Source organism: Sphaerisporangium sp. NPDC088356, assembly GCF_040685555.1.
Lineage (GTDB): Bacteria > Actinomycetota > Actinomycetes > Streptosporangiales > Streptosporangiaceae > Sphaerisporangium.
In genome coordinates this window covers 1-48,678 of record NZ_JBFBIK010000052.1, presented here as the reverse complement: position 1 = coordinate 48,678, position 48,678 = coordinate 1, and the positions used below count along the sequence as shown (strand labels likewise).

Sequence of the window (48,678 nt, the reverse complement as noted above, 5' to 3'; positions counted from 1 at the left end):
CCCACCCTGGACCAGGCGTTACGCGCCGCCAAGCAGGCCGGATACCCGTTCGTCATCGTGGACGGAACGCTGATCCCGATCGACCGGGTGGCCGCCGACCGGCCATATTACTCGGGCAAGCATAAGAAGCACGGCATGAACATCCAGGTCATCGCCGCCCCGGATGGCACGCCGCTGTGGACCTCGGGCTTGAGCTTTACAAGGCGATCCCCAAGGTGGTCCAGCCCCACGCCAATCAAGGTCATCGCAACCATGAAGGCGACGATACCTACCAGAACGAGCAGAATCCATCCCACGATGGCAGCCCGATCGCCAACTTCTGAAGCATGCAAGAAATACGGCGAAGACGTCAAAGATCGAAGTTTAGACACGACGCACTGCACTGTCTGGGTTTTTAGTGGCTTAACCCGTTTTCTGATGGTGGGGCGCGCTCGAAGATCGTGAACATCTTCGCCTGATGATCAAAATTGGCGGTACGTGAAGGTCGCTCGGCTGCGCCTATACACCGTGGTGCAGCCGAGCGACCAGCGAGTAACCGGGCAAGATCACAGGGCACAACGAGGGCACACGAAGCCATAAGACGCCAAGAAATGTCAAGAGGCGACAAGGGATGCAATCGCAGATCAGGCGCTGCCTCGCGACATCGACCCTGGTCTCAGCCTCCGCCCTTGGCGAAGTGCTGGTAGTCCTTGGCGCCGTTGAAGTAGCCGCCCCATTCCCAGCCGTACTTCTCGAACAGGCGGACCACGCGGTCGTCAGGGTTGATGACGCCGGGCTTGTGCAGCGGGCGCTTGGCGAACTGCCTGGCGTTGTCGTGGGCGACCGAACCGTCGGGCTCGACCCAGGGGTTCTCCCGGGGGTTGATGTCGATGGCCCTGCCGTACGAGTGCTTGGACCAGCTGCTGGCGCCCGTGGTCCTGCGGCAGTTGAACGCCGAGGTGTTGTCGGCCTCGATGGAGTCGAAGTCGCTGCCCTTGTAGACGTCGATCGGCACCATGCGGGCGATCGGGAACCGCCACTCGTACAGCTGCCGGAACTGAGCGACCACGTCATCGGTGACCCCGCGGTTGACGATCAGCTCCCCGGTGTGGGCCTTCTTGTCGAAGCCCCAGTACGTCATCGTGACCTTGCGCAGGCTGTCCGGCGAGACGGGGCAGCCGGGGTGCCACGAGGCCTTGAGCCGGCCCGCGGTGACCTCGGAGACCTTCGACGTGAAGGCCGGCGGCTCTGAGCGCGACGCGGAAGTGGACGGCGTCGGGGAGCCCTCATCAGACGGAGCGGAAGAGGCTTCGCCGGACGGCGAGGCGGAGGCCTGGCCGGATGGCGACGCCACCGAAGAGGACGGCGCCGGTTCCGCGGTGACGCCGGAGCTGGTGCCGCACGCGGTGACGGTGGCCGACACGCAAGCCAGGGCGAGAACGCCCAGGTGGCGAAGCTTTCGTATCTCGGACATACGCCAGGGTAAGGGCATCCCGCCTCCGCTCGTGACGAAATCGTGATGTCGGCCGAATGTGTCGGCGTAACCAGACCGTTCGGGTTCTGTGTCGCAGGTTTTACTCGAAAGTCCTCGCGCACATGTTCGAGGGCGCGCTACAGTCGTGGCCATCGGATCGAACAGGGGTTCGGGCCGAGAGGTCCCAGGTGAGGGGTGGTGTGCGATGGCGTTGCTCTCACCCCCCGCGAGGCAGGCGTGCGCCCCACCCAGATCTGCGACACGCCGTAGCCCTTTCTACGGAAATCTAGGACGGCCGCTATATCCGGTCATAAAGTCCGAGAGCGTGGACCCCGTGCGCAATCCCTATGCCCCCGGTGCGGGGCAGCGCCCTCCGGAGCTTGCCGGGCGCGATCGTGAGCTGCAGCAGTTCGAGGTCGTGCTCGAGCGGGTGGCCCGTGGCCGCCCCGAGCGCAGCATGGTCCTCACCGGGCTGCGTGGCGTCGGAAAGACCGTGCTGCTCAACACCTTCAAGTCGATGGCCATGCAGCGGCTGTGGGGCACCGGCAAGATCGAGGCGCGCCCTGAGCAGTCGATCCGCCGTCCGGTCGCCGCCGCGCTGCACATGGCGATCCGCGAGCTGGCCCCGCGTCACCGTGCCCCCGAGCGCATCGAGGAGTTCCTCGGCGTGCTCAAGGCCTTCGCCATGCGCGACCCGTCCGCGGCGAAGGGCACGTCCCACTGGTCGCCGGCGATCGACGTCCCCGCGGGCAGGGGCCGGGCCGACTCGGGCGACCTGGAGATCGACCTCACCGAGCTCTTCGTCGACGCGGCCTCGGTGGCGACCGACCTGGGCGTCGGCGTGGCCCTCTTCATCGACGAGATGCAAGATGTGCAGGCCCCTGACATCTCCGCCCTCTGCGCCGCCTGCCACGAGCTCTCCCAGAGTGGCGGCCCGCTGATCGTGGTGGGCGCGGGCCTTCCCCACCTCCCCGGCGTGCTGAGCGCCAGCAAGAGCTATTCCGAGCGCCTGTTCCGTTACGCGCGCATCGACCGGCTCGACCGGGAGGCCGCCGACCTCGCCCTGATCGCCCCCGCCGAGCGCGAGCAGGTCGAGTTCACCCAGGAGGCGCTCGACGCGCTGTACGAGGCGGCCGACGGCTACCCCTACTTCGTCCAGGCCTATGGCAAGGTCGCCTGGGATCTCGCGCCCGGCAGCCCCATCACCGCCGATGACATCAGGGTCGCCTCTCCCGAGGCCGAGGAGGAGCTCGCGGTCGGGTTCTTCGGAAGCCGTTACGAGCGCGCGACCCCCGCCGAGCGCGATTACATGCACGCCATGGCCTCCGTCGGCGACGAGCCCGTCCCGACGTCCGACGTGGCCGAGTTGCTCGGGCGTAAGCCGTCCAGCTTGTCCCCAGCCCGCGACAGCCTCATCAAGAAGGGACTCATTTTCAGCGCCGAGCGCGGCCTGATCGCCTTCACCGTGCCGCACTTCGGCAAGTTCCTCCGGGCGCAGCCGCTGTAGGCCCCACAAGCCGAGCGCAGTGTTGTGCGCTCCCATTGATCTCTCTACGGCTTTCTAGAGGGGAAGCTAGAGAGCCGTAGAGAGTTGAATTCGCGGTGCCGGGCGATCAAGAACGCCCTCTGCGGGCGCGAAGGCCAGGCTGGGGCCTTCGCGCCTGCCTTGATTGCACTATCTAGGGCTATCTAGCGTGCGGCCGATATGCCCATAGATTCATGCAGAGTCCCGTCGTTCCCGTCGGCTCCCACCACGGCCACCCGTACGGCCGGCCGCCGCCCGCTGAGGTAGACGGCGAAGACGACCTCGGCCTTGGCCCCTGCGGCGGTGCGTCCCGGGTAGACGAAGAACCGCCAGCACAGCTCGCGCCAGGTGTCCTCCGGTTCCACCGAGACCAGCAGCGCCGTGTGGGACCGCCACTCGCTGCTCGACCGCAGGCGTGAGAGCGCTCGGGCCGCCGGTACGGGCCGTTGCTCACAGGGCGCGCGGTACCTGACACGCGCGATCGCCTCCTCCAGTTCGGGAGACAGGAGCGACAGCAGCACGACGCCCGCGGCCAGCGCGATCGCCAGGTCCAAGGACAGGCCGGACAGCACTTCGGCCCCCGACACGGGGACGAGCGCCACGGCCACCGCCATCGCGGTCAGCGCGACGGCCCGGCCGATCGAGCGCAGGCCCACCGGCGAGCCGCTCGCCTCGCCGAAACAGCCGCACCCCACGTCGGGCCGACGGCGGCGCAGCTCCCACAGCACGTAGGTGGCGACGGAGAAGAACGCGATCGTCCCCCACCGGGGCAGCGGGTTACGGGTGAAGAGCAGGCCGGTGGCGAGCGTGATCTCCACGCAGGCGCAGAAGATCAGCATCGGCTTGCGCCAGCGTTCGGGGACGAGCATCGCGGGGCCCAGCCGGGTGAGCCCGCCGGGTTCGGCGTCGGTCCCGGCGGTCGCGATCTTGGCCACGCCCCCGAGAACGAGAAGCAGTACGAGCAGTATGAGTGCGGCAGTGGCGAGCGTTGTGGTCTCCACGGTCACCCCAATCCGACACGGGCGTTGAAGCATCCCTTGGCGAGGTCTCCACCGAGCTCGACGAAGGAGACCGGTGACAGTTCCACGATTCGCCCCCGTGGCGAGGTGCCGCATTCCACGCAACGGTCGCAGAAGCGCCCCGCGACGCATCCGCAGGCGATGATCGGTAGCACCAGGGCGCGGCCTTCGCACACGTTCCCGACGTACAGCATCGAGCCGAGCGCGAGGTACGGGAGACCGGTGCACGATATCCCCGCGTCCTCGCAGCCGGAATCGGTACGTTCCAACATCGGGTACGCGACTCCGGCCTCCCCGTCGTCGAAGGCGTCCGACCAGGCGGCGGCCCCGGAGATCCTCGACTGGATCCCGCCGTACGCGGGCGGGGGAGGCGGGACGGCCGTCGCCCGGTAGGCGGGCTGGGAGGTGGCGGGGAGCCGCGCGAAGGTCGTGCCCTCCATCCGCGTTCCGATGGCGTCGAACAGGAAGCCCGGTTCGAGCTGCGGATGCCGTACGCGAAGGCGTCCCGAGGCGCCGTAGGGGATCACGACCGTGCGCCTGCCCCGGTGCGGACCGCAGTCCAGCTCGACCGTCAGGTCCCTGCGTTCCTTGCCCAGCTCAAGGATCACCCCGGTGATGCGCGTGATGTCACCCCAGAGACGCTCGGCCACGCGGCCGGACTGCCGGGCGCGGACGACGACGCGGGCACCGACCGGAAGCTCGGCCGGAGCGACCGGCCGGCCGTGCCAGGCTGTGGCCCACGGCGCGATGACCAGCCTTTCCTCCACGCCCTCGCTGTTCGCAAGGACGACGAGGTGTGGGCTGATGTCCAGGATCTCGCCGGTCACCGCGCTCAGCGCCGGGCGCTCTTCCACCGCCGCCTGCGGCGGGACGCCGCTCCGTCCGAGTGCGGCGGATGCCAGCGCATAGCGACGCTCAACTCCCATCGGCCCCTCCCCGGTCGCCGTCGCGAGTCTTCCTCGTTGTCCGCTAGCGTCACACGGTTCGTCGCCGGCACCCTGGCTGGCGGGGCGATTATTTCCCCCCGTATCAGTGCGCGTAGCAAATTACCCACTCCAGGATGAACTACTCGCCGCCCCAGGGGGTCACCCGACTGTAACGATCTTTGCCGTTGACGGGGCGAAACCTGGATTGAGGATCAGCCGCATTATGGCTTCCGGCTGCGATTCTGACCACGAGATTCGAATGAATCATGGCCCTTCGTCACGGCATCGGTGATCGCATGAGCGGCAAAGACGAGGAGTTCCGCGAGTACGTGGTTGCCCGCGGTCCCGCACTGTTGCGCGTGGCCTACCAGCTGACCGGCCAGCCCGCCGACGCGGAGGACCTGCTTCAGGCCGCCCTGGCCAAGACCTACCTCGCCTGGGACCGCATCAACGACAGGGGCTCACTCGACGGGTACGTGCGCCGGGCCATGGTCAACATCAACATCTCGTGGTGGCGGCGCAGGAAGCTGGAGGAGTACCCGTCGGAGGAGCTGCCGGAGACCCCGGTCAAGGACGGCCCGAGCCCCGGGGAGATCCACGAGCTGCTGGAGGAGGCGATCAACCGGCTGCCCACCCGGCAGCGTACGGCGATCGTGCTGCGCTACTACGAGGACATGAGCGAGCCGGAGATCGCCAAAGCTCTCGGGATCAGCATCGGCACCGTGAAGAGCACGGTGTCGCGGGCGATGGCCAAGCTCCGTGGCGATCTGGTCGTCGTGGAGTCTCAGCAGCCGGAGGTACAGGCCCGGTTATGACGGACCGCGGGCCGCGGGCCTGGCCACGGAATTGACCGAGCGCTTGTCTCAGGAACGGCCCGGGGCCAGACTCGGAAAGCGGAGGTGGCACTGATGCGCAGCACCATGCCCGACTACCCGCTCACCATCGCCTCGATCATGAGGCACGGCACCGGCCTGTTCGGCGACCACGAGGTGGTCACGTACACCGGCGACGGGTACCACCGCCTGCCGTACCGCGAGCTGGCGCGGGAGGCCGCACGCCTGGCGGGCGCCCTGCGCGGCCTCGGCGTGGACGGTGACCAGCGTGTCGGCAGCTTCAGCTGGAACAACACTGCCCACCTCACCGCCTACCTCGCCGTGCCGAGCATGGGGGCGGTGCTGCACCCGCTGAACATCCGGCTCTTCCCCGAGCAGGTCGTCTACATCGCGAACCACGCCGAGGACGACGTCGTCATCGTGGACGCATCGCTGGTGCCGCTGCTCGCGCCGATCCTTCCCGAGATGAAGACGGTGCGACACGTGATCGTCATCGGCGAGGCGGACACCGAGCCGCTCGTCTCGGCGGGCAAGGATGTGCACGACTACCGCACGCTCCTCGACGCGGCGTCCGACGGCTTCGACTGGCCCGAGCTGGACGAGCGCGCTGCGGCCTCCATGTGTTACACGAGCGGCACGACCGGCCACCCCAAGGGCGTCGTCTACAGTCACCGGTCGGCCTATCTCCACTCCATGAGCGTCTGCACGGCGAACGCCGTCGGCCTCTCGTCCGGCGACCGGGTGCTGCCGATCGTGCCGATGTTCCACGCCAACGCCTGGGGCCTGCCGTACGCCGCGGTGATGGCCGGGGCCTCGCTGGTCATGCCCGACAGGTTCCTGCAGGCGGAGCACCTGACGAGGGTCGTCGCCGAGGAACGGCCGACGGTCTCGGGCGCGGTCCCGACGATCTGGGGGGACGTGCTGCGCCATGCCCGGCAGCACGACTCCGACCTGTCGTCCCTGCGGCTGGTGACGTGCGGCGGGTCCGCCGTGCCCGAGTCGCTGATGCGGGCCCTGGAGGCGGAGTTCGGCGTCCGGGTCGTGCAGGCGTGGGGGATGACCGAAACCTCGCCGCTCGCGACCGTGGCCCATGGCGACTCGTGGGACCTGCGTGTCACCCAGGGCAGGCTCCTGGCGGGCGTCGAAGGCAGGCTCGTCGGCGGGGGCGACACCGTGCTGGACGCCGACGGGGTCGCGGTGGGCGAGCTGGAGGTACGCGGGCCATGGGTCACCGGGGCGTACCACCTGGACGAGGACACCTCGCGGTTCCACGACGGCTGGCTGCGCACGGGGGACGTGGGCAAGCTCGACGCCGGCGGCTACGTGACGCTGACCGACAGGGCCAAGGACGTCATCAAGTCCGGCGGGGAGTGGATCTCTTCGGTGGAGCTGGAGAACGCCCTGATGGGCCATCCCGCCGTGGTGGAGGCGGCGGTCATCGGTGTGCCGGACGAACGCTGGGGGGAGCGTCCGCTGGCGTGTGTGGTGCTCGACGGTACGGCCGGAGTGGCGGAGCTCCGGGAGTTCCTGTCGGCAAAGGTCGCGCGCTGGCAACTGCCGGAGCGCTGGGCGTTCGTCGAGGCCGTGCCCAAGACGAGTGTCGGCAAGTTCGCGAAGCGCGCCCTGCGCGAGATGCACGCCCGGGGCGAGCTCACGATCGTGGAGAGCTGACCTCGCCTGGCTCGACCGCGCCCGCGGTGGCGCACGGCCGTACGACGTCACGGATGACTCGCAGAGCGCTCAGGAACGTCTCCAGCTGCTCGGGGGCGAGCAGCCCCGTGAACCAGGTCTCGATGTCCTTGAGATGTTTGGGGATGACCGCCTCCAGACGGGTGAGGCCGGCATCGGTCAGCGTGGCGTACGACGCCCGCCGGTCGCTGGCGCAGGCCACGCGCTCGACCAGGCCCTCGCGCTCCAGCCTGTCGACGACCCGGGTCACCCCGCTGGTCGACAGCGACGTCTGGGCTGCCAGGTCGCTCATGCGCAGCCTGCACGCGGGGGATCGCGCCAGGCGGATAAGGGTCTCGCAGTCGATTTCGGACAGCCCGGCCTCCGCGAAGACCGGGTTCATCTTGGTCGCCAGCCCGGCGTGGACCTCGGACAGCAGGCCCATCGCGGTGAGCCTCGGATCGTCAGTTGGAATCACGTTCACAGTCTAGACGACGTTAGTTGACGAGAGGAATATTCCTCGTGTAGACATCTGTTGCAGAAGACATCCGCACGGCAACTACATCGTTCACGGGAGATGGCACATGAGCACTCGCGCCTGGGAAGGCATCACGATCCCCGAGCCCGGCACCTTCGACCTGGATGTCGCGCACACCCGCATCGGCTTCAGCGCCAAGCACATGATGGTGAGCAAGGTCCGCGGCCGGTTCGGGGAGTTCTCCGGAAGCGTCACGATCGCCGAGAACCCGCTCGAGTCGTCGGCCGAGCTGACCATCAAGACCGCCAGCATCGACACCGGCAGCGCCGACCGCGACACGCACCTGCGCGGCGACGACTTCCTGTCGGTGGAGAAGTTCCCCGAGCTCACCTTCCGGAGCACCCGCGTCGTCAGCCACTCCGGCGACGAGCTCGTGGTCGTCGGCGACCTCACGATCCGTGACGTCACCAAGGAGGTCACGCTCAAGGTCGAGTACGGCGGCGCCGGCACCAACCCGTGGGGCCAGGAGCTCTTCGGCTTCGACATCGAGACCGAGATCGAGCGCGAGGAGTTCGGCCTCACCTGGAACGTCGCCCTGGAGACCGGTGGCGTCCTGGTGGGCAAGAAGATCAAGATCGAGATCGAGGGCGAGGCCACCCGCCGCGCCTGACACTGACGAGATCCGTCAGAGAGCTCCGGCGTGTCACGCGTGATCTCTCCGATGGTTCCTGCGTGTCCGATCGCCGTACGGTGTCGATGATCCGCGTTTCCCACACTCTGTATCCACAGCCTGTGGATACAGAGTGTGGGAAACCTCTCGTCCTGTGCCTGCCGACACGCCGATCCGGCGGTACCCCTCGGCTGACCAGGTGAATTGCGAGGAATGCCGGGGGACGATCGGTGACGGACCGGGGCATGGACGAGGGAGCGGCCGGTGACGAAGCATCCCTTCCGCGACATGTTCGGCCGCCACGGCGAATCCACTTTGCCGCTCAGCATCAAGGCCGGTACTCTGTGCTGAGCCAGTCGGGCTCCAAGCGAGCCGACGGGCTATCAGGAGGCTTCGCCTAGTCAGGTCTATGGCGCCGCACTGCTAATGCGGTTTGGGTCTACAGCCCATCCGGGGTTCAAATCCCCGAGCCTCCGCACATCAGAGGCCCTCTCCCGATTTCGGGACGAGGGCCTTTTTGATCTCTGTTGAGGGTCATAGTTGCAGTTCTAGTTGCAGTTGACCGCCGTGCCTTATGCATCGCCCCAGAGTGCGGACCCCATGCGCCTGCTCGCATCCTGCATCAGATCACTGGCGACGTGTGTGTACCGCTCGGTCGTGGTCACTCGTGCGTGGCCGAGGATCTCCTGAACCACGCGGATGTTCACGCCCTGCGCGACGAGGAGCGTCCCCGCGGTGTGCCTCGCGTCGTGAAGCCGAGCGTCACGGACACCGGCCTTCTTCAGGATCGACTTCCACACCTTGTAGTCCTCGCTCCGCTCCATCGGCCTGCCCCGTTGGGTCGCGAAGACGATGTCGTGATCCTCCCAGAGATCACCGGCCTTCTCGCGCTCGGCCGCCTGCCAGTCACGATGAGCCCGCAGGATGGGCAGCAGCTCCGGAGGGCATTGCAGGGTCAGCCGGCTCTTACCCTTGCGCTGCCGAAAGACCAGGCCGCCCCCGCGTCGTTTCGGGCAGCGGTCCGCGTGACCGGTGCACCCTTTCGGGCATGTCCGTGTCGGGCAGGTATGGCCGGGCTTCTTACAGCCTTCCAGGCATTTGGACTCGTGCTTATGCTCGGTGCACCGTTTCTTGCACGGCCACCGATGCCACTCCTTGCCGCAGGTGTGGGTGTCGTCGCAGCCGTGCTCCCAGGGCTTGCGCTGGACCTGGTACCACGCTTTGATCACGCCGGATTCGAGATCAACGAAGGACCAACGCAGCCCGAGCGCCTCGCCCTGACGGATGCCGAGCGAGAGAGCGACCGACCAGCGCGCCCCGTTCCGCCTGGTCTTGGCAACCTCAAGGATCTTCCGCGCCTCCTCGCGGGTGAGGGACTCGATATCGGGGTCGTTCGCCACGGGTGCATCAATCAGGGTGGCGACGTTGGTTGTGATCTTCCTGCGGCGGACGGCGATCTTCAGCGCCCGCGACAGGATGCGATGGATCTTGAGCACGGTGCTTGAGGAGAGGTCCCGCTCCAGCATGGTCGTGTATGCCTGGTCCAGGTGCTCAGGCGCGAGCTTGTCGAGCCGGTGACGGCCGAGCAAGGGAATGATCCAGTGCCGTGTCTTGGATCGGTAGTCCTCCAGCGTGCGCGGAGCCAGCTTGCCCGAGGTCACCAGTCGTTCACAGATCACGTCGAGGTACTCGGCCATCCACTCGGCGACGGTGGGAACGCGGCCCGGCTTACTGACGTGCCCCGTCTCCCGCTTGCCCTCCAACTCCTGAACCTTGCGCGTGACCTCGGACTCCGTCTTAGCCATGCGGTGCCGACGATCGGGTGATCCGTCTGGCTTGGTGCCGACCACGACCCAGCCATGCCAGAAGCCGTCATTGCCGAGGTAGATGGACGAACGGCCGTTGGGCTTCCGAGTCGCCATCACGCCACCTCACGGTGCGCAAGGCCGGCCTCAGCCTCAAGCGCACGGGCGAACTCAACGAGCGCCCAGGTGGGAACGAGCCGGTATCCCTCCCGCTTGATCGACTGAAGCTCACCGGCCTTGATCAGCCGGAACACGGCCGTACGGCTCATGCCGAGCGCGTCTGCCGCCTCTTTGGGACGGTAGAACAGCTTCTCCATGTTCATGCCGCCTCTCGCGTTGCCGAAAGATCTTGGGTGGGTTGTCCGTCTGCTCGTGCTTGGGCTTGCTGGAGTGCGGTGCGCCATCGTTGGCGGTTGCCGATTTCTTTGAGGAGTCGTTCGGCCAGGGCTGGCACGTCGCGATCCGATGGGGTGGCGACGCGCCACAGGTAGCGGTGCGGGTCGACGGGTGGCGCCTCGTCATCGGTTGCTGAAAGACCAAGTTGTTCCAGGACCCAGGCCCGGCGGTCATGCCTGTGTTCGGACAGGGTCTTACCGGACCACTTACGCGAGACCAGGACCCGGCGGCCGGTGTAGCCGAGGTGTTCGGGCTTGTGAGCCTTGCCTCGGCAGCCGCCCGGACGCATCCCGGCTTTGGCGCTTTTGGGCTGTACGCCGTAGCGCAGCCAGTTCGGGCATGTCGGGGCGCACGGCTCGTAGCGAAGGACGTTCATGAGCCGTTCCACGTGTGCCCGTATCGCGTCGCTTTCGGAGGTGTGGCATTCGGCCAGGGACTTGGTGAGGTACTTGGACAGGTAGTACAGCCCCTTGTCGGCCCCCGGCGACCCGGCGAGTACGCCCTTGACGTCGACCTGTTGGCCCAGGCGCGCTACGTGCAGGGGTTCGGCGTCCTGGTCGGCGTCGAGGAGGTCGAGTGCCTGTTCCCACGTGGGCAGCAGTTCGCCCGTTTCGGGGTCGAGGTAGTCGCCGGCCTGCCCGTCCTCACGGTCTCCGGCGTGCTCATCGGCGACCCACACCGGCAGGTGTTCGCCCTCGAAGTGGATCTCATCGCACGGTGGCCACCACACCTGGTGGTAGGTCGCCGCCGCTATGGCCTTGACCTCGGCTCGTGGCAGGGTGCCCCGCACGGCCATGTGCAGGTGCGGCGCGAGACGGCGTTGAGGTTCGACGGTGGCGAAGTACTGCACGTCATACCCGGCGACACGGCGAAGGTTCTGCACGAACCGGTCCACCAGTTTGGGGAAGTGGATCGCATCCCGTGCCGCCCGAACGTAGTCGTATGTGGAGGGGTCGACCGGAGTGCCGTCCGACTTCACTTTGCCGTAGCTGTCGCAGGTCAGGGTGATGAACAGCGACGGCCGGTAGACCCTGCCATCCGAGGCGGCAAACGTGCGCCCAACGGTGCGGTTCTCCCGCTGCCGCTTAGGCAGATCGGGAGCATCCTGCCGGCGACGAGTCGAGCGAGACCGCCGCGGCTTACCCGCCCCAGGGACCACGCTGCCCCGCACGCCCGAGGTGGCAAGCTCGTCTTCCAGGGTGGTGATCACCTCATCCCACACCGCTGTGTCCCCGCCGGTCTCCTCGGCCAGCTCGCGGAGCACATGGGCATCAGCGCGTTCCTCGATGAGCCAGAGCTGGCGTTCGGTCGGTTCGTTGGGTTCGGCGACCGGTTCGGCATCCAGATGCCAGCCCTCCCGGCATTGGGCCTTACGGAGCTGCACGGCCCTACGTGCGCACGGCTCGCACTTGCTTTCCAGCGTCGCGCCGCACGGGATGTTGACGATCTCGGTCTTGCCCGTCTCGGTGTCGGTGCGCTTGAGCGGGATGGGGCGGATACAGACGCCGTGCTGTTTGGCTACCTCGGTGATGACGTCCAGGGCCATCGGCATGGACTGGCGGACAGAGCGGGGGAGGTTGCGGTCGCCCGGGTTGGTCACGCGGCCTCACCGCCGTCGACCTCGGGGAGGGTGATCGCGGTCTGACCGCATTCACGGCACTCGACCAGCCCGCGCACGGGGTCGAGCCACAGCATGTTCAGGCAGCCGCACAGGGCGCAGCGCAGCCCGTCGAGGAAGTGAGCCAGCGTCATCGTGCCTCACCCGCCCCCGCGAACTCGGCCACCATGGCGCGGATGTCGAAGTCGGAGACGAACGCCGCCCGGACCCGGACCGGTTCGGGGGAGGCTTCCAGCCGCACGTACCCGACGCCGGCTCCACGTGAAGGGGTCGAGGAGATCTGATCGGCCAGCGCCCCACGGTCCCGCGCCCCGTCGCCGAGCACGAGATCAACCTGTGTGGGCTCGTCCAACCGTAGGGCGATCTTGTCGGGGAACAGGTTCCGGATGCTCAGGATCTCTTTGCGCGGGTCTTGGAGCGCGGCCAGGACGCCGACGCCGACCGCCCGGCCTTGTGTGGTGAGGGTGGCCAGGGCCGAGGTGATGCGTTCTTTGAGTTTGCGGTCGGTCTGGTAGGCGGTGAGGAACGCCACCTCATCCACGACCACCAGGACGAACGGGTCCTCCACGGTGGGGACGTGGTTGCGCTGGACTCCGGCGAACCGGCCCGCTCGCTCCTGCATGACCTTGACGGCCGCTTCGAGCAGGTCGGTGCACGCGCCGGGGTCGGCGGCGTACCGGTCCCCGAACAGCGCCTGCCCGTAGGACAGTTCCATGAGCTTGGGGTCCAGCGCCCAGACCTCGACCAGCCCGGCGCGCATCGCGGGGAGTAACCCGCGGATGGCCGACCACAGCCACGAGCCTTTGCCTGCACCGGTCGCGCCGGCCACCAGTACGTGAGTCCCGTGCAGCTTGAGGAGGTACGGGGCGCCGTCCTCCCGCAGGCCGATCGGGACCGCCGACACCTGCACATCCCCCGAGATGGGCAACGCGGGGATGGGCGTAGAGAGTAGATCACACCGGGGGAAGACCAGGGTCATACGGCCGGGTTTGCTCAGCTTGACCCGGCATTCGGGACCGGCGAACCCGTGGGCGAGGTTGTCGGCCTTGTCCTGCCAGTCGGCCGCCGCCTGCCCCGACAGCATCTTCACCGTCACCACATCGGCGGTAGCCGTACAGGCGACCTTGAGCAGCCGGGGAAGGTACTCACGGCCGCCCACGTGCTTGGCAAGGCCAGAGACGACCATGACCGGTTGCCAGTGCCGCCGGTAGGTCCACATCCACCGCCACCACGCCCGAAGCCGCAGCCCCACCCCGGCGGTGAACGAGACCGGATCGGTCAGCCGCCACCCGAGCAGGGAGGAGGTGACCGCGACGACGAGCGCCAGGGCGACGCGCCACCCGTACAGTAGGCATAAGACGAGGGGGACGGTGACGATCAGGCAGGCGACCGGGTGCCGCCACACCATCCGGACCAGGCCCACCACGGCGCGGAACAGCATCGAGCAGATCGTGAAAATGGCCGGAGTGTTGACCACGACGGGCCGGAACACGACCGAGTTGGGGACGGTGGAGACGATGTCGCGGGTGTAGTCGCCAGGGAGTTTGCGCAGCATAAGCTGAACGCCTCTTCTCGTGAATTTGAGTCTCAGGGGGAGAGAGATCGGGGGCCGCCGGAAGTTGGCGCTTCTGGCGGCCCCGCCCGAAAGGTCAGGCAGCCTTGTCCGGCGTCGCCTGCTTGGCGTGCTCGTCGCGCAGTCGCTCGCAGTCGGCCAGGAATGCCGCCGCAGCCGTCAGCAACTCCCGGGCGAAACGCACGTGTACGTCGGTCACGCGGGTGTTGGCGGTCAGGCCGATGCTCATCTGCGTTCCGGCGTACTCGACCGACACGAACGCGTGCGGGTCCTCCTTGGAGGGGTGATAGAACACCCGCGCGTGCTCGTCAGGGGTGATGTACAAGCTCACCCGAGGAGAGGTGTCCGGCTTCATGGTGATCGTGGTGTAGCCGTACCCGCTCATAACGCAGTCGCCTTTCTCTTGGACTCGCGGCCGAGCTGGTTGCGGTGCAGCCGTTCGACCTCCTCGGCGAAGGTCCGCGCCTGCTCGGCCAGCTCACGGGCGAACAGCACCGAGGTGTGGTCCACGTGGTTGGCGTGCAAGGTCACCTTGATGACCGAGTTTCCGGCCGAGACCTCGAAGATCGGCGTCCGGTGCGGGTACACGAAGCAGGCCGAGCGGCCACGCCCGTTCACGTGCAGGGTCGTCACCTGCCAGGACCCGTTGACGCGCCCACCCATCAGGCGGCGTCCTTACCACTGACGACGGGCTTGGCAGCAGAAGCACCTGCCCGGGGAGCGCGCATCGCGCTTGCCCGGAACGAGTACGCCTGCCTCTCACTGTTGACCCACGGCGTCACGGTCATGCCGTCGAACTCGACCGGGATGAACGGCAACCCCTGGAGCGGAGCGGGCGGCACCGGCTGGACCGGGGAGCTGACCTTGACCTTGACCGTCTTGTCCCTCGCGTCCGGGTCGCAGTCGATCACGGTGACCTGCCACACGAACTCTCCGGTGTTCTTGTCCCGCGCGTACACCGGCTTGCCAGCCGTCGAGGCCCCGAAGTCCTTGACCTGCTCGACTTCCCCGACCATGTAGCAGCCCATCGGGAAGACGTCCTCGAAGTTGATCGGGATAGCACCTCGGATACCCATACTCACTCTCCTGTCGACCCCCCTAGACAAGTACGGCCAGTCACCGAGAGGAACTGTCTAGGGGGCTATGCATCGAAGGGTAAGTGACTGTTGGGCCTTCTGTCTAGGGGGGTCGACGCGCTGAGGCAACATGCTGTACCGAGAGTTGAGGTACGGAGCAATGACGCTAAGCTTTGGCGGGTCGGTGGCCCCTCGCGCGAGTCGCTGGCGGGTGAGGGTGGCAGCCCTCACCCATGGTAGAACGCAGTTCCCTAAGGGTTACAGGTTCCAGCCGACCCAAAGCGCCCGGCGGCGTCCCCGTCGCCGGCCGCTCCACCAGAACGTTATTTTGCCCTTCATGGCGCATACCTCCTTTGTTGAGATCAATACACGCAGACAGCAAGCCGACCTTGCCGCTTGACGCGATTCTCGTCGCGAACATACCAGTCGCGATGGCCTTACACATAACGCTGACAGATGGTCATGAGAAGCGAGCGCAACGGACTGCTGTGGCCCACTGATAAGACCCTAAGGATGCACGGGGTTAGGGCATTTCGGGGTGAGGGGAAACCTCATCAGGGAAGTATGGTCTTTGGGTTTGGTTTCGGTGATGGGTTAGGTCTTACAGCCCATGATGGTTAGGCCTTCGAGGGGTTTGGTTGTTAGGGAAACCCCGAAAGGAAAGTTCCATCTCTTGGGCCGAGCCGTGATGGGTTAGGTCTTACAGCCCATGATGGTTAGGCCTACGAGGGGTTTGGTTGTTAGGGAAACCCCGAAAGGAAAGTTCCATCTCTTGGGCCGAGCCGTGATGGGTTAGGTCTTACAGCCCATGATGGTTAGGCCTACGAGGGGTTTGGTTGTTAGGAAACCCCGAAAGGAAAGTTCCATCTCTTGGGCCGAGCCGTGATGGGTTAGGTCTTACAGCCCATGATGGTTAGGCCTACGAGGGACCGCTGGCAACTAACCTCAGGTCACGCACTAGGCGGTGCTATGCCATATGAACGTGGATAGCAGTGGCATCATCGAAGGTCTTACCGCGAGGCCAACGGTCGCCGCCGAGGTCAGAGCGTTCAGCATCCCTGACGCGTTGAATGAGCCCGGCCGGGCCCTCTTGGTTGAGGATGTCGAGACCTTGCCGCCAGGTGGCGAGCCTGAACCGATCGACCAGGCGAGATGCCCCATCACTGAGGAGCGCGGCTTTGTCCACACGGTCAGCGGGAACGGCACCGATCAAAGCTTGTTCTGCGGCAAGAGGATCAGCAGAGGCGACCCAGAAGCCGTCGTCACGGTTTCGGTGATGCTGCAGCGCTTCGATGTACTCGCGGAGCGCCCGCTTGTGTTGGGGACTTCCGCCGGGCAGGGAGTCCATGCGGGAGCGGTAGGGCGCTCCCACCTGTGCCTCACGGTCGTCACAGATGACCATCGGCTCAGGAGAGCCAGCGACGTCAAGCACGAGAACGGAGTCAGCGAGCACCAGCCATTGCAACTCACCGCCGGTACATCGGAGCATGACCACGGTTGCGGAGGGGGAACCGGGATGGGAGACATTGCAGGTGAAGTCATGCATGGATGTGACGGCCTTGATGCCCTCACCGAGGATCTCGGCCAGGGTGTCGGCGCTTTGCGTCATCGAGGCGAGCAACGTCGACCCGAGCATCCGCGTATACCAGGCCACGCCGTGCGAACAGCCGGACTCCGAGCCCGGAGGGGTGCCCGCGCCGTCGAGGAGGACCACGGCGTCAGGAGTAGCCGCCACGAAATCCTCGTTCGGCCGGGTCGAGCTGGCGGGTTCGGTGGCGAAGGTGACGCGCACGCTAATTCTCCTCGTGCCGGTAGAGCGGACTGACTAATTCCACCTTCAGCGTTTCCCCCGTTGCCGGGTCGTACTCCACCCCCACCACGGTGGAAAACCGCTTGTCGGCTACCTGACCCCACAGCGTGTTGATCTCAGAGACGATGAGGCTGACCACGCCGAGGGTGCCTTGCGGATGGATACCGGTGAACACGAGCACGTTGCCGTGCCCGTCCGGCCGAGCCAGACGACCAAGATAGGCATAGTCCACGCTGGTGGCCGGGGTGCTGTCCTCACCTGACCTATAGATCTTGCTGGTACGGCTGTCGCGGATCGTCCATGGCCCGTCGTCGGCCTTGACCCACTCCAGCACCGGATCGGACTCATACAGAGCGCCCATGACCGGCGAGAGCCGAGGACCGCAGATCACGATGAGGTTGGGGCGGTTCAGGTCGATTTCACCGCCCAGGGGGACATGCCCCAGTTCGACCGGCAGCTCGAACCCTCGTGCCAGATCCTCCAGCCGCTTGCTCGCTGTGACATCTTCCATCGCGACCACCGGACGGCCCTTGATCGCGTCTTGTTTGAGCGGAGTGGCGATCGTGATCGTGCCCTTGCCGAGGAACGCGCCTTCTGGTGCTGGGCCAGTGTGGCGGATCTGGTGAATCCGGCCCCGGGTAAGGCCGGCCGCCTGCGCGATCTGAGCGTATGACATGCCCTGTGCGTGCAATTCCTGGATCACCCGGCGCCGTAGCCGGGCGAGTTCTGTCACTTCTTGTTGAGCGGCGTGGAGACGCTCGGTAGCCGCCCGGAGAAGGACATAAGGGTCTTCAATGGCGGCGATACGTTCGAGCTCGCTCAACGGCACGGTAGTTCCCTCTCGGTGGTACTCAACCGAGTCTAGGCCCCTAGACAGAACGTCGTCCATCTGGACGGACAACGTTGGTTTCACCCGTTCGCCGTTATCGATGCTGATCGCGCGCATGTGCCAACGTCTATTGGGGATTCCGCGAGGGCTCATCGGTCACACCGGCTACCTGGCCATGCCGGACAAGACGGCCGCCCATAGCTCCCGGCCCTGCCGTACTCGCATCCGGTGCGTCTCGGTGACCTCCGGGCGTTTTTCGTTCTGCACGGTACGGCGTACGAACGCCATCCCGCCCGCCTCGCACAGTTCGAAGAACACTGCGCGGCAATCACAGGTCCAGGCCACGACACGCACGCGGGTTGCATCGACGGGAGGGAGCCAGGCCAACCGCTCGCAGCCGGATTGGGGGAGTGGGAGATGAGGACTGAGGCAGTCGGTCATGCACTCGACGCCCCCGACCCCTGCCAGGAGGTCGCAGGCGTGGTGGCGACAGCCTCTACCAGGAGCATCGCCCACACGGTGCGACCGTTGTCATCGCCCCGGACGCCGTAGGAGTCGGCCAGTGCGCCGACCAACAGCAAGCCACGCCCGCTCTCCTGCTGCTCATCCGGCAAAAGCATTCGAGGCGAGCGTGGCCCACCCTCGTCGGTGACACCCAGCCACACGCGGTCGTGCTGTGCATGGATCATGACGTGAAAACGGCCGCCGAACCTGTTGGTGGCAGAGTGCCGGATCGCGTTGGTAGCCAGTTCACTCACGATCAGCTCGGCCGCCTCCACCACCGGCCAGCCCATGAGGAACGTCGTCACAAACCGGCGAGCTTCCGTCACCGATAGGGGAGAGCCGAGGAAAGATCGAGACATGCGCCAAGCCGCCATGGATACGCTCCGTCGTCTAGGGGGCTATACGACCCACGTCAGAAGCGTATGACTCGCGCTCGCCAAGTCTCAAGGAATTCGACGCATAAATGCGTCAGCGCTCGAGCTGGTCTGCCAACTGCCGGAAATCCGTCCCGATTTCACCCAGCAACGCCCGTAGCCCATCCCCGTACACGGCCACGTCGGCGAAGGCATCGAACAGCTCCCGATGCGCTGCCGTGCCCTCTTGATCGGTGACCACCACGTCACCCGTGATCGCCTCAGCCACGCTCACCGCGCCATCAAAGATCGTGAAGCCATGCAACGGGAACGCCGGCGCCTCCACCGACCACGGCACCACGCCGAGCCGTACATGATCGAGCGTGGACACCTGAACGAGCCGATCAAGCTGCGCCATCATCAACGACGGCGACCCCGGCCACGTCCGGACCGCCCCCTCAGTCAGCACGAAGGCGAACCGCCGGCCCCCCTCGAACAGAACGGCCTGCGCCTGCACCCGGATCGCCGCAGCCTTGGACGCGTCGTCCTCATCAACCGCCCGCCCAATCGTCAACGCCAACCGCGCATATTCCGCCGTCTGCAACAGAGCCGGGATCATTGCCGAAGAGAAACAGATGACCTCAACGGCCGACCGAAGCCGCGCCGCATCAGCCGACTCACGACCGGCAAGCCCCCCGCGGAGCCGAGACACCTCATCACGAAGGCGAGCAATCAGCGCATCCAACTCCCCCCGCTCACCGGCCCCGAGCCCCAGCGCAGCCGACACCCGCTCGACCGTCTCCGGCGTCGGCAGAAGATCACCGGTCTCGATCCGCGAAATCGTCGACTGCCCGACCCCCGCACGCCGAGCCAGCTCCTTACCCGTAAGCCCAGCACTCCGACGCTGCCGGCGAACCAGCTCACCCAGCTCCCGCAGCCGTCCCCGCCGTTCTTCCACACCGAGCGTTCTACCACCACGATGACGAGCAGCGCTGATGCTGAGCGCGGATCTTGCCGAATTGTGCTTATAGGTATCAAGCGCGGCGGCGCTCGCCGCCGCGGCACGGCCCGCCGCCCGCACGCCCGGCCGGGCGTGCGGCGTGGACGCCGGTCCCGGCCAGCGGCGGGAAAGCGGGCCGCCCGCCGTACCAAGGACCCGCCGGTGACCGATCTCCCCGGGCGGTCGGGGACGCGCCGCCGCCCAGATGCATCATCAGGCGGCCCCACTGAACTGCCCGAGACCGACAGGTCGTCTCTCGAAATCTACCGTCCGCCAGCGAAGGATCATGATATCTGCTGAAATGTACACATGTATCTTGAGCAACTAGAAATAGACCGCTTTCGCGCCTATCGTCATGCGAACGTTTCATTTCCCGAACACGGCTTGCTGCTCATAGCCGGCGCAAATAACACAGGAAAGAGTAGTTTCCTAACCGCGCTGGACGTAGTTGGTGGGCTCGGCGTGACTTCTGAAATGTATCACGGCGGTGGTGTCCCACCACTTCTTAAGGCAAGATTTCGGTTATCGGAAGATGAGCGTGCATTCATAATTGCGAGCCTTGCCCTCACCTCGCTAGAGTCGGATGAATTTCGCTGGCTAGAGTGGGAATTCGCCGTATCGCCGAAGGGTGAGAGAATGGCCGCGCGAATTAGCACGTCACGAAGCAATGGACAAGCTCATGTCATAGCCGAAGTTGTCCAAAATCCTAATGATAATCTGTGGGATGTAAACCTAATTGCAGGTCTAAATAATTATCAAATAGCTGGACAGGATTTTTGGCAAGTTAATACGCGCCTGCGAACGGGAGGCACGCCTCAGTCGCTGGAAGACATATCTATTCCCGAATTATCTTCCATTATTTCGCAGCTTCAGGAATGGCGCAAACGATTCTTCCACTTTCCGGCCCATCGCCCGGGGACTGCGCGTAGCCAAAACCTAAGCTCGGTCGAATACCTAGACCCTACCGGTTCGAATTTGACGGCAGTATTGTTGAACATAAATACCAATCATCCGGATCTGTGGAATGAACTACAGGAGCTAATACGTCAAATTGTCCCAGATGTAGGGCAACTTCGTGTACCCACGCGCGGTAGCCAAATGGAGATTACCTTCAGGGATCCTTACGTTGATGATTTGCATCATAATATAAAGGATCTGGGTACAGGGGTGGAGCAACTACTCCTTGCGCTTGTCGTAGGGCTGACTCATCCCACGCCGGCTGTGGTCGCCATAGAGGAACCAGAAACGGCTCTACACCCTTCAGCGCAGCGTGCATTGCTAGGGCTACTACGTTCTTGGTCGCATGACCGTCTTTTCGTCGTAACTACGCATTCCCCAGTTTTCCTGGATACGAGCGAGGGCGCAGCTAAAATCTTAGCCGTACGTCGCGAAGGGGGAGCATCGACTATCGAACACGCAAGTTCGACTGTAGGCAGCGTACTCGGAGAACTCGGTGTGCGTCTCAGCGATGTCCTTTCTGCGGATCGGATCCTTCTAGTAGAGGGCCCAAGTGACCGCGAGATTCTGAGTGTGTGGTATCCCCAAATTCTGACAGACCCCCGCATTGCCGTAATACTTGGGGGTGGGGGAGAGAATGTCAAATATGCCAGTGTTCTTCAGTCCTGGTTAGATACAGCGGATCGACTTGGAGGGCGACGTGTTCTGTATGTGAGAGATCGGGACGAATTACCCGATCGTCTTCTGGCAGAACTGGATAAATCTCAAAGTGCTTTCGTGCTCCCACGTCGGGAACTGGAGAACTATCTCCTTGCTCCTGAGGCGATTGCCCGGGTGCTAGAGACTTATGGGAATTGTAGCGGCCTCACAAAAGAAATGGTGACCTCCACCATCAAGGAAGCGGCGAATGCACTGCGTAGCAATGTAATTCTGAAACGCGTGTGCTGGGAACTCGTACCTGTGCGACTCGTGGACAATTCCCTAAGGACGAAGCTGGCTAAGAGGCAAGCATCCCCTGACGAGCTGATTGAAGCAGTTGTGGAGCGCATTCCTGAGCGTCCGAGCATTGCTCATAAAATCAAGGATTCATGGGCTCATGCAGAAGTCGAAACCAATGCTCGCTGGGCGGAACATTGGGAAGAGATGGCGCCAGGAGCCGACATGCTCGATGCTATCTGGAAAAAGTTCGTTGGCCGAAGATATGACAAGCAAGTAGACGGAAAGAAGCTTGCTCAGAACTTGGGTCAAGCGCCTACTGAGCTCGCCGAGGTGATGGAACGCTTTTTGTCTCGCGATTAGTCTGGCATAAAGCCTCCGGCGGGGGCCTCGGCTCCGGGGTGGTCTTCTGCGTGACCGCGAGGGCCGTAGGTGGCTGAGGTGGGGCTGATCACCCCGTCTGCCGCGACCCAGGCGAGCCCAGCAGGCCGGCTTCTCCGGCACAAGCCCGTCTGTGGCCGTTGGCGTCCCATCACCGAGGAACGGGGGCCGGTGGACGTACACGCGAAGACGGGCTTGTGCCTCCGTCGCCGGCCTGCTGCCGCTTCGCGGTGGGTCGAGGCAGACGGGGTGATCAGGTGGGGGAGCTGTGCGGGGCCGCACGGGGTGAGTGCCTCCCTAGTTGCAGTTCTAGTTGCAGTTCGAGCCAGTACGACGGGGTTCCAGGCGGACCGGCGCGGGTCGTTGGTCCAGGTGGAACCGCCCTGAACGGCCAGGATCCGAGCTGCTAATGCGGTTTGGGTCTACAGCCCATCCGGGGTTCAAATCCCCGAGCCTCCGCACTTCAAAGGCCCTCTCCCGTTATCGGGACGAGGGCCTTTTTGATCTTCGAAGACGGCCCATAGTTGCAGTCGCCCCAAAGTGCGAACCCATGCCGTCGGAGGTAATCCGATGGACTGCGCGAGACCCAGGAAGGGATCGTGGATCTGCCGGCGACCTCACCAGCTCATGGGGTGGGATTGATATGCCTGATGGATGGCAGTGGGACAGCACACTGTTTCAGGGAAGTGCAGCCTATTACGAGCGCGGACGGCTGCCGTATGCTCCGGGCTTCGCCGAAACACTGGCCACGGTCCTCGGCCTGGACGGCCGGGGCCGACTTCTCGATGTTGGCTGCGGGCCGGGCATCGTTACGCTCGCCCTGGCGCGGTTCTTCACCGAGGCGGTTGGCATCGACCCAGATGAAGACATGCTGGCCGAGGCCGAGCGACAGGCCGAGCCTCGCGGGGTGACGAACGCGCGTTGGGTGGCCGCCCGCGCCGAGGATCTGCCGGCCGGTCTGGGGGAGTTCCGGGTCGTGGTGTTCGCCCAGTCCTTCCACTGGACGGATCGTGATCGTGTCGCTGCGACCGTGCTGAAGATGCTGGAGCCGGGAGGCGCGTTCGTCCATATGAGCGACCTCAAGGAGCCACCCGCCGAACCGGCGCCACCACCGCTGCCCGCTCCCCCGTACGCGCAGATCAGCGACCTGGTGCGTCGGTACCTGGGCCCGGTACGCCGCGCGGGGCAAGGCACGCTCGTCAACGGCACGCCGAACCGGGAGGACCTCGTCCTGGCACGGGCCGGGTTCGAGAACTTCGAACGACATGTCGTGCCGGCCGGGGAAGTGGTCAACCGCACCGCGGACGACATCGTGGCGTGGGTGTTCTCCCGATCCGACTCCGCCCCTCACCTGTTCGGCGACAGGTTGGAGGACTTCGAGCGGGATCTGCGCGCGGCGCTGCGGCAAGCGTCACCCGGCAACCGCTTCGCGGAGCGTCTTCCAGCAACCGAGATCATGACCTGGCGCAAGCCGCGTGGCGAGCGCTGACGGCAACGTCGCGACGGCCCGCGGAGGCGGGGCCGGCGGGTGGTCATGGGAGGGCGGCGGCGATTCGCTCGCGGAGATGGGGTTCGTGGGCGGGGTCGGTGCACAGGGTCAGGGTTAGACCGGCCTTGGCGGCGTCGGCTAAGACGGAGAGCAGAGTCGCGAACTGTTCCGGGGGTTCGGCGCTGAGCAGGTCCTCGGCGTGGTCCACGATGAGGGCGACGTTTCCGGTGCTGGTGGCGTCGCGCAGGGAGTCGGCGAGCGCGTCCCAGTTGCGGCCGAAGTAATCCGGAAAGCGCAGAACCCGCGCCGCCTCCTCGAAGAAGGCGGCGCGGGTCTGGCATGAGCGCCCGTCGACGACCGCCGGCGCTGGGCTGGTCGACACCGTCAGCCATTGCGGCAGCGGACGTGCGGCGGATGTCATGGAGTGTTCCTAGAGCCGGTAGAAGTCGGTGTAGTGGTTCGGCGAGAACCAGACCACGCCGCTGCTGCGGTTGACCACGATCCGGTACGCGTCACGCGCGGCGCCCAGGGCCCGGGAGTACACGTCGTACTCGTAGTAGGTGGCGCCGCTGGGGAGTTGGCCCTCTCGGTTCTGGAAGCGTCCGCCGGTGTAGTTGTACTTGCCGTCCGGCCAGGAGTACCAGCCACTGGTGGTGGGGTAGCCCTTGGAGGCCCAGGTGGCCTTGGCCGAGCGCGCGTCGGAGCACCGGGAGATGGTGCAGGAGTTGATGACCGACGCGTCGGCGGGGGTGATGCCGACACCGCCGATCAGGGACGTGATGGCGGCGAGCATGACGATGAGTCGTGCCGGCCAGGAAGGTCGGGGGCGTTGCATGGTGTGCACGAAGCCTCCTTGCGGGGGGTACAGGACCAACACCCGTCAGGATTGCCGTCAAATGGTGTCAAATAAAGGCAAAGATCTCCAAAGGTGCGATGAACTCTTTGTGGCTCAAGGCCGACGCCGAGATCGCACTGAACGTGATGGCCCTCTTCTGGCCGTCCCGTTCGGTTCCCATGTGATCAGCGAACGGGCGTTCCACCTGCTTCGCCGGGCCGTCCGATGTCAAGGCATGGGTGACCGATGGCCGTACGCGGACCTGCCCATACGTGCCGAGGCGGACAGCGGCTACCGGCACCGTCACAGGCACCAATGCGGGCTACACCCCGACAAATGGTGAAAAATCGTTCTCTAGGGGAGGGGGAACATCAATCCACCGCGTGCGACCATGTCTCTGGTCCAGGTGCCCCTCCCTGGAGAACAGGCAGCACGCCCATGGATACGCCCCCTTCCGAATCGCCGCCGCTCCCACGGCGGGACGAAGCCGTACGCTGCGCCGAGGCCGACGACGGCCGCCGCTGCGTTCTGCCGCCCGATCACCCAGGTGAGCACGTATATCCCCGCCAGCCCGACACCTGACCGCGCCGTACCGGCGGTGATCACGGCCTGAGCGTACGCGTCGTGCTTGGATACGCGAGTGGCGACCAGTGGAGACGACCAGGCCCGCGCCAGGATGAGGGACGCGCGGGTCGCCAGGCTGGGCACGGTCGGCGAGGACGGGGCGCCGCACCTGGTCCCGGTGACGTTCTCCCTGGACGGCGACCGCATCGTGACCGCCGTCGACCACAAGCCCAAGAGCACGACCAACCTGCGGCGGCTGCGGAACATCCAGGCCAACCCGAAGGTGTGCGTCCTGGTCGACCACTATGACGACGACTGGACACGCCTGTGGTGGGTCCGTGCCGACGGCGTCGCCACCATCGTCGAGCGCGACGAGGAGCGACTCCCCGTACTCGCGTCCCTGGTCGCCAAATATCCCCAATATGCGGATCACGTCCCTGAAGGGCCCGTCATCCTGATCGAGGTCACCCGGTACACGACCTGGTCGTACTCGGGCATCCTCTAGCGACGCCCGAGGCGCGGGTACCGCCGGACGTACCCGATGCAACGGGACATCGCCTGGTCGGTTCGTAAGGGCGGCGTCTACCGGGTGCCCCTGACCGGCGGGACGCCCGAACTGGTCCCGGGATCGGAAGGAGTCCAGGTGGTCTCCTGGCCGTGGGCGGCGGGGGCGCTTTCGGCAGGGGCACGCCCTCCTCGCCCAGCCTGATCCTCTATTGGGGGGTGGAGCAGGGGGACAAACCGGACGAGTACTGGGTGCTTAACCTGGCCGCGGTGCCCCCGGCAGAATAAGCTTCCGCCTATGCGGATCTTCGCGAACCTGAGCGAGCTGAAGGCGGCCACCGGCGAGCACCTGGGGTACACCGAGTGGCGTGAGGTCACCCAGGAGCAGGTCAACCTGTTCGCCGACGCCACCGACGACCACCAGTGGATCCACGTCGACATCGAGCGGGCCAAGGCCGGCCCGTTCGGCGGGCCCATAGCCCACGGCTACCTCAGCCTCGCCCTGCTGCCCTCCTTCATGACGGAGCTGTTCAGGGTCGACGGCCTGAAGATGGGGATCAACTACGGGCTCAACAAGGTGCGCTTCCCGTCACCGGTGCCCGTGGGAGCGAAGATCCGTGCGGGAGCCGAGCTTCTGGACGTGAAGGGCACCCCGGCGGGCACGCATTCCAGCCTCCGCGTCACCATCGAGGTCGAGGGCTCCAGCAAGCCCGCCTGCGTGGCCGAAAGCCTCTCGCTGTACATCGCCGACTAGACGATCTACGTCCCCGAGTACAGGATGGCCGCCTGGACGCGGCTGCGCAGGCCGAGCTTGCCCAGCATCCGGCTGACGTGGGTCTTCGCCGTGGCCTCGGTCATGTCGAGCTCGCGGGCGATCTCCGCGTTCGACAGCCCGCGCGCCACGCAGGCCAGCACCTCGCGCTCGCGCGGGGTCAGGGCCCCGAGGTCGTACGGCTTGCGCTCGCTCGTCCCGGCGAACTCCGTGATCAACCGCCGGGTCACCAAGGGCGAGATCAGGCCCTCGCCCCGCGCCACCAGCCGTACGGCCTGCACGAGGGCGTCCGCGTCGGTGTTCTTGAGCAGGAACCCGGCGGCCCCGGCGCGGAGCGCCCCGAAGACGTACTCGTCCAGGTCGAACGTCGTGAGGATGAGGACGTCGGCGATGCCGCTCATCTCGCGGGTGGCCGAGATGCCGTCCATGCGGGGCATGCGGATGTCCATCAGCACGACGTCGGGCCGGAGCTCGCGCGCCATCTGGACGGCCGCCCGCCCGTCGGCCGCCTCGCCGGCCACCTCTGTGTCCGGCTGGCCTTCCAGGATCAGCACGACGCCCGCGCGTACCGCCGTGTGATCGTCGGCGACCAGGACTCTGATCATCTGCTGTCCTCGGTCGCGCGGGGCCGTCCCTCGTACGGCGTCTCACCCGCGACGCCTGGTCGGGGACCCGTCCCGTACGGGGGAACTCTCGGCGTTCATGACCGGCTTGGCGAAGGTGCCCGCGATCGCACTCCTGTGGCCGCTCAGCCACACCTTGTTCCCCAAGAAGTCCAAGGTCGAGTGAGTGGGCCTAGCCCCGGAACGGCAGCTCGGCGTGCACGCGCCACCCACCCTCGTACGGCCCGGCCCACACCGACCCGCCGATCTTGCTCGCACGGCGACGCATGGTGGCAAGCCCTTCGTGCGGCCCCCGGGAGGCGTGCGTCTTGGCCTTCATGCCGTTGTCCACGGTCAGCGTGACCCGGTCGGGCTCGTAAGACAGGACCACCGTGGCGTTCGGCGTACCGTGTTTCAGGGTGTTGGTCAGGGCCTCCTGGATGATCCGCATACCGGCGAGATCCACGGGGTCGGGCAACTCCTGGGGCGTTCCGGCCACGTGGAGGCGTATCGTCAGGCCGCCGTGACGTGACGACTGCACCAGATCGGCCAGGGTGGGGCGCGGGTAGTCGTACTGCGTGCGGAGCAGCAGCCGGGTGAGTTCCGATACGTGCTGCGAGTGGGAGTGGGCGGCCACCGCCCGGTTACGACGCCTGCGAAGGAGCGCCGCGAGGACCACCGCGGCTCCGAGGAAGGTCAGCGCGATCGCCACGGCGACCTGCGCCGAGGAACCGCCCATCGTGTAGAACGCTGGCTGCTGAATCATGCCTTCAATCCGCAGGTCCGGGGCCACGTCGCGTGACCCGAGGTGGTTCATTGCCGCCGGGGCCGCCCGCCACGCGCGGAACCACGAAAGTTTGCGGAGGGTTTGTCCGATTAGGGCGGCTTTCGCCATCAATCCCATTGCCGCCGCTCCCCACCATCTGACCGTCGCGGGGCTGCCTATGCTGTGGGCGTGGACGAGAACTTCCTGGAGGACACCTTCCAGCTGCGCACCGAGTACATACCGCTGTGCGACCTGCTCAAGTACTGCTCCGTCACAGAGAGCGGCGGCGAGGCCAAGCACTTCATCGCCGAGGGCAACGTCATGGTCGACGGCGACGTCGAGCTGCGCAAGACCTGCAAGATCAGAGCCGGCCAGATCGTCAGCGGCCTCGACTTCGAAATCCGCGTAGTAGCCGCCCCCTGACAGAATGGGGTGTTGCCCCTCCCGTCACCCGTGTGACTTGGGCACCCGGTTGCCTCCCAACCCGGCATCGCGACCTAGTCCCGGAACCGGGCGGCGATCTGCCCGAACGACAGGCAGGCCTCGCGCCGTGGAAGGGGGCTGGTTGCAGGAAGGGCCGGGACGGGGAGCCGTCTGATCCCGATTGGCCGTCTCGCCGCGGATCATCCCCTCCGGCGCCGAGCCGGTTGGATAACCGGTTCGGCACACCCTCGAAGACCCGCTATGCTTATCCAGGCAAGCAGGCGGCCGTAGCTCAATGGATAGAGCATCTGACTACGGATCAGAAGGTTACGGGTTCGACTCCTGTCGGCCGCGCCACACAAAGGCCCAGGTCATCAGTGCGATGACCTGGGCTTTTTCGTGTCTCGATCAGTGATCGGTGTCCGGCTGTGTCCGGTCATGATCGGGCGGGTCCGGCTGAGCTTTCCCAATGCGTTCCCGCGTGCCAGGGCGCAGGACTTCGCTGATCCGACGCATGGAGATCTCGTCTTGACCAACGAGGCACTTGGCGTAGGTGCGTAGGAGGACTTCCACGCTGTTGCCTGCCCAGTCGGCTACCTGCTTCGCGGGTACACCTGCGTTGAGCCAGGTGGACAGGCAGGCGTGCCGAAGGTCATAGGGCCGTTTGGCCAGCGGTGAGCCGCACTCCTCCGTTGTCAGGGCGTCCTGTCGGGCCTTGGCCCAGACTCGTTGGATCGTGCTCGTCGCGAGCACATCCCCCTGTACGCCGTGGAACACGCGACCGCCGGGGCCGGCGCCGTGCTCCTTCAGGTGAGCACGGAGGATGGCGACCAGTTCGGGGGCGCACGGTACGGGGCGGCCTTCGCCCTCGGCGCGATGCTTCAGGCTGCGTTCGTCGCGCTGTTCGCCGGAATCGGTCCACTCCCTTCCGACGTCCGGGGTTGCTGCGGTCAGGTAGATCTCCCCCCACGTGTCTGCCGCATCCGGCAACGTCAGGTCCTTCTCCCGTAGGTTGACGGCTTCTTCGGGGCGCAGGCCAGCGAAGTACAGAGTGGCGAAATATGGCATCAGCAAGGGGCCGCTCGGCTTGCGTTTCTCAATGGCATCGAGCAATGCGCGGGCTTGGTCCGGGTTCACCACTGATCGGCGGTCCACCTGAAGCGTGGTCTTCGACGGCTTCCACTTCAGGTCCGTCATCGGATTCTTCTCAAGCAACTTGAGTTCTACTGCGTAGGCCATGGCGTTGGACATGACAACGCGGTGCCGGCGGTTCGAGCTGGCGGCGACTCGCTTGCCGTTGAGGCGGGATGTAGCGGCATTCAGCAGTGCCCGCGCGATAGCTGGAACCGCGAGCGTTGAGACAGGACGGCTGTTGCGCTCAACCCATCTGAGTAAGTCACGGGTTCGCGGCGGGCAGTTCTTTCGGTCCTTGGTGTTGAATCCCCAGCGACGAAGCGCGGTCCGGACTTCCTTCGCGTCGTAGGGGCAAGTCGTATCGGTGAGCATTGCAGGTGTGGCGAGCGTCAGGACGTAGGCGATTCCCGCGCGATGCTTGGCGGATGCGTCGGTCCACTTCATGTCCACGAATTTGCAGGCGAAGCCGTACCAACTCATCTCGGGCTTATCCGTGCGTGCCCACGAGACGGGTTCCCCTGTTGCCAGGCTGAATGCCTCGCCGTTGCGGGCGGCGGTCACCAAGGCGCTGCGGTAGGCGTCCGCTTGGGCATCCTTTTGGAATGCCTTCTTCCACGGCTTTCCATCGGTCTGCCAGAGTACGCGGTAAGAGGTAATCACGCCCTTGGCGTTCTTCCGCTTTTCCGTCTTGTAGATGCGGACTTTGTATGTGGTGCGGTTCATCAGGCCACGTCCTCCAGGCTGGTCAGCCAGCGGTCATATTCGGCGCGGCGCACGAGAAGGTTTCCGTTGGGTAGGCGCATGCACTTGGGCGCACGGCCCTTCTGGCGCCAGTCGTAGAAGGTTGAGCGGCTGATACCGAGGTCATCGCAGATGTCGGCGATGGTGAGCTTTTCAGCCCTGGCCACGGGGCATCTCTCCTTGCGGTTCGGCGGGGGCGGAGCGGTAAGGGGAGGGGTAGCCGTCCCAGCCGTCCCAGGGTCATTTCCGCTGGTCAGGCTGGGACGGCTTGTTTTGCTGGGACGGCTAAGCCGTCCCACGGTTGGAAGCCGTCCCGCGCTGACCTGCGATGACGAGGCTGGGACGGCTGGGACGGCTACCCCCCTCGAACAGCGGGATATCGGTGTTCTGCGGAGTCGCCGGGGACTCGGGAACGGGGCAATAGCGTGTCCAGGCATCGGTGAAGTCGGCCCGCTGGTAGCCCTTGGCCTGGGTGCCATCGGTGAACCGGATGTTGGCCGAACGGATCTCGTATTCGCGCAGCAGGACGCCAAGCCTCATGGCGGTGAGCCCGTTGGGTCCGTAGTCGGCCCACGGCGCTTCGGGGTCGGCCTTGAGCCGGTCCAGCAGGGTCACGGTGGCCAGGGCGGGATCGGTGCCGAACGCGGTCCGGCAGTCGGTCAGCAGCCGGACTCGGTTGGATGTCTGGCCGTTGTCGTCGGCTTCGGCGGTGAGGGCGAGCACGGCGGCGCGGGCGCGGTCGGGCCAGTGCCCGCCGGCGTGGTCGGCGACGGCTACGAGGGGTTCCCAGGTGTCGGCGGCGCGGTCTTCCACAGGCATGGGCGGTTCGGCTTTCTCCAAGGTGTCGAGGTCGGCGCGCAGCCATAGCCGGAGGTTTTCGGCGAGCTGGCGCAGGGCGGGGCGGTCGCGGCGGTGCCGGTAGGGTGCGACGGTTTCCCCGGGGCCGCGCCGGCGCATGCGGACCACGACGGCGCGGTCTTCGATGGTGTCGGGCATGGCGCCGATGCCGGCGAGGGCGGCCATGGCGAACGTCGGGATGGACTCGACGCGGCCGGTGTTGGCGTCGTACCTCTTGGCGGGGCGGTTGCGCTGGTGTCCGGCGTTGAGCAGCCCGCGAAGGTCCTCGTTGCCGTCCGCTTTGGGGCCGAAGATGGTGTCTGCCTCGTCAACGAGCATGGTCGGCGGGTCCTCACTGATGGACCGGTAAACGGCCGCGCTACTGCTGTTGACGGTGATGAACGGGTCGTGGCAGGTGGCCTCGGTCACGTCCAACAGCCGGGACTTGCCGCAGCGCTTCTCGGGCGCCCGGATGACCAGCCGGGGGGCGTGCGCCCATGCGGGTTGCGCGTGGCTGGCGGCGATCCACAACACCACCGCGTCAGCGGCCTCGGGGGTCGGCAGGATGACGTACCGGGTGAGCGCGGCCAGCAGCGCGTCAAGCAGGGCCGCACCGTCGGTGTGCGCTTCGGTGGCGGGTTGGGTCATGGAAGGGTCTCCCAGGTGTGAGGGCGGGGTGGTCATGCGGCGACGGTCCGGGGGCGGCGGGCGCCGTTTTTGAGCCCGGATGCGATGGTGAGGCGGGTTTCGGCGGCGCTCAGCCCGGCGTCGGCCCCTCCCTGTCCAAGCAGGTCTTTGACCTGCTCGGCGTCCAGCGCGCCACCTGCGACCAGTTGGCCCAGGGCGGTGGCGGCCAGGTAGAGGGTGCGGTTGCGCTCGCCGATCGGCGCGGCGGCGAGGCGGTCCAGTTCCCCGGTGATCGCAGCCCGTAGGAACGCGCCGCGCCGGTCCTCGGGCAGGGCCAGGTGGACGGGCTTGACCGGCGCCGGGGGTGGGGTGACAAGCTGCTTGGACAGCCAGGGGGGCAGCGGGGCCGGGGCAGCGTTGTGAACCACCTCGTAGGGACCGGTCCCGTCGGGGAGGTCCACGAAGCTGCCGGGGCCGACGACGTACCCGCCGGACGCGCGGGTGTCGATCAGCCAGCCCAGCCCGTTGCCCTTGTCGCCCTCGGTGTTGCGCAGCGCGGGGCCGCCGGTTGCGGCGTAGTACAGGTGCATGCCACCCCGGCGGGTGCGGACTTGGAAGGTCTCCAATGTGGGGAACGGGTGGCCAGCGCGCTCGCAGACCACCGCGAGCGCATCGGCGCCGTGACTGACGCCCGGCAGGTCGAAGGAAGGCGGGGGGCGTAGCCCCTCCTTCGGGGTGTCCAGGTCGAGCACCACCAGCCGCGAGGGTCCGCACGCGATGCCGATGTTGTAGGGCCGGCGGGACCACCATCGGCCGATGGTGTCGGGGTCGGTGGTGGCGCGGTTCTCCCAGGAGTCGAAGCCGCGGGGCGGCACCTTCCCTCCAGGGGCCAGGGGGAAGACGTGCCAGCCTCGGGCTGCGGCGGCCATCGCGTAGCGGGTGAGCCGTGCGGTGGTGGTCATGCGGCCTGCCCGGTTCGGGTCGGCAGGGTGGCGGCGATGGCGTGGCCGATGTGGTGGGTGTAGGCGGGTGGGATGGCCTCGGCGAGTTCGCGGCGTACGTCGGTCCAGCCGATGCCCATCGCGGTCTGCCAGTCGGTGACGGCGCCTTTGCCGCCTCCCTCGCCGTAGACGGCGACCATGTCGCCGTCGTAGAACCGGCCGTGACGCCAGCCCCGCACGCGGTGCCCTCGGTGGCCGGGTTCGGCGGGTTGGGGGACGGTGAGGTCGTGCAGCTCGAATTGCCGGTGCCGGAACACGGCCAGGCCGGGGAACATCAGCCCGCACAGCAGCAGGTCACGGCGCATCTCGGCTCTGCCGATCGGGTTTTCGATGACCCACGGCCGGCCGGTGGCCAGCAGTGCCCGGCGGGTCTGGGTCATCATGCTGCGGTGGTCGGCCCTGCCCTGGTTGGTGCCGGCGGTCAGGGTGCAGTCGGCCTGACACGGCGGGCAGGCGTTGATCACGTCGAAGGTGTGTCCGTGCTCGCGGACGAATTCGATCGCGTCACCCTGGTTGAAGGGGAACGGGTAGTTGGGTTGCGGGGCGATGTCCACGCCGGTCACCTCGAAACCGGCCAGGTGATAGCCCATCGAGGCGCCACCGGCGCAGCAGAACAGGTCCAGCAGACGCAGCCCGTTCGGCTTGCGCTGGTCAAGGCCGGGCAGGGTGGGCTGGATGTCGGTGAGCGGGCTCATGCGGCGCCCTCCGATCCGGCGCAGGTGGCGCAGTAGACCGAGCGGCAGGCGGCGACGTTGCCGCAGGGGCAGACGTAGTGCGCGCCGCAGGTGGGGCAGGACAGGTCGGCGCGGCGGGCGATGATCGCGGCCAGCACCTCGGCGTAACCCTGGCTCGCGGGGTTGGCCAGGCAGCGCAGCGCCCATTCCACGGCGCCGGTCTGCGGATCGGGCAGGGTGCTCGCGTCGTGGTCGAGGTAGGCGGTCAGGCCACCGGGGCCGTGGATGATGCGCTCACTCCAGGCGGACAGGTCGGTCATGGCGGGTGGTCTCCCTTCGGTCATCGGGTGCCGTCGCGGTGCAGGCGGCGGGCGTAGACGTAGAGCTGCCAGCCGATGCGGGGGCGCATCCCGGTTCCCGAGCAGGCGCGGCAGGTGCGGTTCTTGCCGCCGGGGCGGCACCGGTTGCAGGTCCCCCACGGGGAGACCAGGCAGAAACCGATGTAACCGAGCGTGACGGCGGATAGACAGAGGACTAGCAGGGCGATGAGGGGTCCCACAGGGGCCTCCAGGGCAGTTTCCGAGGTTTACGCAGGTGGGGCGCTAGACGCTAGTGCGCTGGTAGTCCAGTGGATGGGGCGCTAGCGGGGGTGCTAGGTCTAGCGGGGGCGGGTGCTAGACCTAGCACCGGTTCGCGGGTCAGGACGCGGTGCCGGAACCACGCTTTCCGTCACGCTGGGTGATGGCGGTGGTGATGTCGTCGCGGGTGATGCCGCGCCGGTTGGCGCCCTTGCCGCCCGTCTCGGGGGTGCCCCACACCTGGCCGGTCTTGACGCCGTAGGGCTTGAGCGCGGTGGTGAGTTGCGCGGCGCGGGCGTCGGCTTCCAGGTCCATCCACGGGCCGTAGACCTCGGGGCGCAGCTCAGCCAGCCGCGCCACCACGACCTCGGACCAGATCTTGGCCTCGGACGGGGCGACCACGGCGAGGATGTCGGCCAGCAGATCGGAGGCGGGGCCGGTCGCTTCGGGGCGGTCGCCTACGGCGTGCCCGGACAGGGTGCCGGCGCCGGTCCGCAGGGCGTTCGCGCGGTTGGCGATGTGCTGGGTGGCGGGGGTGTCGAGGTAGGAGGTGCGCACCACCTTGGGCATCGGGGTCGCGCCGACCAGGTAGCCGATACCGGCGTCCGCGCCGGGCTGGAACACCGTGGCGCGGATGCCGTTCTTGTAGGCCGAGGTGCCCAGGATCATGTCATTCTCGATCTGGCCACCGACGCGCAGGCAGAACCGGATGGACACGTTCGCCGAGACGCCGGTGGGGAGACTGTCCTTGTCGGGGCGCTGGGTGGCCAAGACCAGCACCACGCCCAGAGCGCGGCCGAGTTTGATGATGAACTCGGCGTCATCACCGGCCTTGTCGCCGAACTCGGGGTGGGAGAACAGGTTCTGGCACTCGTCGAAGATGGCGATCAGCGGGTGCAGGCGGAGCGAACGCCGGTCGGCGATCTGCCGGGTGACCCGCTTGTCCGGGCACAGGTCGCTCGGCAGGGCCTTGAGCGCGGCGGCGCGGCGCATGACCTCCTTGCGGAGCAGGGTGAGGGAGTCGGCGGCGTAGCCGATCGCCTCGTCTTCGATGCCGGACACATACCGGTGGCAGTTGACCTCATGCGGGTCCAGGTCTCCGGTGCCCTTGAGCTCGTGAATCCACATCTCTGCGGTCGGGTCCAGGGCCGCGCCGGATGCCAGCACCCGCACCGAGGCGGTTTTGCCCTGGCCGGGTTGGGAGCCGATCAGGATGTTGTGCTGGATGATCGGCACCACCACCGCGCGGCCTCGCGGGTCGGCGCCGAACGGGATGCCCTTGAACACATCGTGGCCGGCGGCCTTGAGCAGCGGGGAACGGACATTGGTCTTGGACAGGTCCTTGTCCCCGACCCACAGGATCAGTCGGCCTTCGTGGATGGCGGAGTCACCTTCGGGCCAGATGCACCCGAGCGGCCGGCGCAGCGCCGATGCCATCCGGTCGCGCTTGTCCATCACATCGGCCACCGTCACCCCGTACGGCAGGTCGATGTCCGCCCGCCAGCCGGGGCCATCCCGGGTGATCGGCGCGACGAAACGGATGTCGGGGTTTTTGGCGTTGATCCCCGACACGCTGATCGCGGTCAGCGCGCGGACCACGATGTCGCTGGTCAGTTTCTCCACCGTGGTGGGGATGACGGCGCGGTCGATCAGCGGCCGGTCCGCCGGTCTGCCCAGGGTGCCCAGCAGGGCCAGCGCGACGGCCAGGGCGCCCCATTGCACGGGCGTGGCGGCGGTGGCGACCAGGATGCCCGCGATCAGCAGCGTGACCAGGCTCAGCCCTGCCATCCACACCCGTAGCCGGACGCGGGCGTCACGTTGCCGCGACAGCTTGAGGTAGTTCTCCGGGTCGGCCTTCTGCACAGCGGCCAGGCGCACGGGCTCGCCTTCCAGGTCGAAGGTCCACTTGACCATGCCACCGACCAGCCGGGCCAAGCCGCGGGGCGAGCGGAACGCCAGCTTGGCGGCGTACTTCGGGGTCCGGGTGAGCTGGTAGCCGCCCACGTAGGCGTAGTGCATCGACACCCACTTCAGGGTGTCCACCGCGTCACGCCGCGACCGCAGCCACAGCGGCACGATGCGGCGGCGGACCTTGGCCTTCTCGGCGAGATCGGCCAGCCAATCACGGTCGATCTCGCCGGGGGTGTCCACGCGGACGATCTCCCCCTGAAGCACCGGGGTACCGGTCACGGGGTCGATCTGATCGGTGGGGACGTTCGGCGGGTAGGGGTGGCGTCCGGCGCGGGCGGTCTCGATCGAAACCACCTCGGCACCGGGGCCGTCGTCGGACCGGGCGGCATCGGCCGGGCGGTCTTCGGGGGCGGGGGCCGGGCGCAGTTCGCTCGGCTCGTTGGGCTGGGTCATGCTGGGTTCACCTCGTGTGAGTTGTGTGCGGGGTGGCGGGACGCGGCCGTTGTCTTGGCGGATTGGGGCCGCGTCCCGCACGGACCGGCCAGGGTGCCGGTCCGGGACGATCAAAGGGGCGGGACGGGGACGGTCCCGGTTGGAACGCGCGGACGGTGCGTGAGATCGTCCGGGACGATCACCGCTGTGTCGGACCGCCGGGGCGGGACCGTCCCAGGGACATCGGTGGAGGGCGGGAGGGGGCGGCGGTCAGTCGTCCTGTCCTGCGGTGGCGGACGTGGGGGCGGGGACTGGCAGGGGTGGCGCCGGGGTCTCGGCGGGGTCGGTGGGGGCTTCGGTCTTGAGCCGGGCCAGCAGCGCGCCGGCGCGGGTGTTGGACACCGGCTGTCCCGCCTGCCGCATTGCGGCCTGGAGCCGGTCGCGGGTCAGCGAGAGTCCGGCGCGGTCCAGCTCGGCGGCGATCCGCCACCCCAGCGGCATCAACTCCTCCACTTCCGGGACGACGACCGTCCGGCGGGGACGGGGTGCGGCGGTCTTGCCGGACTTGGGCATACCGGCCTGCTTACGGGCCGGGGCCGGGCGAGGCGCGGCCGGTGCCGGTAGGGGCGTGGGATCGGCAGGCGGTAGCTGGTCAGCGGTCTCCATCGTCTGGCGCAGGGTGGTGATGGTGGCGGCGATGCTGCGCTGTATCGAGGCGGCGGCCTCGGCGACCACGATCAGCAGCAGCGGTCCGCAGGAGTGGATCAGCACACCGACCGAATCGACCCCGGCAGGGTCGAGGGCAGGGGTGGCGATGTTGAGCAGCCACGTCATCAGACCGGCGGTCCACCGCAGCGCGGTGAGCCACCCATCCCGAACGCCGTAGCCGTCCAGCGCGCGGCCACCGACCAGGGCGACGACCAACCCCAGGTCCACCATCGGCGACAGCATCCACGCGATGGCGGGATGTACGGCGTGCGCGGTGAGCAACCCGAACACGTTGCCGGCGCCGTAGACCATGACACCGGCCGCGATTCCCCACACGGGACGGGAGATGTTGCGGCTGGTGCGCTGCAACCTTTCCAGCTCCGTACCCGCCTCAGCGCGGGTCATGGTCGCGGTATTCACGCGGCCACCCCCGTAGCCTCGGCGCAGTCCAGGCAGGTGCCCAGATGGCGGGGAAGCACGTAACCGGCGTCGGTGCCGCACGTCGGGCAGGTGCGGCGGGCGGCGTTCGCCTTGGCCAGCGCTTCGAGCTGACGAGCGGTCGCGGTCCGCTTGGGCAGTGCGAAGCGGACGTCGTACAGGTAGGCGGCGCGAACCCCGCCGGGCGCGCGGTACCGGCGGGAGCGCCACAACACCTGTGCCTGGACGTCCTGCCCGCCGGGGCGAAGCCCGGCGGCGGCGAGCTGGCGCACGGTGAGCAAGTGCGGCGGGGCCATCCGCCATGGCCAGGTCGGGATGCCGTACCTCTGGCCGGTGGGGTCGAAGAACGCGGCGCGAATGCGGCTCATCGGTGCCTGCCCTTTCAGTGGTTGCCGTACGGTCGGCGGGGGCGGCGCGGCCGGGCGGTGGTGGACGGGGGGCGGGGGGTTCGCACGTCGCCGGAGATGGATCGGGCGTTCACCGTCAGGGCGCCGGAGGCGGCCAGTTCGGCGGGGGCGTTGACGGTGATGTCGCCGGAGGTCGCCGAGGCGGCCAGGTGGCCGGCGTCGGTGGCGTAGGCGGTGATGTCGCCGGAGACGGTGGTCAGCCGTCCTGATCCGCCGAAGTCCTCGATCCGGATGTCTCCGGAGGTGGTCGAGGCGGTGACGGTCTCGGTGCGCCCGAGCCGGATGTCCCCGGAGACGGTCTGCACGGTGGCGTGATCGGGGTAGTCGGCGCGGATGTCTCCGGAGGTGGTCCGGGCGGTCAGCTTGCGGCAACCGTCCATCTCCAGGTCACCGGAAACCGAGGAGTGGTCGACCCACTCCAGCTCACCGCGCGCGGTCACCGTGGCGGACTTGGTACGGATGCGAAGTGCCGAACCGCGCGGGAGCCTTACCTCGGCGCGCACGCCGGGGGTGATGTGCATGCCGGACACCGGGTGTCCGCTGATGACGCTGCCCGAGAAGTGCATGCTCCCGCCGGAGATGATGATCCCGCCGTTGAGGTTGTTAGTGACGATCGTGCGGCCACCGTTGCCCGTGACGATGGTCATGCCGGGCTGGCCGGTGGTGGGGACGTTGACCGTGACCACGCGGGCCTCAGCCGTCAGCGTGGCGGCGGCCAGGGCCTCGCGGTACGGGCCGTCAGCCGGGCCGGTCAGGGTGATCTCGGCGCGGTCGATGTCGGTGACCTGAACGGTGATCTGGCCGTGCGGCATGGTCATGTCGAGCACGACGGGGCCGGGCATGGGGGCGGACAGGGTCCGCGTGCTGGTGTCGTTCATGATGGCTTGGGTCCTTTGGGAAGTCAGGCGGTGGTCAGATGCCGGACTGGGAACGGGTGAGGATGCGGCAGGCCGGGCAGCGGTGGACGGGCCGGGCGCCGTGGGAGTGGCAGAGCTCCACCTGGCCGCGCCGCACGCGGCAGCGCGGGCAACAGGTGGCGGTGCCGTGCTCGTGATCGCACTCGATGCACTGGAAGCGCGCCATCAGCGGCCACCCCCGCACGGGATCAACACGGCCACCCGCGCGCACTCGGCGCAGCCACGGGCTGAACCCGTGCCGTGAACCGAGCAGCGCGGGGTGTTCTCGGTGCGGTGGATGCTCTCGCAGAGGGGGCATTGGTAGCGGCCCATATCAGGCCACCCCCGCGCGGTCCTGCGTCGGGCCGAAGGTGTCGAGCAGTTCGGCCGGGTTGGACAGTTCGGCGGCGGTGAAACCGGCCCACACGCCCGACTCCGGGCGGATACGGAGCGCGCGGCGCAGGCACGCCACCTTGACCGGGCACTCGGCGCACACGTCCTTGGCCACCTGCTCCCGCGCGTCCCGCTCGTCGGCGGTCTCGTCGGTGAAGGCGTCCAGGCCGGTGTGCAACTCGGGATCGAAACCGCACAGCGCTCCATCGGCCAGCTCCGCCGGCACGTCGCCGGTGATGAGGTCGAACAGCCGCAACGCGGGATGGGCGGTGACCAGGTGAAGGGCGGAAGTGTTCATCGGCCACGACCGCACTGGCCGGTGCCCTCGCACACGCCGCACTGCTGCGTCGAGGTCATCCACCCGCCACCACCGCAGCAGTGGCAGGGGTCCCGAAGCACATTGGCCGGGAACGTTCGGTGGGACATGATGGTGTAGCTCCTTTGTGGGAGTCGAGGGGCGGCCCGTTGTCTTGGCGGATGGGGGCCGTCCCTCTTTGATGGATGGGCTAACCGAGGTTGGAGGCGAAGGTGATCAGCGCGTCCGCCACGGTGCCGATGCCGTGCATGGCGTTGGTGGCGGCGACGGCGGCCTTGGCCGGCTCCCGGACGATGAAGAAGAACGCGCAGATCAAGAGCAGGATGGGCAGGAAGCGGCGGGGCTTTGGCGTCGGCACCATTTGCTGGACATTCCTTCGCTCGGAGGTCGTAGACCTGTCTGCCAAGTGCTGAAGACGAAGCTAGGGCGACTTGGCAGACATGTCAATGACCTACTCGCGAGTAGCTTGATGCGGGCTTGGCTGACATGCCAATGAGCGGGCGGTAGCGTGGCTACGTGACGACGGAACGAGACTGGCGACCGCGCTACATCCAGGTAGCGGAGGAACTACGAGATGAGATCATGAGCGGCACGCTGGCGCCGGGCGATCCGCTTCCGAGTGAGCCCGAGCTGGCCAACAGGTTCGCCATGTCGAGGACAAGCGTTCGGAACGCTATTAAGCGACTAAGCGACTGGGGATTGGTTCGCTCCGAACAAGGGCGAGGTACGTACGTACGCGCGTCTAGACAACGAGTCCGCCGCAACCACACAGAGCGGTACCAATGGGAAAAGGATCGCGCTCGGCTTACCGAGGATGAACGCAGAAAGACCGGCGCGACCGAACACGATACCGCGCTAGAGATGCCGGATCTAGAGTTCCGCGTAGCATATGAAACTATCGAAGCTAATGAGGCGCTGGCCGAAGTCTTCGATGTTCCCCCGGGAACCAGCTTGCTTAGCCGTCGATATTGGACTAGTTCGCGGGCGGAAAACTCTACTCCTCTTAACCTCGTACGGTCATATCTCGTCTATGACGTAGCGGCACAGAACCCGGACCTTTTGGAGTCGGCCAACGAGCCATGGCCGGGAGGAACGCAGAATCAATTACACACGATTGGCATCGAGCTAGATCGCATAGTCGATAACCTCACAGCGAGACCACCCTTTCCGGATGAGGCGACAGAACTGGACATTGAGCCAGGGGTGTCAGTCCTTGTTCTGCATAAGACTTCCATCGATACGTCAGGGCGCGTCGTGGAGTTCTCCGAGGTGATCCTGCCCGGTGACCGAACGGAAGTGGAACACACAACCTATCTGCGTAGGTGGGAACAATCGTGAACCTAATATCCGTGATCACGCCGTGCTATAAGCCTGTTCCGGAGCAGCTTAGACAGGCATACGACTCGCTCTGTGCCCAAACGCTTCCGCATGGATGGGATTTGGAGTGGGTCATCCAGGAGGATGGCGACTCGCGCGTCGCCGAAACGCTGTTGCCGGCGGACTCCCGTATCGTTTTCGGCACCGGTCGTCGCGGTGGCGTAGCTCTCACGCGGAACCTCGCGCTTGCCAGGTCACGAGGCGAGCTAGTAAAGAATCTAGATACGGATGACGTTCTAACCCCCGGTGTACTTGCACGTGACATCGAAGTTCTTGCCACGGATAGACAAGTCCAGTGGACTACTTCGCGCGTGCTAGATTTACTGCCAGATGGGTCCACAGTAGGATTTGATAGCGATCCACCAAGTGGACGATTGGAACCGGGATTCGTTCTTGAACACTGGCGCGCTCATAACTATCGCCTGCCGGTGCATCCCACAACGATCTGTATCCGGCGCCCCTTGGTTACAGCTCTGGGAGGTTGGATGGGGGTTCCGGGCTCAGACGATACTGGTCTTTTAATTCCGGCAAGTGTAATTAGTTGGGGATACTTCCATCGAGAGGTTGGCCTCTTGTATAGGAAATGGCCGGGGCAAGAGACCGCAGGGGCGGCTCACAACCGGCCCGAGGAGTGGAACCTCCGTATGGGCCTTATAGATGAGCGCGCTGTGTCACTTAGAGAGATATGGCCAATATCAGCACAATAGTGACTGGGGCCATCTCAAGAATGGGAGAACTGCTTACCTAATCGTTAGGATTATGGGCGAATCGCCCGAATTCTTCATGTCCTTTAGGTCCTACCTCTTGGGCGTCTGCAGGTGTGTTCTCTACTTCCGATGGTGGATTACTGATACTTCTTGCTTCCACCTTTGTCTGTACACGCATCGCGAATTCGACGAGTTCTCGGGTAAGCGTATCAACGGCCTCTATTGTATCATTTGCTGAAGAAAGAAGTGCGTACAACGTCTTTCGGTCGGCGCCATCCTCGACATCTAGCGTCATATCCCAGAGTGTCAGAATGGCCTCGCTTATAAGCTGCCATGACGGACTATGGAACTTAGCTGAAATATTTGGCGCAACCATTCGTGGGGAGCTGTGGATGTCAAATATTTTGCCTACCTCATTCAAGTATCGAGACACTAGGTCCCTCGTTCGGCGCCCTATGAGGCTGGGAGGAATATCGCGCTCTAAGAGTTCCCAGAGATCGGGCACTGGAGGTATTCCAGTGGTCGACACTCCAAGTGCGAGATCAAGAAAATCGTCCTCGCCTCCTCTGAATGCCATACTTTCTCGATTTGTTCTAGCGATTGCCTGTCCTGCTAGGACTAAGGGGTTTCTTATTTCGTGCAAAGAGGCAAATGCTGGTCCACTCAAAGCTCCACCTAGTTCGCGATCTACTACCCAGCCACCCTCTGGCGTTCCTGCTTCTCGCTTTCTTTCCATCATGCGGATATTGCGGAGTGCTCGCCCTTTTTGTGAAGCTTCTGACACGGCATTCGCATCCGCATCCTCGTTGTTCGTCGACTCGGCCGTGTCGTCGCCTCTTTGAATGGAGCCAGTGGCGGCTTCCGTTAGCTGCTCAATCTCTCGCTCTTTTTCGAAGAATTCAAGTCGCGTTCCAGGGAGTTCTGCCCCCTTAACCCGTTCTAGCAATTTGGGAATGCTGCCCCTAAAGACAATGATGGCCAGCATGAGCGCGGATGGCCAGATGGCTATCTTGACGATCTCAAGAATAAATTGCGCTACCTGCATCTTGAGTCTCCTGGCGATTTGATACTTCTGATTCGTTGTGTGGGATCAATGTGAAGGAAGAAGAGTCAGCTCTTAGATGGTGCCATACAGTTGGCCACCGCACAGGAGAGTCGGCGGATCTTGTCACGCCCAAGTCTCAAACCGCCCGCAACGATCACAGTGTTGCTGGCAAGATGGTGTCGTGACCGACTTTGAGAAGACGCAACTCAACATGCGTGTGTCGCTGGACATTAACGATCAGCTCACCTGGGCGGAGCTGTACCGCTTCGTAGAGATAGCTAAGAGGGAAGGCAGGGACCCAGAGCAACAGGTCCCTATGGAGCATGATGAGAGTGGGTACGGCGTAACTGCCTTCTTCCTCTACATGGACGACGAGCACAGCGAGAAGCTGACCCCGTAACCCTTGGCGGCTCTGAGGTGGCCACAGAGAGGCGTACGGGCCCGCGCCGATGCGTTCATAGGCCAGAGGGAAAATCACATCAGTGACCCGTTGGGCCATGGGTAGTTCCCAATGTGTTCCCATACAAGGTAGTCCGCTCTCACTGGCCTGGCATTTGCGCAGGTAGACGTAATGAGCAACGCTGAATGAGTCTTCCTCTACGGATCAGAAGGTTACGGGTTCGACTCCTGTCGGCCGCGCTCGTGTGAAAGGCCCGTCACCAGGGACTATCTGGGACGGGCCTTTCGCTTTGTCCGGACAACTTCCGGATCTTGCTAACACTCTTGCTAACAGGGGGGCCACTGGGTGGCTCCCACCTACTCCCCGATCGCCTGGGCGAAGACATCAGCCGCCGACGCCTCCGCGGCCCGGATCACGTGGGCGTAGACCCGAAGCGTGATCGACGGATCCGCATGCCCCAGCCGAGCGGCGACCACATGCACCGGGACGCCGGCCAGAAGCAGCGTGGTGGCGTGAATGTGCCGAAGATCGTGCAGCCGCGCATGCGGCAGCGGGTCCTTGGGCTTGGCGCCCTGCACCGGGTTGTTGTACCGCTTGATCACGGTCGCGATCAGAGAACTGACGGTGTCGGGATGGACCGGCTCACCCCATCCAGTGGTGAACACGTAGTCGTCGGTCCCTCGCCACTCTTCACCCACGGCGAGCTTGTCGGCGGCCTGCCGTCGGCGCTGCTCCCGGAGTACCCGGACGGTCCTGTCGTCCAGGCTGACGATGCGCTTGCGCCCGCTCTTGGTGGTGCCCTCGATCCGCTCACCGTCGATGAACGCCGCCGACCCCGTGATGGCGATCTGCTTGCCATCCAGGTCGACATCAGACCACTGCAGATTCAGCAGTTCCCCGCGACGCGCCCCCGTGTAGGCAGCGACGTGGAAGAAGGCGCAAGTGAGCCGGCTCAGACCGTCTGATGCTTCTGCTCCGCGAAGCACTGTGCTGCTTTCACGAAGACCTTGCCCCAGAACGTCCTGACGTCCAGTGCGCCGTTCTCCAGGTAACGCTGCATGATGTTGTCCTCGAGATCGGGCGCAAGCGACGCTCCAAGAACCTCTATGACGAGGTCTTCTGGGAGCAGTCCTCGTGCGGCCACCCGCTCCCACGTCCCGAGGATCTTGCGAGCTGCTTCTCGGGTATCTTCACGCTTCAGCGCTCGCCTGAAGGTGGTGACGAGCCCCAACCGGTCACGCGGGTTGGAGATGTCGGCGCCGTCCGGGCCGCACAGGGCGGTTATGCCGTCGTCGGTGGACGCAAGCCCCAAGACGGCCACGATGCCCGCACGCTCGGTCGCCGGCTTGCCGAGCCATCCGCCGATCACCGTGTCGAAGACGATTCGGCGGTGCTTTATGGCGAGTGAGGTGAAGGCCTTTGCGAGGATCTCGCTGTCGGCATCCTTGGTCTTGAGCGCGGCTCGCTGAAGACGTACGAGAGCCGTAACGGGCTCTTTCTCGCCAAACACGCCGCCGCACACTTCGGCGACCAGTTCGACCAACTGTTGCGGCGGGTTCGTGGCCAGCCAGGTGTACAGGCGTGCGCGAATGTACGATCCGAACCTCGGATCGATGGCTGCGTTGGAGAATGCCTGGGCCAGGAACGAGCGGTTGTTCGCGAGGAGCACATATCGCAACCGTTTGATGATCTCGCCGTCCCGGAAGTGCAGCGCCAGATCCAGGAGGGCGTCGATGACCCTAGCGGCGTCGTCGGGCGGCAGCTCTGCCGTCTGCTGCACCGCCCACTTGGTCAGCAGCTGCCGGTACGGCTGGAACTCGTCCCACAGATGCCGGCGCACAGCGGCGGCGAGGCCATGACGGTTGGGGGCCAGGTAGGCCCTATCCCCACGCCGGACAATGTGGGCCTCCTCCAGACGCTCCGAAGCGATGGCGTCGGCCAGAACAGCCGCCGGGGCTCCGATCTTCGCCGAGCTCCACCCGCAGGGCCTCGGACAGTTGAAGGATCGACATCGTGCGTCCGCCGTCGCAGAGCGCTGCGGACCAGAAAAGGGTACGAGTTCCGAGGGGTTTGGGAAATTTTTCCTCTAGCCAGCCCTTCCAACCGCTGTACTCGTCGGCGATGTCCTCCACCTTCAGGATCGTGGACTTCCTGATGATCTCGGCGAGCCGGGCGGCGTCCTCGGCTCGGGGCGCGGAGCCGAAAATCTTGGCCAGAGGCTCCTCGTCGAGCAGGTGAACACGGTCATCGAGGCTGAGAGTGTCAAGCTGGCGCTCTATCAAGTCACGGGCGTCCGGGGACGGCAGCGACACGAGCAGATGTTTGAGGGGCTGGGTCCACGGCCCAGCCCAGACGCGACCGGTCACCAGCACGACGAGGAAGGCTTCGCTCTCCCGCACCCAGGACAGCAACCCCTTGCCGAAGTCCTCCGCAGGCTCTTCCGTCGCGTTGAAAAGATCGAGGACGTAGCCGTGGCCGGCCTCGGCCGGAGGCAGGAGACGTCGTTGCGGCCGCGACCAGGTGGGTTCCAGCTCGTGGAGCGCCTCGCGTGGAGAACAGCCCAGCAGCTGCCACAGGGCGGCGGTGTGGCGTCCCGTCCCGGCGTCGCCGAGCAGGACCACGATTCGGTGCGTACGCAGCAGAAGACCGAAACGGTCCCAATCCTCACCCTCGGGAGCGACGAACCGGTCATTGCCGCAAGGTGCGAGCTCGTCGTCCGCGATCACACGGACCTCGACCAGCTCCTCACCGTAGTTGTTGAAGTGCTGGACCCCGGCCACGAACGCCGTGGCTCTGTCACTAACAGAGACTTCTAACGTCGTCATCGACGATATCCTCGGTAACTCGAATGAATGGCGACGTCACCGACCGATGCGCAGGCCGTTGAACACTTGATTTCCGGCGGCGGAAAAGACCGTTCCAGATTCGGTATTGGTGATGTTGATGGTCGTGGTCCTGGTCTCGGGGGCACTTCGGACCGCACATGCGAGATCGAGCCCGTACCTTCGCAGTAGTTCAGCGCAGATCCTCTGCTGGTCAAGGTCGCCCGCCCGGGGCCCGACCTCTTGGGCCAGATCGTAGAGCCGTCCGAGGACGGTGTCCGCCGCCTGGCCCGTGGCAGAGGCGAGGTCGGCGATCAGGTCGAGTTCCGCACGCCAGTCGCGGCCGTCGCGGCCCACCTGCACGTGCCACACGTGCAGGGCAGAGAGGATCTGGTGGGTCAGGGACTCGGCTTCGAAGCGGTCACCGATCGTCGCTGCGGTGGCCATGCCCTTCACGACATGGTCGTGCCGGGTGCGCAGAGCGGAACGGGTCACCCCTTCGCTCAACACCCGGCCCAAGGAGACCGCGTCCGGATGAGCGCGGGCCATGGTCGTCAGCTCGGCGAGAGCTTCCAAGTCGCCGACAGGGCCGCCGGCCGCCAAGCCCAGGAGTAGGCGGCCGTTCTTCAGCTCCTCCGGGTGGGAGCGGTACGCCTCAATCGCGGTCGACATCACCTTGACGAACTCCGGGTTGCCGCCACTGATCGGCAGGCGCTTCTTGACCTGGATTTCGATGGTGGGGCCCAGGCCTGCCGTGTCCGTTCCCACCACTATGTCATCGAAGGCGTGACCGGCGACCCTCTGCTGGAGGGCGACGCGCTGGATGGGCAGATCAATGCCGATCGGGACGTGCGCCCGCCGCAGCATTCGGCTCAGCAGCACGGCCGCGAGCCGGTACTCGAACATCACACCAGCCCCGCCTGTCGCTTCCGGGGAGACGGCACCACCAGACACCCAGATCACCCGCCAGAATCATTGGACGTCACGCGACTATGAGAAGCGTAAACGGGACCACCGACAAAACGCAGGCAGGCGATGATCCAGCAGTGGTGACAGCAACGTCGGCCACTAGGGGCATCAACCGTCCACCACCCTCTGACCAGGGTCTCCCGCCAGGGTGCGGGTGACTTGTTTCGCCTGGCTCGAAAATAGGTCGGGACTGTAGATCTAAGGGTGTTAGTGGGTTAGACGGTTCTGGGCTCGCGCACCGCGGGCCGTGGGCGCTTCGCTCGATCGACGGGGCTTGAGGACAGCAGTTGATCGACCGTCACGGCGTCGCGGAACTCCTTCGTAGCACCGCGTGGACGTAGTCGATCGTGCGGGACGAGAGCGCCCGCCCGTTCTTCCCGCCGTGACGCGACTCGCGGCAGAAGCGGATGTTTGCATGGGTACATCTCCGTGTGCGTTGCGCTTCGCCTCGATAGCCAACTTCTGTCGATCGTGTTGCGTGTAGCGGCACGAGCGCGGCAGGAAGCTTCCTATTTGTCGTGCTGTCGGCGCACCACCTCGGTGATCCAGATGGGCGCGAACGGAGATGTGCAGTTCGGGGGAGTCGGGTAGTCCTTGAGCACCTCCAGGCGCTCACCGATGTCGATTGCGCGGGCCCGGTGCTCGGCGTGCTCGATCCCGATCTGAGCCAGGCAGTGGTTCATCGCCCACTGCAGGCGAGCCGGGGCGTCTTTCATCTCCGCCTCGATGACGTCGAGCAGTCCTGCGAGGTCGAGGCCCTCGGGCTTCTTGGCCACGCGTTCGGTGGTCAGCGCCCAGCCGGCACTCGCGACCACTGGATCGGGATCGGCGGACCAGGCCAGGCGCAGCTCTTCGGAGTGCGGGTTCTTCTTCACCACGTAGTTCACGAGCCAGTCGTGCACCTTGGGTGTGCGCGCCTCGCGCACCATGACGTCCAACTCGTCACGCTCGAACGCCTTGGGGCGGCAGATCAGGATCGCTAGCAGTCTCGCCGCGGTGTCAGCCGTCTGCCAGAGCTGGCGCGCGAGTTCCTGCTGCGTCTTCAGCCGCTTTGCGAGCGCGCGCAGCATGCTGAGGTTCACACCGTGATCGTCACCGTGTTTCTTGTTGACCTCGCGTGTCTTCGGGTCCTCGATCGCGGCCAGCTCGGCCATCACCACGGCTACCGTCGTCTGAGTCACCTCAGCCTCCTGTTCATCACGTGGATCGCTCATGCAGCGGGTGCCATCGGGTGTTCGCCCGCGACCACGACGATGTAGAGCGGTCCGGCGACAATGCCGCAGGTCAGCAGCGCTCTCGCCGATCCGGCGACTGCCCCGGGCGCCCTGCCGGCGGCGGTGGTGACGTCGTGGGTCATCAGCGGTCGTCGCTGGTCTCGGGGGCGAAGTGCTGCACCGCGAACGCGATGGCCGCGGCGATGTCGTCGTCACTGGTTCCCCAGGCAGCCTGGATCGCGGGCCCCCAGGCGTGGCAGCTGCGGATGGCGAATTCCTTTTCCTCGGGGGTGTCCTGCCAGGTGGCGGGGTCAAACTTCACGCCGTGCAGGAAGAGGTCGAGGCCGAGCAGCGCGAGGTCCCAGCCGCAGCCGATTCCGATCGTGCCACCGGGACCGTAGGTGCGCACGAGTTCGTCGACGATCTGGGCGGGCGAGGCGTGCTCCAGCTCGAAGATGGTGCGGCCGTCGTCGCCGGGTGCTAGGCGCACCTCGACCTCGGTCGGCATGCCCTCGCCGAAGACCCAGGTCACCTTGATCAGACGGGGTTCCTCGCAGCGCAGGATTTCGCCACCGGCGTTGTCCTTGAGCTGGAACGTACCGCCGACCCGCAGGTCGCCCTCGACCGGGCCCAGCCATCGGCCCAGCCGCTCTCGGTCGGTGCAGGCGCTCCAGACGTCTTCGATCGGGGCGTCGTAGACCCGGCGCAGCAGCACCGACCGCCCTTCACCGGCGGCGACCGCCTGGTTGCCTATCTCCCGGTGGGTGGTGTTGATCTGGTTGATGATGTCGATCATTCGTCCTCCTCGCTAACGGACTCGGTCTCCTGACGATGATCCAGTGTCCCGGCAGTGTTTCCACCGTTGTCGCGCTGTTCGCGGCGTTTGCCGCGGGCGAGTTCGGTGGCCAATGCGTCCAGGCGCTGGCTCCAGAACTGCCGGAAGCGCTCCAGCCAGATGTCGACCTCCTGCAGAGGTGCTGCCTCCACCGCGTAGAGGCGCCGCGTACCGTCCGGACGGACGGTGACGAAACCGGACTCCCTCAGCACTCGCAGGTGCTGCGACACCGCAGGTGGCGAGATGCCGAACTCTGCCCGGATGACCTCGCTGACGGCACCGGCGGCCTGCTCTCCGTCGGCGAGCAGCTCCAGTATTCGGCGTCGCACCGGGTCGCCGAGGACGTCGAACGCGTGCACCCAGGAACTATGTCAATGTCCGCTTAATTAAGTCAAGCCTGAATAATGCTGTGATGCCGCACTCGTCAGCCCGTCCGCATGGTGGACGGGCT

Annotated in this window: 58 protein-coding genes, 2 tRNA genes and 1 pseudogene; 16 read left to right on the top strand and 45 right to left on the bottom strand. The window is 65.9% G+C overall.

All coding sequences use genetic code 11. The features are described from left to right. Positions 1 to 180: pseudogene (locus AB0O34_RS20400) on the top strand (transposase family protein); the annotation flags it as partial. A 475-nt stretch (positions 181 to 655) separates the two neighbouring features. Here the strand turns inward: AB0O34_RS20400 and AB0O34_RS20395 are convergent. Continuing rightward, positions 656 to 1,120 carry a M15 family metallopeptidase gene (locus AB0O34_RS20395; RefSeq protein WP_363917432.1) on the bottom strand — a complete coding sequence of 155 codons (465 nt, stop codon included), beginning with the start codon at positions 1,118 to 1,120 and terminating at the stop codon, positions 656 to 658. Positions 1,121 to 1,190: 70 nt separating this feature from the next. Between AB0O34_RS20395 and AB0O34_RS20390 the strand changes: the two genes are divergently transcribed. Both AB0O34_RS20390 and AB0O34_RS20385 read left to right on the top strand, forming a co-directional pair. After that, the gene (locus AB0O34_RS20390) at positions 1,191 to 1,499 is read left to right on the top strand and encodes a hypothetical protein (protein WP_363917430.1); all 309 of its coding nucleotides are present in this window, start codon (positions 1,191 to 1,193) and stop codon (positions 1,497 to 1,499) included. Positions 1,500 to 1,778: 279 nt separating this feature from the next. Beyond that, positions 1,779 to 2,960, top strand: coding sequence for an ATP-binding protein (locus AB0O34_RS20385; RefSeq protein WP_363917428.1), 1,182 nt, complete (start codon positions 1,779 to 1,781; stop codon positions 2,958 to 2,960). A gap of 182 nt (positions 2,961 to 3,142) precedes the next feature. On the opposite strand, the gene AB0O34_RS20380 is transcribed toward AB0O34_RS20385, so the two are convergent. Further along, positions 3,143 to 3,979 (bottom strand): MauE/DoxX family redox-associated membrane protein, encoded by an 837-nt coding sequence (locus AB0O34_RS20380; protein WP_363917426.1) that lies wholly within the window; start codon positions 3,977 to 3,979, stop codon positions 3,143 to 3,145. Between the two features lie 2 nt (positions 3,980 to 3,981). Further along, the gene (locus AB0O34_RS20375) at positions 3,982 to 4,923 is read right to left on the bottom strand and encodes a hypothetical protein (RefSeq protein WP_363917424.1); all 942 of its coding nucleotides are present in this window, start codon (positions 4,921 to 4,923) and stop codon (positions 3,982 to 3,984) included. A gap of 296 nt (positions 4,924 to 5,219) precedes the next feature. Between AB0O34_RS20375 and AB0O34_RS20370 the strand changes: the two genes are divergently transcribed. Beyond that, positions 5,220 to 5,738, top strand: coding sequence for a SigE family RNA polymerase sigma factor (locus AB0O34_RS20370; protein ID WP_363917422.1), 519 nt, complete (start codon positions 5,220 to 5,222; stop codon positions 5,736 to 5,738). 93 nt (positions 5,739 to 5,831) lie between these two features. Then, on the top strand, positions 5,832 to 7,427 hold the full coding sequence (locus tag AB0O34_RS20365) for a long-chain fatty acid--CoA ligase (RefSeq protein ID WP_363917420.1): 1,596 nt from the start codon (positions 5,832 to 5,834) through the stop codon (positions 7,425 to 7,427). Here AB0O34_RS20365 and AB0O34_RS20360 read toward each other — a convergent pair. Then, positions 7,408 to 7,902: a MarR family transcriptional regulator gene (locus tag AB0O34_RS20360; RefSeq protein WP_363917418.1), complete on the bottom strand. Its 495-nt coding sequence runs from the start codon at positions 7,900 to 7,902 to the stop codon at positions 7,408 to 7,410. The genes AB0O34_RS20365 and AB0O34_RS20360 overlap by 20 nt on opposite strands. A 106-nt stretch (positions 7,903 to 8,008) precedes the next feature. Here AB0O34_RS20360 and AB0O34_RS20355 point away from each other — a divergent pair, with 106 nt between their 5' ends. Then, positions 8,009 to 8,572, top strand: coding sequence for a YceI family protein (locus AB0O34_RS20355; protein WP_363917416.1), 564 nt, complete (start codon positions 8,009 to 8,011; stop codon positions 8,570 to 8,572). A gap of 386 nt (positions 8,573 to 8,958) precedes the next feature. Next, positions 8,959 to 9,048 (top strand) — tRNA-Ser (locus AB0O34_RS20350). 96 nt (positions 9,049 to 9,144) lie between these two features. On the opposite strand, the gene AB0O34_RS20345 is transcribed toward AB0O34_RS20350, so the two are convergent. The 13 genes from AB0O34_RS20345 to AB0O34_RS20285 form a co-directional block, all read right to left on the bottom strand. Then, positions 9,145 to 10,422 (bottom strand): tyrosine-type recombinase/integrase, encoded by a 1,278-nt coding sequence (locus AB0O34_RS20345; protein ID WP_363917414.1) that lies wholly within the window; start codon positions 10,420 to 10,422, stop codon positions 9,145 to 9,147. 71 nt (positions 10,423 to 10,493) lie between these two features. Next, positions 10,494 to 10,700 (bottom strand): helix-turn-helix domain-containing protein, encoded by a 207-nt coding sequence (locus AB0O34_RS20340; RefSeq protein WP_363917412.1) that lies wholly within the window; start codon positions 10,698 to 10,700, stop codon positions 10,494 to 10,496. Then, positions 10,697 to 12,373, bottom strand: coding sequence for a replication initiator (locus tag AB0O34_RS20335; RefSeq protein WP_363917410.1), 1,677 nt, complete (start codon positions 12,371 to 12,373; stop codon positions 10,697 to 10,699). Before AB0O34_RS20335 ends, AB0O34_RS20340 begins: the two co-directional genes overlap by 4 nt. Continuing rightward, positions 12,370 to 12,525, bottom strand: coding sequence for a hypothetical protein (locus AB0O34_RS20330; protein ID WP_363917408.1), 156 nt, complete (start codon positions 12,523 to 12,525; stop codon positions 12,370 to 12,372). Before AB0O34_RS20330 ends, AB0O34_RS20335 begins: the two co-directional genes overlap by 4 nt. Next, entirely contained in the window at positions 12,522 to 13,946 is a 1,425-nt protein-coding gene (locus AB0O34_RS20325) for an FtsK/SpoIIIE domain-containing protein (protein ID WP_363917406.1), read from the bottom strand. The genes AB0O34_RS20330 and AB0O34_RS20325 overlap by 4 nt, the downstream gene beginning before the upstream one ends. Before the next feature lie 94 nt (positions 13,947 to 14,040). Further along, the gene (locus AB0O34_RS20320; protein WP_363917404.1) at positions 14,041 to 14,349 is read right to left on the bottom strand and encodes a hypothetical protein; all 309 of its coding nucleotides are present in this window, start codon (positions 14,347 to 14,349) and stop codon (positions 14,041 to 14,043) included. Then, positions 14,346 to 14,627, bottom strand: a complete 282-nt coding sequence (locus tag AB0O34_RS20315; RefSeq protein WP_363917402.1) for a hypothetical protein — start codon at positions 14,625 to 14,627, stop codon at positions 14,346 to 14,348. Before AB0O34_RS20315 ends, AB0O34_RS20320 begins: the two co-directional genes overlap by 4 nt. Further along, positions 14,627 to 15,040: a plasmid replication, integration and excision activator gene (locus AB0O34_RS20310; protein ID WP_363917400.1), complete on the bottom strand. Its 414-nt coding sequence runs from the start codon at positions 15,038 to 15,040 to the stop codon at positions 14,627 to 14,629. Before AB0O34_RS20310 ends, AB0O34_RS20315 begins: the two co-directional genes overlap by 1 nt. Positions 15,041 to 16,007: 967 nt before the next feature. Then, positions 16,008 to 16,832: a protein phosphatase 2C domain-containing protein gene (locus tag AB0O34_RS20305; RefSeq protein ID WP_363917398.1), complete on the bottom strand. Its 825-nt coding sequence runs from the start codon at positions 16,830 to 16,832 to the stop codon at positions 16,008 to 16,010. A 1-nt stretch (position 16,833) separates the two neighbouring features. After that, positions 16,834 to 17,679, bottom strand: a complete 846-nt coding sequence (locus AB0O34_RS20300) for a sigma-70 family RNA polymerase sigma factor (protein ID WP_363917397.1) — start codon at positions 17,677 to 17,679, stop codon at positions 16,834 to 16,836. 165 nt (positions 17,680 to 17,844) lie between these two features. Then, the gene (locus AB0O34_RS20295; protein ID WP_363917395.1) at positions 17,845 to 17,997 is read right to left on the bottom strand and encodes a hypothetical protein; all 153 of its coding nucleotides are present in this window, start codon (positions 17,995 to 17,997) and stop codon (positions 17,845 to 17,847) included. Between the two features lie 119 nt (positions 17,998 to 18,116). Next, the gene (locus AB0O34_RS20290; RefSeq protein ID WP_363917393.1) at positions 18,117 to 18,557 is read right to left on the bottom strand and encodes an ATP-binding protein; all 441 of its coding nucleotides are present in this window, start codon (positions 18,555 to 18,557) and stop codon (positions 18,117 to 18,119) included. Between the two features lie 94 nt (positions 18,558 to 18,651). Continuing rightward, positions 18,652 to 19,617 (bottom strand): helix-turn-helix transcriptional regulator, encoded by a 966-nt coding sequence (locus AB0O34_RS20285; protein WP_363917391.1) that lies wholly within the window; start codon positions 19,615 to 19,617, stop codon positions 18,652 to 18,654. Between the two features lie 228 nt (positions 19,618 to 19,845). Here AB0O34_RS20285 and AB0O34_RS20280 point away from each other — a divergent pair, with 228 nt between their 5' ends. Together AB0O34_RS20280 and AB0O34_RS20275 are read left to right on the top strand one after the other, a co-directional pair. Next, positions 19,846 to 21,792 carry an AAA family ATPase gene (locus tag AB0O34_RS20280; RefSeq protein ID WP_363917389.1) on the top strand — a complete coding sequence of 649 codons (1,947 nt, stop codon included), beginning with the start codon at positions 19,846 to 19,848 and terminating at the stop codon, positions 21,790 to 21,792. 661 nt (positions 21,793 to 22,453) lie between these two features. Continuing rightward, positions 22,454 to 23,299: a class I SAM-dependent methyltransferase gene (locus tag AB0O34_RS20275; RefSeq protein ID WP_363917387.1), complete on the top strand. Its 846-nt coding sequence runs from the start codon at positions 22,454 to 22,456 to the stop codon at positions 23,297 to 23,299. Positions 23,300 to 23,342: 43 nt separating this feature from the next. Here the strand turns inward: AB0O34_RS20275 and AB0O34_RS20270 are convergent, their stop codons facing one another. From AB0O34_RS20270 to AB0O34_RS20260, 3 genes are all read right to left on the bottom strand, one after another. After that, positions 23,343 to 23,720 carry a barstar family protein gene (locus AB0O34_RS20270; protein ID WP_363917385.1) on the bottom strand — a complete coding sequence of 126 codons (378 nt, stop codon included), beginning with the start codon at positions 23,718 to 23,720 and terminating at the stop codon, positions 23,343 to 23,345. A 9-nt stretch (positions 23,721 to 23,729) separates the two neighbouring features. Further along, complete coding sequence (locus tag AB0O34_RS20265; protein WP_363917434.1) at positions 23,730 to 24,134, bottom strand: ribonuclease domain-containing protein; 405 nt, start codon at positions 24,132 to 24,134, stop codon at positions 23,730 to 23,732. 67 nt (positions 24,135 to 24,201) lie between these two features. Next, positions 24,202 to 24,447 carry a hypothetical protein gene (locus AB0O34_RS20260; protein WP_363917383.1) on the bottom strand — a complete coding sequence of 82 codons (246 nt, stop codon included), beginning with the start codon at positions 24,445 to 24,447 and terminating at the stop codon, positions 24,202 to 24,204. Between the two features lie 327 nt (positions 24,448 to 24,774). On the opposite strand from AB0O34_RS20260, the gene AB0O34_RS20255 reads away from it, so the two are divergent. After that, a complete protein-coding gene (locus AB0O34_RS20255; RefSeq protein WP_363917381.1) occupies positions 24,775 to 25,203 on the top strand; it encodes a TIGR03668 family PPOX class F420-dependent oxidoreductase in 429 nt (142 codons plus the stop codon). 297 nt (positions 25,204 to 25,500) lie between these two features. Beyond that, positions 25,501 to 25,956 carry a MaoC family dehydratase gene (locus tag AB0O34_RS20250; protein ID WP_363917379.1) on the top strand — a complete coding sequence of 152 codons (456 nt, stop codon included), beginning with the start codon at positions 25,501 to 25,503 and terminating at the stop codon, positions 25,954 to 25,956. Between the two features lie 5 nt (positions 25,957 to 25,961). On the opposite strand, the gene AB0O34_RS20245 is transcribed toward AB0O34_RS20250, so the two are convergent. Further along, entirely contained in the window at positions 25,962 to 26,579 is a 618-nt protein-coding gene (locus AB0O34_RS20245) for a response regulator transcription factor (RefSeq protein WP_363917377.1), read from the bottom strand. A gap of 190 nt (positions 26,580 to 26,769) precedes the next feature. Further along, positions 26,770 to 27,342: an ATP-binding protein gene (locus AB0O34_RS20240; protein ID WP_363917375.1), complete on the bottom strand. Its 573-nt coding sequence runs from the start codon at positions 27,340 to 27,342 to the stop codon at positions 26,770 to 26,772. Positions 27,343 to 27,531: 189 nt separating this feature from the next. On the opposite strand from AB0O34_RS20240, the gene AB0O34_RS20235 reads away from it, so the two are divergent. Then, the gene (locus tag AB0O34_RS20235) at positions 27,532 to 27,765 is read left to right on the top strand and encodes an RNA-binding S4 domain-containing protein (RefSeq protein WP_363917373.1); all 234 of its coding nucleotides are present in this window, start codon (positions 27,532 to 27,534) and stop codon (positions 27,763 to 27,765) included. Positions 27,766 to 28,046: 281 nt separating this feature from the next. Then, positions 28,047 to 28,122 (top strand) — tRNA-Arg (locus tag AB0O34_RS20230). Positions 28,123 to 28,173: 51 nt separating this feature from the next. Here AB0O34_RS20230 and AB0O34_RS20225 read toward each other — a convergent pair. The 14 genes from AB0O34_RS20225 to AB0O34_RS20160 form a co-directional block, all read right to left on the bottom strand. Next, positions 28,174 to 29,622 (bottom strand): tyrosine-type recombinase/integrase, encoded by a 1,449-nt coding sequence (locus AB0O34_RS20225; protein ID WP_363917371.1) that lies wholly within the window; start codon positions 29,620 to 29,622, stop codon positions 28,174 to 28,176. Beyond that, a complete protein-coding gene (locus tag AB0O34_RS20220; RefSeq protein WP_363917369.1) occupies positions 29,622 to 29,807 on the bottom strand; it encodes a helix-turn-helix domain-containing protein in 186 nt (61 codons plus the stop codon). The genes AB0O34_RS20225 and AB0O34_RS20220 overlap by 1 nt, the downstream gene beginning before the upstream one ends. A 118-nt stretch (positions 29,808 to 29,925) precedes the next feature. Then, a complete protein-coding gene (locus tag AB0O34_RS20215; protein WP_363917367.1) occupies positions 29,926 to 31,125 on the bottom strand; it encodes a DUF3631 domain-containing protein in 1,200 nt (399 codons plus the stop codon). 32 nt (positions 31,126 to 31,157) lie between these two features. After that, positions 31,158 to 32,066 (bottom strand): bifunctional DNA primase/polymerase, encoded by a 909-nt coding sequence (locus tag AB0O34_RS20210; RefSeq protein ID WP_363917365.1) that lies wholly within the window; start codon positions 32,064 to 32,066, stop codon positions 31,158 to 31,160. Continuing rightward, positions 32,063 to 32,800: a DNA cytosine methyltransferase gene (locus AB0O34_RS20205; protein ID WP_363917363.1), complete on the bottom strand. Its 738-nt coding sequence runs from the start codon at positions 32,798 to 32,800 to the stop codon at positions 32,063 to 32,065. The genes AB0O34_RS20210 and AB0O34_RS20205 overlap by 4 nt, the downstream gene beginning before the upstream one ends. Beyond that, entirely contained in the window at positions 32,797 to 33,099 is a 303-nt protein-coding gene (locus tag AB0O34_RS20200; protein WP_363917361.1) for a hypothetical protein, read from the bottom strand. Before AB0O34_RS20200 ends, AB0O34_RS20205 begins: the two co-directional genes overlap by 4 nt. A gap of 20 nt (positions 33,100 to 33,119) precedes the next feature. Beyond that, positions 33,120 to 33,338, bottom strand: coding sequence for a hypothetical protein (locus tag AB0O34_RS20195; RefSeq protein WP_363917359.1), 219 nt, complete (start codon positions 33,336 to 33,338; stop codon positions 33,120 to 33,122). Between the two features lie 139 nt (positions 33,339 to 33,477). Beyond that, positions 33,478 to 35,721 (bottom strand): cell division protein FtsK, encoded by a 2,244-nt coding sequence (locus AB0O34_RS20190; RefSeq protein ID WP_363917357.1) that lies wholly within the window; start codon positions 35,719 to 35,721, stop codon positions 33,478 to 33,480. Between the two features lie 249 nt (positions 35,722 to 35,970). Further along, positions 35,971 to 36,828, bottom strand: coding sequence for a hypothetical protein (locus AB0O34_RS20185; protein WP_363917355.1), 858 nt, complete (start codon positions 36,826 to 36,828; stop codon positions 35,971 to 35,973). Then, entirely contained in the window at positions 36,825 to 37,214 is a 390-nt protein-coding gene (locus AB0O34_RS20180; RefSeq protein ID WP_363917353.1) for an RRQRL motif-containing zinc-binding protein, read from the bottom strand. Before AB0O34_RS20180 ends, AB0O34_RS20185 begins: the two co-directional genes overlap by 4 nt. A 14-nt stretch (positions 37,215 to 37,228) precedes the next feature. After that, a complete protein-coding gene (locus AB0O34_RS20175) occupies positions 37,229 to 38,131 on the bottom strand; it encodes a DUF4097 family beta strand repeat-containing protein (RefSeq protein ID WP_363917351.1) in 903 nt (300 codons plus the stop codon). Positions 38,132 to 38,165: 34 nt separating this feature from the next. After that, positions 38,166 to 38,336, bottom strand: coding sequence for a hypothetical protein (locus AB0O34_RS20170; RefSeq protein ID WP_363917349.1), 171 nt, complete (start codon positions 38,334 to 38,336; stop codon positions 38,166 to 38,168). A gap of 147 nt (positions 38,337 to 38,483) precedes the next feature. After that, on the bottom strand, positions 38,484 to 38,840 hold the full coding sequence (locus AB0O34_RS20165) for a WhiB family transcriptional regulator (protein WP_363917347.1): 357 nt from the start codon (positions 38,838 to 38,840) through the stop codon (positions 38,484 to 38,486). A 208-nt stretch (positions 38,841 to 39,048) separates the two neighbouring features. Further along, a complete protein-coding gene (locus tag AB0O34_RS20160) occupies positions 39,049 to 39,219 on the bottom strand; it encodes a hypothetical protein (RefSeq protein ID WP_363917345.1) in 171 nt (56 codons plus the stop codon). Between the two features lie 155 nt (positions 39,220 to 39,374). Here AB0O34_RS20160 and AB0O34_RS20155 point away from each other — a divergent pair, with 155 nt between their 5' ends. Together AB0O34_RS20155 and AB0O34_RS20150 are read left to right on the top strand one after the other, a co-directional pair. Then, positions 39,375 to 40,196, top strand: coding sequence for a GntR family transcriptional regulator (locus AB0O34_RS20155; RefSeq protein ID WP_363917343.1), 822 nt, complete (start codon positions 39,375 to 39,377; stop codon positions 40,194 to 40,196). Further along, entirely contained in the window at positions 40,181 to 40,942 is a 762-nt protein-coding gene (locus tag AB0O34_RS20150; RefSeq protein ID WP_363917341.1) for a glycosyltransferase, read from the top strand. Before AB0O34_RS20155 ends, AB0O34_RS20150 begins: the two co-directional genes overlap by 16 nt. A gap of 37 nt (positions 40,943 to 40,979) precedes the next feature. Here AB0O34_RS20150 and AB0O34_RS20145 read toward each other — a convergent pair whose 3' ends face one another. Next, on the bottom strand, positions 40,980 to 41,987 hold the full coding sequence (locus AB0O34_RS20145; protein WP_363917339.1) for a hypothetical protein: 1,008 nt from the start codon (positions 41,985 to 41,987) through the stop codon (positions 40,980 to 40,982). 181 nt (positions 41,988 to 42,168) lie between these two features. Here AB0O34_RS20145 and AB0O34_RS20140 point away from each other — a divergent pair, with 181 nt between their 5' ends. Beyond that, entirely contained in the window at positions 42,169 to 42,387 is a 219-nt protein-coding gene (locus AB0O34_RS20140) for a hypothetical protein (protein WP_363917337.1), read from the top strand. Positions 42,388 to 42,743: 356 nt separating this feature from the next. Here AB0O34_RS20140 and AB0O34_RS20135 read toward each other — a convergent pair whose 3' ends face one another. The 8 genes from AB0O34_RS20135 to AB0O34_RS20100 all read right to left on the bottom strand — a co-directional run bounded on the left by AB0O34_RS20135 (position 42,744) and on the right by AB0O34_RS20100 (position 48,586). Then, complete coding sequence (locus tag AB0O34_RS20135; protein ID WP_363917335.1) at positions 42,744 to 43,373, bottom strand: site-specific integrase; 630 nt, start codon at positions 43,371 to 43,373, stop codon at positions 42,744 to 42,746. Next, positions 43,340 to 44,227, bottom strand: coding sequence for a hypothetical protein (locus AB0O34_RS20130; protein ID WP_363917333.1), 888 nt, complete (start codon positions 44,225 to 44,227; stop codon positions 43,340 to 43,342). Before AB0O34_RS20130 ends, AB0O34_RS20135 begins: the two co-directional genes overlap by 34 nt. Before the next feature lie 40 nt (positions 44,228 to 44,267). Next, positions 44,268 to 45,212 carry a hypothetical protein gene (locus tag AB0O34_RS20125; RefSeq protein ID WP_363917331.1) on the bottom strand — a complete coding sequence of 315 codons (945 nt, stop codon included), beginning with the start codon at positions 45,210 to 45,212 and terminating at the stop codon, positions 44,268 to 44,270. Between the two features lie 36 nt (positions 45,213 to 45,248). Further along, on the bottom strand, positions 45,249 to 46,115 hold the full coding sequence (locus AB0O34_RS20120; RefSeq protein WP_363917329.1) for a hypothetical protein: 867 nt from the start codon (positions 46,113 to 46,115) through the stop codon (positions 45,249 to 45,251). Positions 46,116 to 46,687: 572 nt separating this feature from the next. After that, a complete protein-coding gene (locus AB0O34_RS20115; protein WP_363917327.1) occupies positions 46,688 to 47,392 on the bottom strand; it encodes a DNA alkylation repair protein in 705 nt (234 codons plus the stop codon). Then, positions 47,389 to 47,535, bottom strand: coding sequence for a hypothetical protein (locus AB0O34_RS20110; protein WP_363917325.1), 147 nt, complete (start codon positions 47,533 to 47,535; stop codon positions 47,389 to 47,391). The genes AB0O34_RS20115 and AB0O34_RS20110 overlap by 4 nt, the downstream gene beginning before the upstream one ends. Continuing rightward, positions 47,535 to 48,188: an SRPBCC family protein gene (locus AB0O34_RS20105; RefSeq protein WP_363917323.1), complete on the bottom strand. Its 654-nt coding sequence runs from the start codon at positions 48,186 to 48,188 to the stop codon at positions 47,535 to 47,537. Before AB0O34_RS20105 ends, AB0O34_RS20110 begins: the two co-directional genes overlap by 1 nt. Beyond that, positions 48,185 to 48,586 (bottom strand): metalloregulator ArsR/SmtB family transcription factor, encoded by a 402-nt coding sequence (locus AB0O34_RS20100; protein ID WP_363917321.1) that lies wholly within the window; start codon positions 48,584 to 48,586, stop codon positions 48,185 to 48,187. The genes AB0O34_RS20105 and AB0O34_RS20100 overlap by 4 nt, the downstream gene beginning before the upstream one ends. Between the last annotated feature and the right edge of the window lie 92 nt (positions 48,587 to 48,678).

What these genes read in the sequence shown, in the direction of transcription:
- AB0O34_RS20170 (WP_363917349.1), bottom strand. Translation starts at nt 38,336, where the DNA reads ATGGCGCGCTTCCAGTGCATCGAGTGCGATCACGAGCACGGCACCGCC.
- AB0O34_RS20290 (WP_363917393.1), bottom strand. Translation starts at nt 18,557, where the DNA reads ATGGCGGCTTGGCGCATGTCTCGATCTTTCCTCGGCTCTCCCCTATCG.
- AB0O34_RS20145 (WP_363917339.1), bottom strand. Translation starts at nt 41,987, where the DNA reads ATGCAGGTAGCGCAATTTATTCTTGAGATCGTCAAGATAGCCATCTGG.
- AB0O34_RS20105 (WP_363917323.1), bottom strand. Translation starts at nt 48,188, where the DNA reads ATGATCGACATCATCAACCAGATCAACACCACCCACCGGGAGATAGGC.
- AB0O34_RS20160 (WP_363917345.1), bottom strand. Translation starts at nt 39,219, where the DNA reads ATGGTGCCGACGCCAAAGCCCCGCCGCTTCCTGCCCATCCTGCTCTTG.
- AB0O34_RS20175 (WP_363917351.1), bottom strand. Translation starts at nt 38,131, where the DNA reads ATGAACGACACCAGCACGCGGACCCTGTCCGCCCCCATGCCCGGCCCC.
- AB0O34_RS20225 (WP_363917371.1), bottom strand. Translation starts at nt 29,622, where the DNA reads ATGAACCGCACCACATACAAAGTCCGCATCTACAAGACGGAAAAGCGG.
- AB0O34_RS20340 (WP_363917412.1), bottom strand. Translation starts at nt 10,700, where the DNA reads ATGAACATGGAGAAGCTGTTCTACCGTCCCAAAGAGGCGGCAGACGCG.
- AB0O34_RS20280 (WP_363917389.1), top strand. Translation starts at nt 19,846, where the DNA reads ATGTATCTTGAGCAACTAGAAATAGACCGCTTTCGCGCCTATCGTCAT.
- AB0O34_RS20215 (WP_363917367.1), bottom strand. Translation starts at nt 31,125, where the DNA reads ATGACCCAACCCGCCACCGAAGCGCACACCGACGGTGCGGCCCTGCTT.
- AB0O34_RS20115 (WP_363917327.1), bottom strand. Translation starts at nt 47,392, where the DNA reads ATGAGCGATCCACGTGATGAACAGGAGGCTGAGGTGACTCAGACGACG.
- AB0O34_RS20120 (WP_363917329.1), bottom strand. Translation starts at nt 46,115, where the DNA reads ATGTTCGAGTACCGGCTCGCGGCCGTGCTGCTGAGCCGAATGCTGCGG.
- AB0O34_RS20330 (WP_363917408.1), bottom strand. Translation starts at nt 12,525, where the DNA reads ATGACGCTGGCTCACTTCCTCGACGGGCTGCGCTGCGCCCTGTGCGGC.
- AB0O34_RS20395 (WP_363917432.1), bottom strand. Translation starts at nt 1,120, where the DNA reads ATGACGTACTGGGGCTTCGACAAGAAGGCCCACACCGGGGAGCTGATC.
- AB0O34_RS20365 (WP_363917420.1), top strand. Translation starts at nt 5,832, where the DNA reads ATGCGCAGCACCATGCCCGACTACCCGCTCACCATCGCCTCGATCATG.
- AB0O34_RS20245 (WP_363917377.1), bottom strand. Translation starts at nt 26,579, where the DNA reads ATGATCAGAGTCCTGGTCGCCGACGATCACACGGCGGTACGCGCGGGC.
- AB0O34_RS20165 (WP_363917347.1), bottom strand. Translation starts at nt 38,840, where the DNA reads ATGAACACTTCCGCCCTTCACCTGGTCACCGCCCATCCCGCGTTGCGG.
- AB0O34_RS20315 (WP_363917402.1), bottom strand. Translation starts at nt 14,627, where the DNA reads ATGGGTGGGCGCGTCAACGGGTCCTGGCAGGTGACGACCCTGCACGTG.
- AB0O34_RS20275 (WP_363917387.1), top strand. Translation starts at nt 22,454, where the DNA reads ATGCCTGATGGATGGCAGTGGGACAGCACACTGTTTCAGGGAAGTGCA.
- AB0O34_RS20250 (WP_363917379.1), top strand. Translation starts at nt 25,501, where the DNA reads ATGCGGATCTTCGCGAACCTGAGCGAGCTGAAGGCGGCCACCGGCGAG.
- AB0O34_RS20180 (WP_363917353.1), bottom strand. Translation starts at nt 37,214, where the DNA reads ATGAGCCGCATTCGCGCCGCGTTCTTCGACCCCACCGGCCAGAGGTAC.
- AB0O34_RS20310 (WP_363917400.1), bottom strand. Translation starts at nt 15,040, where the DNA reads ATGGGTATCCGAGGTGCTATCCCGATCAACTTCGAGGACGTCTTCCCG.
- AB0O34_RS20205 (WP_363917363.1), bottom strand. Translation starts at nt 32,800, where the DNA reads ATGAGCCCGCTCACCGACATCCAGCCCACCCTGCCCGGCCTTGACCAG.
- AB0O34_RS20110 (WP_363917325.1), bottom strand. Translation starts at nt 47,535, where the DNA reads ATGACCCACGACGTCACCACCGCCGCCGGCAGGGCGCCCGGGGCAGTC.
- AB0O34_RS20375 (WP_363917424.1), bottom strand. Translation starts at nt 4,923, where the DNA reads ATGGGAGTTGAGCGTCGCTATGCGCTGGCATCCGCCGCACTCGGACGG.
- AB0O34_RS20370 (WP_363917422.1), top strand. Translation starts at nt 5,220, where the DNA reads ATGAGCGGCAAAGACGAGGAGTTCCGCGAGTACGTGGTTGCCCGCGGT.
- AB0O34_RS20200 (WP_363917361.1), bottom strand. Translation starts at nt 33,099, where the DNA reads ATGACCGACCTGTCCGCCTGGAGTGAGCGCATCATCCACGGCCCCGGT.
- AB0O34_RS20190 (WP_363917357.1), bottom strand. Translation starts at nt 35,721, where the DNA reads ATGACCCAGCCCAACGAGCCGAGCGAACTGCGCCCGGCCCCCGCCCCC.
- AB0O34_RS20320 (WP_363917404.1), bottom strand. Translation starts at nt 14,349, where the DNA reads ATGAGCGGGTACGGCTACACCACGATCACCATGAAGCCGGACACCTCT.
- AB0O34_RS20355 (WP_363917416.1), top strand. Translation starts at nt 8,009, where the DNA reads ATGAGCACTCGCGCCTGGGAAGGCATCACGATCCCCGAGCCCGGCACC.
- AB0O34_RS20240 (WP_363917375.1), bottom strand. Translation starts at nt 27,342, where the DNA reads ATGATTCAGCAGCCAGCGTTCTACACGATGGGCGGTTCCTCGGCGCAG.
- AB0O34_RS20265 (WP_363917434.1), bottom strand. Translation starts at nt 24,134, where the DNA reads ATGCAACGCCCCCGACCTTCCTGGCCGGCACGACTCATCGTCATGCTC.
- AB0O34_RS20210 (WP_363917365.1), bottom strand. Translation starts at nt 32,066, where the DNA reads ATGACCACCACCGCACGGCTCACCCGCTACGCGATGGCCGCCGCAGCC.
- AB0O34_RS20270 (WP_363917385.1), bottom strand. Translation starts at nt 23,720, where the DNA reads ATGACATCCGCCGCACGTCCGCTGCCGCAATGGCTGACGGTGTCGACC.
- AB0O34_RS20325 (WP_363917406.1), bottom strand. Translation starts at nt 13,946, where the DNA reads ATGCTGCGCAAACTCCCTGGCGACTACACCCGCGACATCGTCTCCACC.
- AB0O34_RS20125 (WP_363917331.1), bottom strand. Translation starts at nt 45,212, where the DNA reads ATGACGACGTTAGAAGTCTCTGTTAGTGACAGAGCCACGGCGTTCGTG.